This window comes from Planococcus maritimus (assembly GCF_001687625.2).
In the GTDB taxonomy this organism is placed as follows: domain Bacteria; phylum Bacillota; class Bacilli; order Bacillales_A; family Planococcaceae; genus Planococcus; species Planococcus maritimus.
Map to the genome: position 1 here is coordinate 3038244 of NZ_CP016538.2, position 57671 is coordinate 3095914.

General features: G+C 46.1%; 52 protein-coding genes and 2 riboswitches (2 of these 54 cut by a window edge). Of the genes, 17 read left to right on the forward strand and 35 right to left on the reverse strand.

Annotated elements, in window-relative coordinates:
• Together BBI11_RS15060 and BBI11_RS15065 are read left to right on the forward strand one after the other, a co-directional pair.
• On the forward strand, positions 1–81 hold the final stretch of the coding sequence (locus BBI11_RS15060; protein ID WP_068465314.1) for an alpha/beta fold hydrolase. Its footprint begins 687 nt before the window's first position; the window shows 81 of its 768 coding nt (coding positions 688–768); the start codon falls outside the window, past its left edge; the stop codon is at positions 79–81.
• A gap of 2 nt (positions 82–83) precedes the next feature.
• The gene (locus BBI11_RS15065) at positions 84–941 is read left to right on the forward strand and encodes an alpha/beta fold hydrolase (protein ID WP_068465316.1); all 858 of its coding nucleotides are present in this window, start codon (positions 84–86) and stop codon (positions 939–941) included.
• A 153-nt stretch (positions 942–1094) separates the two neighbouring features.
• Here BBI11_RS15065 and BBI11_RS15070 read toward each other — a convergent pair whose 3' ends face one another.
• The 4 genes from BBI11_RS15070 to BBI11_RS15085 all read right to left on the reverse strand — a co-directional run bounded on the left by BBI11_RS15070 (position 1095) and on the right by BBI11_RS15085 (position 3752).
• Entirely contained in the window at positions 1095–1598 is a 504-nt protein-coding gene (locus BBI11_RS15070) for a GNAT family N-acetyltransferase (protein ID WP_068465319.1), read from the reverse strand.
• A gap of 141 nt (positions 1599–1739) precedes the next feature.
• On the reverse strand, positions 1740–2087 hold the full coding sequence (locus tag BBI11_RS15075; RefSeq protein WP_068465322.1) for a cupin domain-containing protein: 348 nt from the start codon (positions 2085–2087) through the stop codon (positions 1740–1742).
• A gap of 12 nt (positions 2088–2099) precedes the next feature.
• The gene (locus BBI11_RS15080) at positions 2100–2636 is read right to left on the reverse strand and encodes a GNAT family N-acetyltransferase (RefSeq protein ID WP_068465325.1); all 537 of its coding nucleotides are present in this window, start codon (positions 2634–2636) and stop codon (positions 2100–2102) included.
• An 18-nt stretch (positions 2637–2654) separates the two neighbouring features.
• Positions 2655–3752 (reverse strand): hypothetical protein, encoded by a 1098-nt coding sequence (locus tag BBI11_RS15085; RefSeq protein ID WP_068465328.1) that lies wholly within the window; start codon positions 3750–3752, stop codon positions 2655–2657.
• 262 nt (positions 3753–4014) lie between these two features.
• Here BBI11_RS15085 and BBI11_RS15090 point away from each other — a divergent pair, with 262 nt between their 5' ends.
• Entirely contained in the window at positions 4015–5220 is a 1206-nt protein-coding gene (locus tag BBI11_RS15090; RefSeq protein WP_068465331.1) for an MFS transporter, read from the forward strand.
• Between the two features lie 55 nt (positions 5221–5275).
• On the opposite strand, the gene BBI11_RS15095 is transcribed toward BBI11_RS15090, so the two are convergent.
• Genes BBI11_RS15095 through BBI11_RS15125 form a run of 7 tightly spaced genes read right to left on the reverse strand, consistent with a single transcriptional unit; the run spans position 5276 to position 9854 of the window.
• Entirely contained in the window at positions 5276–5671 is a 396-nt protein-coding gene (locus BBI11_RS15095; RefSeq protein ID WP_068465333.1) for a hypothetical protein, read from the reverse strand.
• 39 nt (positions 5672–5710) lie between these two features.
• Positions 5711–6172 carry an NUDIX domain-containing protein gene (locus BBI11_RS15100; protein WP_068465336.1) on the reverse strand — a complete coding sequence of 154 codons (462 nt, stop codon included), beginning with the start codon at positions 6170–6172 and terminating at the stop codon, positions 5711–5713.
• Positions 6162–6815, reverse strand: a complete 654-nt coding sequence (locus tag BBI11_RS15105; RefSeq protein ID WP_068465339.1) for a zinc dependent phospholipase C family protein — start codon at positions 6813–6815, stop codon at positions 6162–6164. The genes BBI11_RS15100 and BBI11_RS15105 overlap by 11 nt, the downstream gene beginning before the upstream one ends.
• A gap of 21 nt (positions 6816–6836) precedes the next feature.
• Positions 6837–7529, reverse strand: a complete 693-nt coding sequence (locus BBI11_RS15110) for an aspartate/glutamate racemase family protein (RefSeq protein ID WP_068465343.1) — start codon at positions 7527–7529, stop codon at positions 6837–6839.
• A gap of 15 nt (positions 7530–7544) precedes the next feature.
• Positions 7545–8546, reverse strand: coding sequence for a S66 family peptidase (locus BBI11_RS15115; protein WP_068465346.1), 1002 nt, complete (start codon positions 8544–8546; stop codon positions 7545–7547).
• Positions 8547–8578: 32 nt separating this feature from the next.
• Positions 8579–9091, reverse strand: a complete 513-nt coding sequence (locus BBI11_RS15120) for a kinase (RefSeq protein WP_068465349.1) — start codon at positions 9089–9091, stop codon at positions 8579–8581.
• Between the two features lies 1 nt (position 9092).
• Complete coding sequence (locus BBI11_RS15125; RefSeq protein ID WP_068465352.1) at positions 9093–9854, reverse strand: Nif3-like dinuclear metal center hexameric protein; 762 nt, start codon at positions 9852–9854, stop codon at positions 9093–9095.
• Positions 9855–10176: 322 nt separating this feature from the next.
• Between BBI11_RS15125 and BBI11_RS15130 the strand changes: the two genes are divergently transcribed.
• A complete protein-coding gene (locus BBI11_RS15130; protein WP_068465354.1) occupies positions 10177–11022 on the forward strand; it encodes a GAF domain-containing protein in 846 nt (281 codons plus the stop codon).
• An 84-nt stretch (positions 11023–11106) separates the two neighbouring features.
• Here the strand turns inward: BBI11_RS15130 and BBI11_RS15135 are convergent, their stop codons facing one another.
• Complete coding sequence (locus tag BBI11_RS15135; protein WP_068465358.1) at positions 11107–11946, reverse strand: aldo/keto reductase; 840 nt, start codon at positions 11944–11946, stop codon at positions 11107–11109.
• Between the two features lie 498 nt (positions 11947–12444).
• Here BBI11_RS15135 and BBI11_RS15140 point away from each other — a divergent pair, with 498 nt between their 5' ends.
• Positions 12445–14832, forward strand: coding sequence for a bifunctional diguanylate cyclase/phosphodiesterase (locus tag BBI11_RS15140; RefSeq protein WP_237150290.1), 2388 nt, complete (start codon positions 12445–12447; stop codon positions 14830–14832).
• 588 nt (positions 14833–15420) lie between these two features.
• A riboswitch (cyclic di-AMP (ydaO/yuaA leader) is annotated at positions 15421–15570 on the forward strand.
• A 128-nt stretch (positions 15571–15698) separates the two neighbouring features.
• On the forward strand, positions 15699–17036 hold the full coding sequence (locus tag BBI11_RS15150; protein WP_068465365.1) for a TrkH family potassium uptake protein: 1338 nt from the start codon (positions 15699–15701) through the stop codon (positions 17034–17036).
• A 336-nt stretch (positions 17037–17372) separates the two neighbouring features.
• Here BBI11_RS15150 and BBI11_RS15155 read toward each other — a convergent pair whose 3' ends face one another.
• The 5 genes from BBI11_RS15155 to BBI11_RS15175 all read right to left on the reverse strand — a co-directional run bounded on the left by BBI11_RS15155 (position 17373) and on the right by BBI11_RS15175 (position 21290).
• Positions 17373–18128 (reverse strand): SDR family oxidoreductase, encoded by a 756-nt coding sequence (locus BBI11_RS15155; protein WP_418312516.1) that lies wholly within the window; start codon positions 18126–18128, stop codon positions 17373–17375.
• 209 nt (positions 18129–18337) lie between these two features.
• Positions 18338–18790 carry an immunoglobulin-like domain-containing protein gene (locus BBI11_RS15160; RefSeq protein WP_208597160.1) on the reverse strand — a complete coding sequence of 151 codons (453 nt, stop codon included), beginning with the start codon at positions 18788–18790 and terminating at the stop codon, positions 18338–18340.
• Positions 18791–19036: 246 nt separating this feature from the next.
• The gene (locus BBI11_RS15165) at positions 19037–19693 is read right to left on the reverse strand and encodes a potassium channel family protein (RefSeq protein ID WP_068465374.1); all 657 of its coding nucleotides are present in this window, start codon (positions 19691–19693) and stop codon (positions 19037–19039) included.
• A gap of 347 nt (positions 19694–20040) precedes the next feature.
• The gene (locus BBI11_RS15170) at positions 20041–20298 is read right to left on the reverse strand and encodes an RNA polymerase sigma factor (RefSeq protein ID WP_068465377.1); all 258 of its coding nucleotides are present in this window, start codon (positions 20296–20298) and stop codon (positions 20041–20043) included.
• Positions 20299–20438: 140 nt separating this feature from the next.
• On the reverse strand, positions 20439–21290 hold the full coding sequence (locus BBI11_RS15175) for a mechanosensitive ion channel family protein (protein WP_068465387.1): 852 nt from the start codon (positions 21288–21290) through the stop codon (positions 20439–20441).
• A 238-nt stretch (positions 21291–21528) separates the two neighbouring features.
• On the opposite strand from BBI11_RS15175, the gene BBI11_RS15180 reads away from it, so the two are divergent.
• A complete protein-coding gene (locus tag BBI11_RS15180; protein WP_068465390.1) occupies positions 21529–22422 on the forward strand; it encodes an SDR family oxidoreductase in 894 nt (297 codons plus the stop codon).
• Positions 22423–22553: 131 nt separating this feature from the next.
• Here the strand turns inward: BBI11_RS15180 and BBI11_RS15185 are convergent, their stop codons facing one another.
• From BBI11_RS15185 to BBI11_RS15195, 3 genes are all read right to left on the reverse strand, one after another.
• Positions 22554–22892: a hypothetical protein gene (locus BBI11_RS15185; protein WP_068465392.1), complete on the reverse strand. Its 339-nt coding sequence runs from the start codon at positions 22890–22892 to the stop codon at positions 22554–22556.
• A gap of 113 nt (positions 22893–23005) precedes the next feature.
• Positions 23006–23305 carry a TIGR04104 family putative zinc finger protein gene (locus tag BBI11_RS15190; protein ID WP_068465394.1) on the reverse strand — a complete coding sequence of 100 codons (300 nt, stop codon included), beginning with the start codon at positions 23303–23305 and terminating at the stop codon, positions 23006–23008.
• A 204-nt stretch (positions 23306–23509) separates the two neighbouring features.
• Positions 23510–25441: a fructose-bisphosphatase class III gene (locus BBI11_RS15195; protein ID WP_068465845.1), complete on the reverse strand. Its 1932-nt coding sequence runs from the start codon at positions 25439–25441 to the stop codon at positions 23510–23512.
• A 244-nt stretch (positions 25442–25685) separates the two neighbouring features.
• Positions 25686–25777: riboswitch (cyclic di-GMP riboswitch) on the forward strand.
• 44 nt (positions 25778–25821) lie between these two features.
• On the opposite strand from BBI11_RS15195, the gene BBI11_RS15200 reads away from it, so the two are divergent.
• The 5 genes from BBI11_RS15200 to BBI11_RS15220 all read left to right on the forward strand — a co-directional run bounded on the left by BBI11_RS15200 (position 25822) and on the right by BBI11_RS15220 (position 31414).
• A complete protein-coding gene (locus BBI11_RS15200; protein ID WP_083389125.1) occupies positions 25822–26706 on the forward strand; it encodes an amidase in 885 nt (294 codons plus the stop codon).
• A 270-nt stretch (positions 26707–26976) separates the two neighbouring features.
• Positions 26977–28596: a diguanylate cyclase gene (locus BBI11_RS15205; protein ID WP_068465398.1), complete on the forward strand. Its 1620-nt coding sequence runs from the start codon at positions 26977–26979 to the stop codon at positions 28594–28596.
• Complete coding sequence (locus tag BBI11_RS15210) at positions 28593–29642, forward strand: HEAT repeat domain-containing protein (RefSeq protein ID WP_068465400.1); 1050 nt, start codon at positions 28593–28595, stop codon at positions 29640–29642. The genes BBI11_RS15205 and BBI11_RS15210 overlap by 4 nt, the downstream gene beginning before the upstream one ends.
• Positions 29642–31039: a glycosyltransferase family 2 protein gene (locus BBI11_RS15215; protein ID WP_068465402.1), complete on the forward strand. Its 1398-nt coding sequence runs from the start codon at positions 29642–29644 to the stop codon at positions 31037–31039. The genes BBI11_RS15210 and BBI11_RS15215 overlap by 1 nt, the downstream gene beginning before the upstream one ends.
• Positions 31040–31057: 18 nt before the next feature.
• Positions 31058–31414 (forward strand): response regulator transcription factor, encoded by a 357-nt coding sequence (locus BBI11_RS15220; RefSeq protein ID WP_068465403.1) that lies wholly within the window; start codon positions 31058–31060, stop codon positions 31412–31414.
• Between the two features lie 82 nt (positions 31415–31496).
• On the opposite strand, the gene BBI11_RS15225 is transcribed toward BBI11_RS15220, so the two are convergent.
• The 5 genes from BBI11_RS15225 to BBI11_RS15245 form a co-directional block, all read right to left on the reverse strand.
• Positions 31497–34352: an ATP-binding protein gene (locus BBI11_RS15225; protein WP_068465404.1), complete on the reverse strand. Its 2856-nt coding sequence runs from the start codon at positions 34350–34352 to the stop codon at positions 31497–31499.
• A gap of 230 nt (positions 34353–34582) precedes the next feature.
• Entirely contained in the window at positions 34583–35986 is a 1404-nt protein-coding gene (cls, locus tag BBI11_RS15230; protein ID WP_068465407.1) for a cardiolipin synthase, read from the reverse strand.
• 164 nt (positions 35987–36150) lie between these two features.
• Positions 36151–37008, reverse strand: coding sequence for a GAF domain-containing protein (locus tag BBI11_RS15235; protein WP_068465410.1), 858 nt, complete (start codon positions 37006–37008; stop codon positions 36151–36153).
• A 137-nt stretch (positions 37009–37145) separates the two neighbouring features.
• Positions 37146–37706, reverse strand: a complete 561-nt coding sequence (locus BBI11_RS15240; protein ID WP_083389127.1) for an MEDS domain-containing protein — start codon at positions 37704–37706, stop codon at positions 37146–37148.
• Between the two features lie 214 nt (positions 37707–37920).
• The gene (locus BBI11_RS15245; protein ID WP_068465412.1) at positions 37921–39255 is read right to left on the reverse strand and encodes a hypothetical protein; all 1335 of its coding nucleotides are present in this window, start codon (positions 39253–39255) and stop codon (positions 37921–37923) included.
• A gap of 236 nt (positions 39256–39491) precedes the next feature.
• On the opposite strand from BBI11_RS15245, the gene BBI11_RS15250 reads away from it, so the two are divergent.
• Positions 39492–40319, forward strand: a complete 828-nt coding sequence (locus BBI11_RS15250) for an SDR family oxidoreductase (RefSeq protein WP_068465414.1) — start codon at positions 39492–39494, stop codon at positions 40317–40319.
• 64 nt (positions 40320–40383) lie between these two features.
• On the opposite strand, the gene BBI11_RS15255 is transcribed toward BBI11_RS15250, so the two are convergent.
• The 3 genes from BBI11_RS15255 to BBI11_RS15265 all read right to left on the reverse strand — a co-directional run bounded on the left by BBI11_RS15255 (position 40384) and on the right by BBI11_RS15265 (position 42282).
• Positions 40384–40764: an ion channel gene (locus tag BBI11_RS15255; RefSeq protein ID WP_068465416.1), complete on the reverse strand. Its 381-nt coding sequence runs from the start codon at positions 40762–40764 to the stop codon at positions 40384–40386.
• 21 nt (positions 40765–40785) lie between these two features.
• Positions 40786–41256, reverse strand: coding sequence for a peptide-methionine (S)-S-oxide reductase (locus BBI11_RS15260; RefSeq protein ID WP_068465419.1), 471 nt, complete (start codon positions 41254–41256; stop codon positions 40786–40788).
• 141 nt (positions 41257–41397) lie between these two features.
• A complete protein-coding gene (locus tag BBI11_RS15265; RefSeq protein ID WP_068465421.1) occupies positions 41398–42282 on the reverse strand; it encodes a LysR family transcriptional regulator in 885 nt (294 codons plus the stop codon).
• A 111-nt stretch (positions 42283–42393) separates the two neighbouring features.
• Here BBI11_RS15265 and BBI11_RS15270 point away from each other — a divergent pair, with 111 nt between their 5' ends.
• Positions 42394–43422 carry a YeiH family protein gene (locus tag BBI11_RS15270; RefSeq protein WP_083389128.1) on the forward strand — a complete coding sequence of 343 codons (1029 nt, stop codon included), beginning with the start codon at positions 42394–42396 and terminating at the stop codon, positions 43420–43422.
• A 383-nt stretch (positions 43423–43805) separates the two neighbouring features.
• On the opposite strand, the gene BBI11_RS15275 is transcribed toward BBI11_RS15270, so the two are convergent.
• The 3 genes from BBI11_RS15275 to BBI11_RS15285 are packed head-to-tail and all read right to left on the reverse strand — an operon-like array spanning position 43806 to position 46389.
• Positions 43806–44768: a metal ABC transporter solute-binding protein, Zn/Mn family gene (locus tag BBI11_RS15275; protein WP_083389129.1), complete on the reverse strand. Its 963-nt coding sequence runs from the start codon at positions 44766–44768 to the stop codon at positions 43806–43808.
• A gap of 15 nt (positions 44769–44783) precedes the next feature.
• A complete protein-coding gene (locus BBI11_RS15280; RefSeq protein ID WP_068465422.1) occupies positions 44784–45647 on the reverse strand; it encodes a metal ABC transporter permease in 864 nt (287 codons plus the stop codon).
• A 1-nt stretch (position 45648) separates the two neighbouring features.
• Positions 45649–46389 (reverse strand): metal ABC transporter ATP-binding protein, encoded by a 741-nt coding sequence (locus BBI11_RS15285; protein ID WP_068465424.1) that lies wholly within the window; start codon positions 46387–46389, stop codon positions 45649–45651.
• 479 nt (positions 46390–46868) lie between these two features.
• Between BBI11_RS15285 and BBI11_RS15290 the strand changes: the two genes are divergently transcribed.
• From BBI11_RS15290 to BBI11_RS15300, 3 genes are all read left to right on the forward strand, one after another.
• Positions 46869–48527 carry a M4 family metallopeptidase gene (locus tag BBI11_RS15290; RefSeq protein WP_068465428.1) on the forward strand — a complete coding sequence of 553 codons (1659 nt, stop codon included), beginning with the start codon at positions 46869–46871 and terminating at the stop codon, positions 48525–48527.
• Positions 48528–48779: 252 nt separating this feature from the next.
• Positions 48780–49475, forward strand: a complete 696-nt coding sequence (locus tag BBI11_RS15295; RefSeq protein ID WP_156889089.1) for an ABC transporter ATP-binding protein — start codon at positions 48780–48782, stop codon at positions 49473–49475.
• The gene (locus BBI11_RS15300) at positions 49468–54018 is read left to right on the forward strand and encodes an FtsX-like permease family protein (RefSeq protein ID WP_068465430.1); all 4551 of its coding nucleotides are present in this window, start codon (positions 49468–49470) and stop codon (positions 54016–54018) included. The genes BBI11_RS15295 and BBI11_RS15300 overlap by 8 nt, the downstream gene beginning before the upstream one ends.
• 189 nt (positions 54019–54207) lie before the next feature.
• On the opposite strand, the gene egtB is transcribed toward BBI11_RS15300, so the two are convergent.
• The 4 genes from egtB to BBI11_RS15320 all read right to left on the reverse strand — a co-directional run.
• Positions 54208–55476: an ergothioneine biosynthesis protein EgtB gene (gene egtB / locus BBI11_RS15305; protein ID WP_068465431.1), complete on the reverse strand. Its 1269-nt coding sequence runs from the start codon at positions 55474–55476 to the stop codon at positions 54208–54210.
• Positions 55477–55531: 55 nt separating this feature from the next.
• A complete protein-coding gene (locus BBI11_RS15310; RefSeq protein ID WP_068465434.1) occupies positions 55532–56431 on the reverse strand; it encodes a glycine betaine ABC transporter substrate-binding protein in 900 nt (299 codons plus the stop codon).
• Between the two features lie 253 nt (positions 56432–56684).
• Complete coding sequence (locus tag BBI11_RS15315; RefSeq protein ID WP_068465436.1) at positions 56685–57164, reverse strand: FixH family protein; 480 nt, start codon at positions 57162–57164, stop codon at positions 56685–56687.
• 27 nt (positions 57165–57191) lie between these two features.
• Positions 57192–57671 carry the end of a PepSY-associated TM helix domain-containing protein gene (locus BBI11_RS15320; protein ID WP_068465438.1) on the reverse strand. It continues 879 nt past the right edge of the window, so 480 of the gene's 1359 nt are visible here — the last part of the coding sequence; the start codon falls outside the window, past its right edge — the gene reads right to left on this strand; it ends in the stop codon at positions 57192–57194.

The following is a 57671-nucleotide window of genomic DNA, read 5'->3' on the forward strand; positions in this document are numbered from 1 at the left end:
CCAGAGGCGGTTGTTCAGGAGATTCGAAAGATGTATGCACACCTAAAAGATCCTGCTGCCGAGTTTCTGAAGGAGAACTGATAATGAGCGAGCTTCAACTCTCGACACATTCAGGCGTCATAAATTATTTGGAATTTGGAAATCCTAAAAATCCGACTATTATTTGTTTGCATGGTCTTATAGGAAATAGTTTGTACAGTTTTGGAGAGCTTATTCCTTATCTCCGAGACCATTTTCATTTAATTCTTTTAGATAATCCAGGTCATGGGAAAACCACCTCTTTTCCGAAAGAAGAGGACTATTTGTTTTCGAACTTGGCTATATGGCTTGAACGCGCAGTCGAAAAGATCGTTAAAGGTCCCTTTTATATAATGGGGCATTCTTGGGGAGCGGATATCGCTCTTCATTACACTCGCTATTATCCAGATAAAGTATTAGGACTGATTTTACTCGACGGTGCTTTTACCTTTCCGCAAAACCAGCCAGAAATGACTTTCGATTATGCGTATTTAGGTTGGAAGGATTACATGGATCACTCTTTAGTGGATTATAAAGAAGAAATTTATGAAGAATACCAAAGCTACACAAAAAAGTGGAATTCCCGGAAAGAAAAATATTCCGAGTCTCTTTTTCGAAAGCGACCGGACGGAAAATTCGAGCTTGTAGCATCAAAATTTAGCGTGTTGGCGATCGTTAAAGCATTTTTCAAAGAACCATTTCAAGATGCTTTTCCTTTCATCAATGCCCAGACCTTGCTGATTCACGCCGACTATCCTCAAAGCTTGGATGCAGCACGAAACCTAGGTATTCTTCAGCTACTTGAAAATATTAAAGATTTTTCTGTTTATAAAATAGATGGCACATCGCATATGCTCCAGTGGGACCAACCCCAAGTAACCGCGCATATCATTAGCCAATGGATAGACGAAAAACTTCTATGAACAAAGAAATTATCTTTTTATGAGAGCTATCTTCATACGGAGTCTGCTATTTAAAGTTCCCGCATGAAAAGGCGTGCACAATCTAATCGTGTCCGCCTTTTTATGTTCTATCAATATATCCCGATTACATCAAATTAGACCATACTCGGCCACTTATGTTTCCCACAAATAATGTATAAAGCTCATGTGTTGGCCGTTCATCTCGAATTCTTCTTTATCAATGCCAACTTCTTTGAATCCGTTTTTTGTCAATATTTTTTGGGAGGCCGGATTGATGGTCGTCGTTTTCCCATATATTCGCCTTAATCTTAAATCAGTCTTGAGCAAAAGGTTCAAGGCCCGACTGCCAATTCCTTTACCTCCGTATTTCGCCCCTATCCGAAATCCGATTTCTGCTGTTTGATTATGTTTGTCTATATCCACCAAGTTGATTCTTCCTAAAATACTTCCTTCCACATTCTTGATCAGGTAAAAGTTAGCAAGTCCTTCTGATTGTTCTTTTAACAGTTCTCGATGCCTCGAAACAAAATTTTCAAAGACATAAAAGCTATCCCCTCGGCTAGGTACGAGTTTCTCGAAAAACCCCTGATTGTCAGTTTCGAACTGGAATAATTCTTGCGCATCCTTTTCTTGCAGCACATGTAATGTGATTTCCATAAGCTTACCTCCACCTGATTTGAATCAGTAAATCAAATTAATTATATCTATGTATGCCGAACAATAATGTAAAGAATCTAGTTCAAAACCAATGATTAAGCTATTCACCTAGACAACTTTTAAGTTGTGGAATCTATACATTTAAATTATATGTATAGCCGGATGCAGTTCCTCGCTTTCGATAACGATAGCCATCAACCCGTTTTCTGTCCTCGTTTCATGCCCCTCGCCCTTATGCCAAAACACGGCATCTCCAGCTGCAACCTCCACATATTCTTCTTGTTCACCTCTAACAAGTCCTGTTCCGCTCACGATTAAAAGCAATTGAGGACATACCGCTCGGTGATACCCGACCACTCCATCTTTTTCTAAATGCATGCAACCGATATGGGCAGCTTGTGTTGTTTGAATAATTCGAGACATGATGAAATCCGAATTGAATTTGGAAATCTTTTGGCCACTATTTTTATTGAATTTGAATATTTCCATTCCGTTTCTCCTTTAGCTGCTATGTGCTAATAGCGAAAAGATCAATGCATCATAGGATTGCTCATCTTGATAAAGATAACCTCTCAAAATGCCCTCTTTCTCAAACCCCAATTTCTGCAGCAAAGCGATGGATGCGCCGTTCTCAGGAAATGTAACGGCACCCATGCGGAACAAGCCGAGCTCGCCGAAACAATAATCCAAGACTTCTTTGACGGCTTCTGAAACATAGCCTTTGTTCCAATGGCTTGGATGCAGCTCAAAACCGATTTCCGCTTTCTTGCCTTTGAGGTTCAAATTGTTCAAGTCGACCGTGCCGATAAAAGCGCCAGTTTCTTTGATGACAATCCCCCAGCGAATTCCTCTGCCGCTTTCGAAGGTCTGCCTGAACGACTCGATAATGCTTTCAGCCTGGCCGATTTCCGTTATGCTGCTCATGCCGTAATATTTCGTGACCTCATCTCTCGACATAATCTCGAAAAAGCTTGCGGCGTGATGTGTTTTAATATGTACAAGTGCCAGTCTGTCTGTCGCCAATTCCTGAAAATCCACGAAAGTCCCTCCCTCTATCTAATGTGCGGCTCCGTTACCCAATGCTTTTGCCAGGCTCCCGCTGATCGAAGCAGCTAATGCTTTCAATTCACCGGCTAAGCTTGCGAGCCTCTCTTCAATGTGTACTTTATCGCCGTAGCGGATGCGCGCTTCTTCCGGTAATTTTCCAGACAATAAATGAAAATGGCTGTAGGCGGTTTCTAATAGTTGCAGCAATTGTTCGCCCCAAACTTCAGCCTGAATCCGGCTATCGCCGGTACTATAACCGGCTAGAAATCCATCAGCCATCCCCTTTAAATTGTCCGCGCAATCAGCAAAACGGTGCTTTCCATAACGCTCGGTATCGGACAGCGCGATGAAAAACGTTTCGTAAAGGTTCATGAAGTTCCCGGCCATCCCTCGTGGATAATAAATATTCGGAAACGGATCGATCAGGCAAATTTGTGTGCCGTTCATCAACATATTTTCAGGTGATGCGTCTTGATTGCTGAGGAGCGGTTTAGTGAAGCTTCGCGCTCTGAGCTCCGTTGCTAATTTCAGCGCCTCGCTTATCGTTTCATCCTGAAATTCTGGGCGCGCTTCGCTCAGTTCCCGGTAATCCGATAGATGCTCTTCACTTTCTTCTTGCAGGAAACGATGGACATCTCCTGTGATGCTACCTCTCAGCCCCTCTTTCTCTGTCCAATGCAGATAACCGAAACCATCCAAGTCATGCTGGATCTCTTCTGTTTTTCGATAAATTTCTCCGAGTGCCTTCCCCGTTTCAATTGCTTCTGGGTATGTCATGTTATGTAAGTTGATGTGTGTGCCGACAAACGACTCTAGTGTATAGCTCAATTGTTCAGAGACACGGAATTGGAAAAATTCCGGAGCGGCACCTTCGACAGCTTGATTGACTGAGCGGTAGTAAAGTTCTGTCGCTGCATATTCCGCCGTTAGTTCTTCTTCGTTGTATTCAACCGCCTTGCCGTAGACGATGTCTTTGGGTATCCGCAAGACCAGTTCACGGCCATCTTTTTCGACTTTCCACGCATGATGCCAAGCCCCTTCCCCTAAAAACTTTGGCGTCTCCACTTCTGCGTGAAGAATGGCTGCTTGTAATTTCGCTCGATTCATCTGATGACCTGCTTTCCGTTTCAAAGATTTCCCGTACTAAGTTTTTCGGTACATACGCTTTGTTTCTACTATATCCAATATTTTCTTTCACCGCTATTTGTTTTCCAATTATTTAGAGTATAATGAATCCAATCCATCCTGAAGGTAAATTCCCCAAGATTTATCTTCCTTACGAAAGGAATATCCGACGTGACGATCAGTCCAATCTAAGCTTCCCCCGCATTAGAAGTCATTTACAAAATAGACTCTTGGGGGATTCAACATGAAACTGAATAGAAATTTCCATTTATTACTAACGGGCCAGTCGCTTGCGAATATCGGAGATGTGCTTTATATCGTCAGCATTATTTACCTGATTTTCGAATTGACCAGTTCCGCCACGGCTGCCGCTTTGGTGCCATTTGTCATCACCAGTTCGATGTTCGTCTCGAACACGCTCACACCGCTTCTGATGCAGCGTTTTGATTTGAAATGGCTGCTTGTGGGGTCGCAAATGGGCAAAACCGTATTGTTGATAGTCTTGGCATTGCTTTTGCCGTATATTACAACCGCCAATTTTATTGTGCTATTTGTATTGATCAGTTGGGTGGCGTTGTTGGACGGCTGTGCCCGTCCGGTGACGCAGGCTTTGATCCCGAATTACGTGAAAAATGACCAACTGTTGAAAGCGAACGGCATTAACGAGACCGTTACACAGCTGATTCAAACAGCGATGTGGTTTGTCGGTAGTTCCTTATTGATTTGGCTCACCGCCACCGAATTGGTCTGGCTGACGGCAGGCTTGTTCCTGCTTTCAAGCTTGTTGTTGAGCGGATTGGATCGAATCGACAGCGCCCCGCCAGAACCGCAAAACAAATGGCAACAACTCACCAAAGGCTGGAAGACTGTTTCAAAGACTCCAGTATTAAAACGCATTGCGGTGATGGACATACTCGAGACCATCGCCGGCGCCGTGTGGATTGCCGCGATTTTGTATGTCTTCGTTAGCGAGGCGCTAGCAGTCGATGAGAAATGGTGGGGCTTTATCAACGGATCGTTCTTTATCGGCTTGATCGCCGGAAGCCTCATTTGCCTGCGTTTTTCGCAATGGATCGAGAACAATCTGAGCCGCTTCATCTTAACTGGCTCGATTTTCAGCAGCGCAGCGACTATATTGTTCGGCTTGAACAGTGTTCCCGCAATGGCGCTCTTCTTGTCCGTTCTGGTCGGGATCTTCAGCCAGCTAAAAAATATTCCGCAACAAACCGTCGTGCAGACGAGCGTCCCGAAAGAACAATTGCCGACTGTCTTCACGACGCTCGGGACAATTGGTATGGGTACATTCGGCGTCTCCTCATTATTGATGGGAATACTGGCTGATTTATTTGGCATCCGCTCTGTGTTTGTCTTATCTGGTGTTTTGCTCGCTATCGCCAGTTGGATCGCTTACCGCGGCCGAAGTCATTTTCGACGCACAGTTCAGGAATAAATTCACGAAAAGGGACAGCCGGAAAATTCCGGCTGTCCCTTTTTCATTGATACATTTAATCTGTCAGGCTAAATCCCATAATATGATCTGAAAAAACGGCATAGCTTTCGCATTCAATGACGTTCTCAGGGTTTGCAAGAGGGACAATTTTGACATCATTCAAAACGATCATTCCGGCGAGATTGGTGACATTGCTGTCTTTGATTAATGGAAAGATGGTATCTTCTGATTGAAGAATAGCTAAATCCAGCAATGGGAGATTTTCTATATCTGGGGCTTGTGTACTTATTTTCTTTGCGATAATCAATGCACTAGAAGTGGTAATTTGGATTGACCTCTTTTTCTCCGTATCTTTCTGCAGTTCGTCGAGATGTACTTGTGCCACCACAATTGATAGCTTCTTCATATCATGAACAGAGTTTAATTCGTGCCCTTTTAAAGTAATAGTCAAAACTTTTCCCCCTCAATTGTTTCATATGCTTACACCACTTTAATTAAACGCCCCTAAATAAACCGAATTCTCTCTACCGCTTTCAAACTCCTGGATAAACTGGCGGATGCCCTTCGGATAAATCCGTTGCTCCAATAAATTCTCAATCTCCACCCATTCAACGCCGGTTTGTTGGGCGTCGGGATTTGATGGCACCGAGGCCTGTAAATCACCCAGCAAACGGCATTCAAAATAATATTCGATTTGGTGAACGCCGTGATCGGTCGCAGCGTATTCGTGGCGCTCACCTATGTATTCGCGAATATGAATCAGGCTTTTCACTTCGACGGCGCAGCCGATTTCTTCGAGGCATTCGCGTACGGCCGCTTCCGGCAAGGTTTCGCCGAGCTCCTGACCGCCGCCGGGAAATAGATAGTAGCTGCCTTCTGCGTCCCGGTTCGTCGTCAATAATACTTTGCCGTCTCTGACAATGATCGCTTTCGCGGAATTTCTAATGGCCAATGCGTCCACTCCTTTGCCGTTCCTCTATCCCAAGAGACAGGCATACGCGGACTGCCTGTTCTGCAGCGAATTTGATATAGCCGGTAATTTCTTCAACCGAGTATATTTCTAAATCCTCGCCTGTAAATGCTTGCGACGATTTGAAATCGCCTAGCATTTCTTCGGTGAACTCGCGCAAGTTATTGATTTCGATTTCTTCTATAAGAGTATCGGGAAAGTCGGCGCCTGCCAGTTCTCGTCCCAATCCAGCACAGTCAAACAGATCAATGAGCATGCCATTGAGTTTCCGGAAATCCGAATGCCATTTCTCGAGCACGGACGGATCGGCATCGATGCGGTGTTTCATGTCTTTTTTGAAATAGATGTCTGTCATCCACACATCATCGGCCACTAAATGCACGACATATCCGAGAGTGAATGAGTCCCTCATTTCCCCACGGTATTTCTGGATGAAGTTTTCAAAATTTACGCGTCTCGTTCCGTCTTCAACACTGCCCTCGTAATAATGGGACTTGGTTTTCAGCTCTCTTCCGTGCACTGCATCCGGTGCAATGCCGCCCAACAAAAAACGCGGTCGGTCGAAAATCTCGATTTTCTCGGCTACGTGCCGAGCGATGATCAAATGCATCATGCGCGATCCCATTTCCGCTTCCTCCTTCTAGCTTCAGTTATCCAGCGCTTGCCTCACTGCGGCTTCGACATGGATTTTTGCTGTATCGAATAACGGCACGTCCGCATCTTCGTCCTGTATCAACAAGCCGATTTCCGTGCAGCCAAGAATGATACCTTGTGCTCCGCGATCGATGAGGTTTTGGATGACTTGTCGGTATTTCACTTTCGACGAGTCGTTGATTTCTCCTAAACATAATTCGTTAAAAATGATTTCGTTGATTATATCGCGTTCTGCGGCTTCCGGAATCAACACTTCGATGCCGCTACCTTGGATGCGTTCTTTGTAGAACTCCTGCTCCATCGTGTACTTGGTCCCAAGCAACCCTACCGTATGGAGATGGTTGGCACGTATCTCTTTGGCCGTCACGTCTGCAATGTGCAAAACTGGCACTGAGACAGCTTCTTCTATAGAAGAAATGACTTTATGCATCGTGTTCGTGCATAACACAATCAGCTCCGCACCACCTTTTTCAAGCGAACGGGCGATATTTGCCAATCGCTCGCCCGCTTCGTCCCATTTGCCTTGTGACTGAAAGCGTTCAATCTCTTCAAAGTCGACACTGTACATGAGACATTCAGCCGAATGCAGGCCGCCTAAACGCTGTTTCACTTGTTCATTAAGCATGCGGTAATATTCAGTGGACGATTCCCAGCTCATTCCGCCAATCAATCCAATTGTTTTCATCGAAGACCTCCTCAATTACCGAATCCATTGCTCCGTAAGTTCAATCCGTTTTTCAGTCGCATCCAGCGTAACGGTTTTGCCAATCGGCATGGTCAGCATCGGCTGGGTATGGGCGCAGTCGAATTCGGCAAGAAACGGCAACTCGCGATCGCCCAATACTTCGAGCAGAATTTCATGCGGTTTTCTTCCTGTTCCTTGGTCGTCGAATAATTCATGTTTGCCCAAAATAATTCCCGACACTTTGTCGAAAACGCCGTTGAGCTTCAGCAAATTAAAGTTCTTTTCGACGACCGCAGCGGTTTTCATCGTGTCTTCTAAAAGTAAAATATCACCGCTTCTAATCACCGGCATATACGGGCTGCCCATGATTCCAGCCATGGTATTCAAATTCCCGCCGATTAAACGGCCCGCTACATTGCCTTCTCGCACACAAATCCACTCGTTTTTTCTCGCTTCCTTTTCCTGCGTTTTCTCTTCCCAATTGACTGGTTCATCCGACCAATGAGTCGGTAACGGCACTTGATAAGGAAGTATTTGTTGTTGCATTAACATTTCGGAAAAATAATTATATGTATCGTTCACAAACGGCTCGAATTCTCCAAATGAAGGCACCAGCGCCGGTCCATAAAACACCGGAATGCCTGTTTTAGCATAAATGGCGAGTAATACAGCTGTTGCGTCCGAATATCCGATCATGATTTTTGGATCTTTTTTGAATGCTTCGTAATCGATATACGGCAAAAGTGCATTGGAATTCGTCCCGCCAATTGTCGACATGATACAGCGGACGTCGGGGTTGCGGATGAGTTCGTTCAACTCTTCTGCCCGCTCACGGATCGTCCCCGAACGGTAGAAATCCCGTTTGCCCGTCAAGCTGCCTTCTGTGATGTTAAAGCCTTTCGATGCCAAAAAATCTTTCGCACGCTTAAAGCGTATCGGCGAATTATAGGTAATCGGAGACGACGGGGAATAGATTCCGATCGAGTTTCCTTTTTTCAAGTGATCGAATAGGGTCATATGCTTACTCCTTTGCTTCTATTGCCCAGTTGTTATCCTTCTACCTGTCTGCAAATCTGTTCGACTATCGCTTGTTCAGACATTTCCGCTGTCAGCAATTGTTCGCTTGGCACTCCTAAATCGTCCTTCAAAGTCCACCATTTCCTCAGCGATTCTTCTCCGAAGTCTCCCGATTGAGGGCGTAAATTGTGGCGCTCCAGCGTTTTTTCGAAGGGCAAATCGAAATAGTAGACTAGTGCCTCGCCCTCATAAAACCGGATCAAGTCGAGCAGCAAGGATTCGTAACGCTCTTTTACCAAAATGCCTTCCAAGATCACGACTCGGCACTTGCCTTTGCCATATTCCGTGATCTGCCGAATCAATGCTGTCGATAAATTGCCGTCGCGGTCCTGCACCATCAGCATGTCACGGCGGACCACATCCTGCGACACCAGTAAAGTGCCGCGTCCGAAATGATCTTGCAGCCGTTTGGCAATGGTCGTCTTGCCGCTGCCTGAATTTCCCCGCAAAATAATCAGTTTGGTTTCCACTCTACTCACGCTCATTTCAATGATTCAACTCAAAATGTGATTCTATCAATTCAGTAATTTCTACACCCGGATTCAGCTCCGCAATCTTTTTCGCTAAGCTTTCTACGCCGAAAATCTCGGTGAAGGTATGGCTGCCCACTAGTAGATTGATGCCGGCATACCGAGCATACTGAATCGAGTAAAGCGTAGCTTCACCGGTCACATACGTATCGCACCCTCTTTCGGCCGCCTCACGAATGAGTGCAGAGGAATGGCCCGCACCGGTTAACACGCCCACCCGTTTGACGGGCTGTGCATTGTTTTTCCATGCGCGTACCGGTTCGTTTAAAGTGCCGCGCATTCTTTTCGCCAACTGCTCAAATTCAACAGGGGTAGTGAATTCGCCAATACCGGGTAGTTCGCCGTCCGCTTCACTATAGGTGGAGTATGCCTCGATTTCATCCACTTCCAACATCTTCATCAATGATGTACAGGTCCCAAAGTCCACAAAATCCAGTGGTGCGTGGATCCAAAAATGGCCGATATTGTGCTGTTTTAGCCGACTGACGCACGCTTCTCTTAAGCCATAGATGAAATCCCAGGCATCATGGTGCGTCAATAGTAAATCGACGCCTTGAGCGATAGCCATTTCGACTGTTTCAATAGATAAATTGGTCGCATAGCCGATCTTTTGGATATCGCCGTCTTTCGTGTTCGTAAAGCCGTATTCATCGTCTTCTTTTAACAATTCGTCACCAAACAATTGCTGGATCGTCTTCTCAAAATCGTTTCGTTTCATCTTAAAAGCCCCACTATTCTGTTTTTTCTTGATTTTACCACATAAAACGCATTTGATAATATTGGAAATTAAAATCACCAAAGGACGGTGATCCTTTTACTCGGATGCAGAACGTATGTTTCTTTCGGTGAACGAAAGGTTTTCCTTGACCCTAATTCGTGAGTTCTATAGCCTTAGAGAAAGAAACACGAGGGGGCTGCCCCATCGATTGAAAGCTTTGGAGTTGTTCGGTGAAAACTTAGTGTCTTTAAGTTGAATCGAAATTGCTCTACACATCAAAGAAAACCGGCAAGCACCCCCAGGATTTGGGGAGGAACGTACGATGAACGAAAAACAAGGAATGTCCACACACGATTCGTTAAAAGCGGTTTCCTATAAGCTGTTTCAAGTGATCAGTGATGAACTCGGTGTCAACACCGCTTACGTGACCGAGCGCGGTCCGACCGCGATGAAAGTCATCAGTTCATTCAATAAAGACCATTACATCATTCCTGAAGGCTATGCGGTGGATTATGACGGCACGTATTGCCGCTTAATCATCCAGAGTGACCAGGAAGCGATGCGCACGAATAATTTAGGCTCCTTTACATTAACCAAGGATCTGGAAGTAACGCCGCAGCTGGAGGTCAAAGGATTCCTCGGAGTAACGCTGCGCGATTTTTATGGCGAAGTATTCGGCACCTTATGCGTCATGGATAAGGAAGAAAAAGAATTCAGTGACCAAGACATCCATTTCCTGAAACAGATGGCGGATGTACTGTCTTATGTCATTCATTTGGATAATACTTTGGCAGACATCGAGTTGTTGAGCGTGCCGATCATTCCAATTAAAAAAGGCTTGGCTATCCTATCACTGCAAGGGAACATCAATGAATCACGCTCCCAGAAAATCATGGAAGACACTTTGCATTATGCGGCGGATAAAAGCGTTCACTCGTTTGTCATCGACTTGTCGCAATTGAGACTGTTGGAAAATCAGTTCCCAGATGTCTTAAAGAATTTGGTATCCGGCTTGAACGTCATGGGTGTTCAAGTCATGATGACGGGCCTACCGCCTTGGCTCGTGCAAAAGCCGGGTGTCAGTGAACATCTATCGCAGTTGAAAACCGAGTATGTCGCCGATATTGAATCGGCACTCAATAAAATCGGCTATCAGCTGGAAAAATAAAAGGAAGGGAAAAGCCCGAGAGCTTTTCCCTTCCTTTTGTTATGGAGATGAGCAACACTCACCAAAGGTCAGCCTGCAACTCTTTTAAAAATCAAAGTTATCCGGATCCGGGCCGACGCGGCGGTCTTCATTCAATGCCGAAATCTGCTGCATGTCTTCCTCTGTCAATTCAAAATCGAACACTTGCGAGTTTTCCACGATGCGTCCTGCATTGGTCGACTTCGGAATGGTCACGACGCCGTTTTGCAGATTCCAGCGCAGAATGACTTGTGCGACCGATTTATCATATTTTGTCGCGATTTCTTTCAACTCTGGCTGCTCGAGTGCTTCTCCTGCCATAAGCGGCGACCAGGATTCTGCCTGGATGTCGTGTTCGCGACAGAAGGCAAGCAGTTTTTCCTGTGTCAAACGCGGATGGTACTCGATTTGATTGACGACCGGCTTGATGTCTGCGCCTTCTATCAGGTCTTGTAAGTGGTGGATCTGGAAATTACTGACGCCGATCGCTATGACTTGCCCGTCCATATAAAGATGCTCGAGCGCTTTCCATGCCTCTTTGTATTTGCCTTCAACCGGCCAATGGAGCAAGTACAAATCCAGATATTCCAGGCCCAATTTCTTCAAGCTCGTCCCATAGGCTTGAATGCCGGATGTGTAGCCGAAATCGTCGTTCCATAGTTTTGACGTGATGAACAAGTCTTCCCTCGAGATACCTGCCGCTTTCATCCCCTGGCGGATTCCTTCCCCGACGCTTTCCTCGTTTCCGTAGATAGCGGCAGTATCGATGCTGCGGTAGCCATTCATGATGGCCGTTTTGACGGCTTCTGTTGCTTCAGGCCCGTCTTCTACTCGGAATACACCTAGGCCTAGCCAAGGCATTTCGCTTCCGTTATTTAACGTGACCGCTGCTTGTACGTTTTTCATGATTAATGTCCTCCCTTGTTCGCTAGTTAGTACACAATAATTTTAGTATACCCCCTTATCTATAAAACTATCGCAGCTTGAGCTACTAAACGCATAGTTTGTGAGCCCAAGCACCACCTGGCTTTTTTAAAACCTTATTCAAAGATAATACCTGCCCAATTCTTACTCTGAACTTGAGCTGTATGGGCCGATAAATAGTTTCAAGTCGAGATAAATGTGGTATTCTAATAAAAAATAGATTTATTTGGATATTTATGATGTCTAATGGTCCTTATTAAATAAATCTAGTGAATATTTGGTAAGCCTTAAGACCTCACCTACCGCAAAAACCTTTTGCTATCTTTACAAAAATTTCTTCCTTGCTGATAGTCTATTCACATTAACTAGTTGAGCACCGGTTGTTATTTTCTATTAACTCCATAATGTCCCCAGTAAAAATATTAAAGAAAGAGCGTGAGTCCTATTACCAATCTCTTTAGTTCATATAATCTTCCCCTCGTGGCCCTCTCCATCTTGGTCGCCATCTTTTCTGCTTCCGTCGCACTCGATATCAGCAGCCGTCTGAAATACGCTAAAAACGTCTCGCACCTGCGCTGGATCACGGCGGGTGCCTTTGTGCTCGGACTTGGCATTTGGTCGATGCATTTTATCGGCATGCTGGCGTTTCATTTGCCTGTTGAAGTGTCCTATCATTTTGGTTTGGTGTTATTGTCCATCGTGCCAGCAATCGCTTCTTGCGCGATTGCGTTTTATTTGATTAGCAAGCCGTCCGTCTCGTGGCGCTATTTAGTTACAGGCGCCTTCTTTATAAGCATTGGAATCGTGTCGATGCATTATTTGGGGATGGATGCTATGCGCATGGATGCCATGATTTCCTATGATCCATTTTTATGGACTTTGTCCGCACTCATTGCCTTTGCTGCTTCGTTTGTTGGATTGGCTTTGCTGTTCTACATTCCAAATGTCCCTAGATTTCACTGGCGCAAGCTGGCCGGAGCCGTCTTGATTGGCCTCGCTGTTTCAGGGATGCACTACACTGGCATGGCAGCCGCCAATTTTTCGCAAATGGACCACTCAGCTGCTGGCCACACTTCTCCTTTCTCAGTCGATAGCACGCTGCTCGCCTATGGCATCGGCGGGGGCATGCTCATGCTTTTTGTACTGACGCTCGCGAGCATACGCACGGACCGTCGCTTGGAAATTCAATCAGCGGAGTCCGAAATGAAGTTCCAATCCGTTATCGAATCTGCGAAAGATGCCATTATCGTCGCGGACTTTCAAGGGGCAATTGTTCAATGGAATCAAGGCGCAGAGGCCATTTTCGGCTATAGCCAAAAAGAAATCCTTGGCCGTAATATTAGCACCATCATGCCGGACCGTTTGAAAAAAGCACATGGAGACGGCATGGACGCTTACCGCGAAACGCGCATTCCCCATGTAATCGGCAGAACAGTCGAATTGACAGGTCTGCGAAAGAACGGAGAGGAATTCCAGCTCGAAATGTCTGTTGGTACGTGGGAAACAGAGAAAGGCGTTTTCTTTAGCAGCATTCTTCGCGACATCACAGAACGCAAGGCATCCGAAGACAAGATCAATGATTTGGTGTACTTGGATCCTTTGACCGGATTGCCAAATCGCCGGTTGTTCAACGACCGGTTGGATTCGCTGTTGCGCCAGGCAGATGAACGCGGCTTTAACTTCTCGCTATTCTATATGGACCTCGATAACTTCAAAATGATCAACGACCGCTTTGGGCATTCAATGGGCGATCATTTTCTTCAAAGTGTCGCCAGCCGCCTGGAAGCTCAAATCAGTCCAAGAGATACGCTATCACGGCTTGGCGGAGATGAATTCATTTTGCTGTTGCCCAATACCGAGTACGGCAAAGCCGCAGATCTCGCACAAAAGCTAATCACAGCCCTGAACGCTCCCTTTCGCTTTGAAAATGAAGAAATTTTCACCAGCCTTTCGATCGGCATCAGCTTATTCCCTTCTGATGGCAATGATTCCGAGACCTTAGTTAAAAATGCCGATATCGCTATGTATCAAGCAAAAGAGGAAGGTAAGAACGGCTTCCAGTTCTTCACTCCCCATATGAACGAAACGATTGACCGCAAGTCGAAGCTGGCTACTGGACTGCGTAAGGGCTTAGAACGCGGTGAATTCACCATCCATTACCAGCCGCAGATCAGCCTACAAAACGAAGAAATTATTGGCGTGGAAGCTTTGCTCAGGTGGAACCATCCCGAGTGGGGCAGTATTTCCCCTGCAGAGTTTATCCCGATTGCTGAAGAAACCGGAAGCATCACAAAGATCGGGGAATTCGTATTGGAAGAGGCCTGCCGCCAAAACAAGTACTGGCAGGATTTAGGAATTGCGCCATTCCGCGTGGCGGTTAATATTTCTGCTCGCCAGTTTGCACAGAAAGATTTGACCGAAGTCGTCAGTACCATTTTGCAAAAAACTGGGTTGGACCCACAATATTTAGAACTGGAACTAACGGAAACGATCATTCAAAATGCAGATACGGCTATCACCACCATGCAAGAACTCGCAGCTATCGGAGTCCATTTATCGATCGACGATTTCGGCACCGGCTATTCTTCACTCAGCTATTTAAAATTGTTCCCAATCGACAGCTTAAAGATTGACCAGCATTTCACCCGCAATATTAAAAGCGATTCAAAAGATGCGGCACTCGTCAAAACCATCATCCGTATGGCGCATGACCTGGAATTGAACGTCATCGCAGAAGGTGTCGAGACCGAGGAACAGCTGGACTTTCTAAAAACCGAGCAATGCAACCAAGCACAAGGCTATTACTTCAATCGTCCATTGCCGGCGCAAGAAATTGAAGACATCTACTATACGATAGAGCCGGCTTAAAGGGTTTAACAAACTGGCCAGCTTATGAAGGAGAACACGCTCATGGAACACGCCCAGAAATCATTCAAGCCCAATACTAAAATCGAATACCCCTTGTATGGCCTTTATATCTCTATGATGATCGTGTCCTTCTACTGGAGAGAATTGTTTCCTTTCACGTTTCTTGTTCCCGCTGGAATTTTTTTAATCAGGAGTTTTCAGGCCTTTCAAATAGGTTATAAGAGAGAGCTATATGGCTTCTTGTTGATAGCCGCAATTTTTTTCATTGGCGCTCTCGTCGCAAAGCCGTAAGATATTTTCTCAGAGAATCCTATAAAGAAGCGTGGAGAAGCTGCTACAAATCGCTTCTCCACGCTTCTTTTGTACTTCTGGACTTTCCCAATTCCATAATTCCACTTATCCAAAACATAGAGCTAAAATTTTTATCAAAAGAGATTCACTTTTTCTCGAGTAAGCGAGATTGAACACAGTTCAAAACCTCCACCAGCTCTCTACTTTTCATCGCCTCCTCTTTTTCTTTCGGCACACAAAATTGTATTGACTTCTCCGTCTAGAAGCGTATATTTTAGCTTGTACAACAGAATCCACCTTTTATTATCGCTGAGACAGAATGAATTTCTGTGCGGGTGAACCAATTTGATCGCCACTTGATCTCGGGGTGAATCTTCACTTTTGAAGAAGGGATACTCTCCATTCCTAATCCGACAGCTAAGCTCGTAAGCGTAGAAAAGAGAGAAAAGGTCTATCTCAGGCCGTTTCTTTGAAATGGTTTTTTTGTGCTCAAATTTAAGGGAAAAGAGTGGAAGAGAAATGAGATGGAACGGGTACCCTAAAAATGTGGAATCCAGACGGAAGAAGAATTGGCTATGCAGATGAACAAATCCTATCTATTGAAGAAAATTCATATGTCTCCGCCGCAAGTACTGTCGATCACCTTTTTGGTAGCGATTTTCATCGGTGCGATCTTGCTGTATTTGCCGGTCTCCACTACAACCCCGATTTCTTTTCTGGATGCCTTGTTTACCGCCACTTCTGCAACGACAGTCACGGGCCTTGCCGTACTCAGCACAGGAGATGACTTCACGCTGTTTGGCCAAACCGTCATTATGGCCCTTATGCAGATTGGTGGGCTCGGGTTGATGACCTTTGCTGTTTTGATCGTCATGCTACTGGGGAAAAAGATTGGTTTGAAGGGGCGCATCCTTATCCAGCAATCGTTCAACCAATACTCACTCGGCGGCATGATCCGTCTTGTGCGCATCATCCTTGTTTTTACTTTTGCGATTGAAGCGATGGCCGCTGCCTTTTTGGCCGTTCGGTGGGTACCGGAATACGGCTGGGGCTTTGGGCTATTCACCAGTGCCTTTCACGCCGTTTCCGCATTTAATAATGCTGGCTTCTCTTTGTGGAATGACTCCTTGAGCGCTTATGTCGGCGACCCCGTCATTAATATAATCATCACTTTATTGTTCATCACGGGCGGCATCGGATTCACCGTATTGTATGACATGTGGAACGCCAAAGAATTTCGTCAATTGTCGCTGCATTCGAAAATCATGCTGACGGGTACACTCGCCGTTAACCTCTTCGCTATGCTGTTCTTGTTCGTTTCAGAATACGGCAATATGGAAACGCTCGGCTCGTTGCCACTTGGTGACAAGCTATGGGCTTCCTATTTTCAGGCGGTCACGCCGCGAACAGCGGGATTCAACTCCATCGATATCGGCAGCATGGAGACGGGTTCAATTGTTCTCATCTCCCTTCTGATGTTCATCGGGGCTGGCAGTGCCTCGACCGGGAGCGGCATTAAGCTTACGACTTTTTTGGTCATCATTTTAGTGACCGCATCGTATCTAAACGGAAAAAAAGAAGCGGTCATTTTCAACCGCGCGATTCCTTCGCACCTACTGGAACGGTCTCTTGCCATCGTCTTCATCAGCATGACCGCCGTCTTTGCCGGCATTTTGATCTTAAGTTATACGGAAAATGCGCCTTTCGAATGGATCGTGTTCGAAGCGTTCTCGGCTTTCGGAACCGTCGGCTTATCGATGGGCTTGACCGGAGAACTTTCCGTTCTCGGGAAAATCGTCATCATGATTTTGATGTTCGTTGGCCGCGTTGGCCCTGTCACCTTGGCATTTGCCTTAGCACGTCAGCACCGGGAATCCATTCGCCATCCGAAAGGCGATATCTTTACAGGCTGACCTTCTAGTTGTCTAAATAAAAGGCTGCATCTCTTCTTTAGGAGATGCAGTCTTTTCAGGTTGTCGAGAAAGTGATACAGTCGTATTTTCCGAAGCTTATCGCTCGCTTTCCGTGGGCTCGCGCCCAAGCCTCCTCAGTCGCTCTGCGCCTTGCGGGGTCTCGGTCGTCTCGCTGATCCACTGGAGTCGAGCGAACGCTTCTCCAAATACTTAGAGAGTTCGTTGACTTTTCATTGTGGAATAGTCTCCCGCTTTTTTTATTAATAGGGGATAATAGACTTCTTCAACACTCTAAAAAGGCTGCATCTCTTCTTTCAGGAGATGCAGCCTTTTGCATTAACTTCTCAGAAATCCACCTTCCGAATGGATGATTTGTCCCGTAATCCAACCGCCTTCTTCGCTGATAAGGAACGCGATCACATTCGCCGCATCTTCCGGTTTCCCGATGCGCCCCAATCCGAATTTCGGCCTCAGGTCTTCCCGAATGCCATCATCCATCCAATTGGTATCGGTGGGGCCGGGATTAACCGCGTTCACTGTGATGCCAAGTTCTGCAAGTTCGGCGGATAAAGAGGATGTAAATGCTGAAATGGCGCCTTTGGTGGCAGCATATGCTAAATTCCCTGGCATTGGCCCTTGCTCTTGCCCGGAGGTTAAATTGATAATGCGGCCATTGTTGCTTTCCGTTTGTTGAAATCCTTTCGCGAATTCTGCGGACAATAAAAAAGCCGCTCTCATATTCACCATATAATGGTCGTCCAAGATTTTGCCACTCAGATCCATGTAGTTGGAATCGATCGAATGCGCTGCGTTGTTAATGAGGATATTCGGAAATCCAATAGCACTTGCGACCTCCCCGAAAATAGCCGACTCAGCATCTGGTTGAGCCAAATCGACCTCCAAATACTCACAGCGCACGCCAAGATCCATGATTTCTGAACGAAAGCACGCAGGAAAATCTGACTCTGCTTGCCAATGGGTAAAGAAAATAGCCGTTTCTTGCTGTGCGAGTTTCCGGCACACCGCTGCGCCGATTCCTGTATGGTTGCTGACGCCTGTGATTAATGCGATGTTTTTGGACTTTGCCATGATGATAATCTCCTTTTGGTGCAATTTAGTAAAGCAGCTTCGACATATAATACTCATCCATATAGCTGCCGTTGAGGAATAGCGAATCTTTTTTAACGCCTTCCGTTTCATTGAGCCAAAATATTTCCTAGGCAATAAATTACTTAGAAGTATATTCCGCTTATTTTTTGATTTCATATTTATTAACGAGTACAACTCAATCGTCCGAGCTATTACTTAATTTCAAATTCCGCAGCTAGAGCAATCTCTTCTGCTCCTCCATTAATATAAAAAATTTTGACGATTCGGTATGTGCCAGCCGGCAGCTCATAATCCAAAAATTCAAGCGGCATCTCCTGTTCGAGATGTTCTTTTGCCCCCAATCCCAGGCCAATATCTGTGAAAGCAAAGTTTTCTTTGTAAGGAATTTCATACCATACGCCTTCTTGAAACTTCTCCAGCACCCGATACTCACCAAATTCAACAGGGTTAGCGCCTGAGTTGGAAATAAGTAAAACAAGCTCATCCACAGGAAAAGTATAGGTGTTTTTATCACTTTGCACAGAAAGTTTAGTTTTTCCGTTAGAAAAGGTGTCTGGTAATTTTTCATGTGAAGAAGTTTTTTCTAAAACTCCCGTCTTTTGATTTGTTTCAACTATTGAACAACCTGACAGTGCTAGTAACAAAATTACTAAAAAAACCGTGAATGCCTTCCCCGTCACCTTACCACCCTTTCAACAATCTCTTATTTTGTATCTAAATTCTACCATTTGGGGAATGAAATCATATCCTATTTCTGTAATCCCTTCCATCTGGCACTCGTAAAATCAATTGTCCTCACTCTGTCTTATGAAGAAAACCAGTAATATTCGCCAAAAAAAAGAGCGACTGGTCTGAAGCCCGTCCCTCTCTTTCACCTGCTATCGTGCTCATTAAATCCCTTTTGCTTCAAAGCGTTTTAAGTCATTACGATGGCCCATGGCGACGAGCACATCATCCAGCTGTACCTGATCATCCGGCATCGGTGCAACGTTCACTTCGTCTCCGCGCTTGATGGCCAAAATCGTGCATTGGTATCTTGCCCGAATGTTTAGCTCTAGCAAACTTTGGTTCATCAGTTTTTCAGAAGCTACCAATTCCACGATGCTGTAGTCTTCCGATAAATCGATATAATCTACGACTTTTTCCGAATCCATATGATGAGCGATGCGGATGCCCATCTCTTTTTCCGGTTGAATGACGCGGTCCGCTCCGACTTTTTCGAGAATCATCTGGTGTTGCAGATTTTTCGCTTTAACCCACACAAGCGGAATGCCAATTTCCTTAAGCATTAAGGTGCATAACACACTCGTCTGCATGTTCTCGCCGATCGCTACGACCGCATGTTCAAAATTTCGGACGCCCAGTTCCCTCATGCTCGCTTCGTCTGTCGCATTCGCAACTGCTGCATGCGAGGAAAAGTTGCGCATCATGTCCACTCGCTCTGGGGAAGAATCGATGGCCAAGACATCGTGGCCCAGCTTAAACAGCTCTTTGCAAATGCTGCTGCCGAACCTGCCAAGGCCGATTACGATAAATTGTTTCTTCACGTTAGTTCCTCATTTCCATTTTCATAAAATCCGGCCTAAGAAATACCGCCGATTCCATTCCTTTTGAAAGCTTCTCCATCGTTATGTTCAATTGACTAAAATCTACATCTGTTGCGTACTATTGTCAATATTAACAATATGAGGTTTTTCGTTCGATTTATCAGCTGCCATGAAAAAAACACTCTTTCCCCTCACTCAAAATAAAGGGAAACAGCGTCTTGTAACAATGATCAATATACTATTCAGGCAAAAACGTTCGCGTGCAATACCAACACCTTTTTCCTGTCCCACTCAATGCTAGCAAGTCATTCACTGCATGACTTTTCGCTTTGCCATGGAAATTTCTATCATCTCTTCATACGAGCTATTTTGTCGTTCAAACATTCGATCAAATAAAACATCAGCCGTTTGTTTCCGCTAAACTGCTGCGGATGTTTCCATAACTGCTGAAAAACTTCTGTTAGGACACGTTCACAAACCGCTTGGTCATTGAATTTCCGGTAGCTGACTTTCCATAACAATAGATAGTATTCATCGTATATCACTTCCAAGGCGGCTTTGTCACTAAACTTCAGTCTTTCCAGCAATTTCCCATCCGTAGTCATTTAGCACCTCTCTCTTCTTATTCAAAATACCCATAAGGAGAGAGTTGAAACCCTATATTCGAGATAATATTAATATAATGAATAAAAGATAAAAAATAACAGGATCAGCTACCGTTCATACGGCGCTGATCCTGTATTTCTTAAGACTGGACGGGATTCTCCAAGCCTTTATGAATCGTTACTTGATGTGGGAACGGAATTTCGATGCCATTCGCGTCGAAGGCTTCTTTAATGGCTTTGCGCAGTTCGCGCTCGACGCCCCATTGTTCGCCGCTTTGCGCTTTAGCAATGATGCGCAAGGTCACATCCGACTCTCCAAAAGCCTGCACGCCGATGACATCCGGGCCTTCCACAATAGCCGGATTATCTTTCGTCATTTTTGCGCAAACCGTTTTCAGAACGGTCATCGCTTCATCGATGTTTTCATCGTACGACACACCAATATCTACGAGTGCACGCATATTCCCGCGTGAATGGTTGCTGACGGTCGTAATGTCACGGTTAGGGATAAAGTTCAAAGTGCCATCAAAGCTGCGGATTTGCGTTGTGCGAAGCCCTACTGATTCAACCACGCCATCAATAGCGCCGACCGTTACGTAATCGTTGACGTCAATCTGTTTCTCCAACAACAGGAAGAACCCGGTGACAACATCGCTGACGAGGCCTTGGGCACCAAACCCGATTGCCAGACCGACGATCCCCGCACCGGCGATGAGACTTGCAACAGAAAGCCCGAACAAGCCGAACAAAGTTGCAACTAAAATAAAAATCAAAACATACGAGAAGACGTTATCTGCCAGCGCACGTAACGTTAATGCACGGCCATTGGTAATATCGCCTTTTTTCGTCAACCGGTCAAACGAGCGGTTGATCAATTTTTTTCCGATCGCCCGGACGATAACGAATGCGATCAAGATTCCGATCACTTGAGCGGCAATGATCCCCGCAGCAACTAATAGTTGTCCCCAATCAATATCAATAAAATCCAACAAACAATCATTCCTTTCACATTCATTGGCTGCCTTCAATAACAACCAAGTAGCGCAGCCTATCTGTATTTACCTGTTTCTTTATAACATAAATGGAGGTGCTATTTCATGCTTCCACCCCAAAATCACTATATTTAACCAACCAGTTCTCTCATTTACAATGCACGAGAGGTTTTATCTTGAATGGAGGTGGTAGATAAAGGGAGAAACTAACGATGCGCAAACTAAGGAGAGATTATAAATGGCGAATATCCAAAACCCTAGAACACAATATACAACCGATGATTTTCCGAAACAATACCAGGAAGCGCCTGGTGTACAAAACCAAATGACCCCTGTACCAGACTGTGGTGAAAAAACCTACAAAGGCTCGGGAAAGCTTGAGGGCCGTAAAGCATTGGTGACGGGCGGTGATTCCGGAATTGGCCGTGCCGCAGCCATCGCGTACGCCAGAGAAGGCGCAGACGTGGCGATCAATTACTTACCGGCTGAGCAATCTGATGCAGACGAAGTGAAACAATTGATCGAAGCGGAAGGCCGAAAAGCTGTGTTGATCCCCGGCGACTTGAGCGACGAGGCATTCAATAAAGAAATGGTCGAAAAAGCGAACACTGAACTTGGCGGCTTAGACATTCTGGCACTCGTTGCCGGACAACAACAAGCCGTCAAAGACATTGCCGACCTGCCGACTGAACAGCTCGAAAAAACCTTCCAAGTTAACGTCTACTCGATGTATTGGACCGTGAAAGCGGCGCTTCCACATCTTCCAGAAGGTGCGTCGATCATCACGACGAGCTCGGTAGAAGGCTTTGACCCGAGCCCGATGCTGCTAGATTATTCAGCAACGAAATTTGCCATCATCGGCTTCACAAAATCCTTAGCCAAGCAAGTGGCAGACAAAGGCATCCGCGTCAACTCGATCGCCCCAGGCCCGATTTGGACAGCGCTTCAAATCTCCGGCGGACAGCCGCAAGAAAACATTCCTGAATTCGGCAAAGGCACGCCTGAGACGCCAATCGGCCGCGCTGGACAGCCGGCAGAACTCGCCTCTGTCTATGTCTTCTTGGCTTCTATTGAATCCAGCTATGTTACAGGACAAATTTACAGCATCACCGGCGGCATGACGACCGCTTAAGTTGATATTCAAAAAGCGCGGGGCACCGAATCAACCGGTGCCTCGCGCTTTTTTTATTAAATATTGGTTAGCCACATCGCAAAACATACGATTTGAGTGGATCATTCCATGCAACAGTCCACCATTGACCGTCACGGCGCAAATCCATAATAGAATAAAATATGTGCATAAAAACCGACGAATGCGACTACCAAAGTCGTTAAAATAAATAAAACCATCATGATGACTTTGGAAACTTGTCCGACTTGCAAATTCCATATCCCTTTATAAACCTGTACCCATAACGCAAGAACAAATGGAACGACCATCAACAGATAGAAAATGACAAGGCCATTCACGAAGACACCGTAATAATCCCGGTTCACACTTTCGCTGGTCCTGAAGTAGCGGCTCATCCCAAAGAAGAATGCCAGAAACGACAATTGAACCACGACGCCATAGATGAATAGTGGAATCCTGAATTTCCCCAAGTTTCGCAGCATCCACAAACTTGCACAGTACAAGATGGCGATCAGGATAGCGATGTAAAAGCTGAATGGATAAAAGATTGATTTTTCCTCTTTTCTATAAATTATTTATTTCTTCACCAAAGCGCTTGTTCTTCATCAGTAAATTCAACTAAGAATGGATAGACGGCGAAGACGACGATCCCACTGGTGACAATCAGTGTCAGTATAATGCTTAAGGGCAGATCAAATAACACCCCGAAAAGCATCACTAACGGTGTTAGAAAATTTAACAGGCCGGCTCTTTTTTTCGATTCGGTAGTCAGAAATTGCTTTTTCCCGCAATGCGGGCAGATCATGCCCGTATCCAAAGTGAACATCTTACGGACAGTTTGCTTCCAGCCCCATTCCTTTTGGCAGTTTTGGCAGCTTGGCATGGACTCCCTCCAGTCAATTTTCAATAACTTTCTGATGCTGTTTTATCTCTTCCTTTTTAGACTATCAGAGATAGCCAAAAATTCCCACAATTAAAATTCCATTTAACTGGAATTCCCCCCCTCGGAATTTATGCTTCTATTGCATTTCTCTGCATAAGAAAGAGCCCGCACTGTATTTCAGTTCGGGCTCTTTCAAAGCTGCTGTTAGTTCATATAACGATGCTTTCTCAAGCTGTTCAAATTGGCGATTTCCTGCAGAAGCTCTTCTCCAATATTCGTCTCCCGCACCTTTTTGCGTTCGAGTTCTTCGTCGACCAATCGCTTGATCGACAAGACATCGGTTCCGTTTTGCAACACTTCTTCCTTGGAGTTAAAGCGCTGATGGGCAACGAGCTGCATGCCGTAGGAATTGTACAACAGCGTATAGCCGGCGATGCCCGTGGTCGACTGATAAGCTTTTGAAAATCCGCCATCGATAACGATCATTTTGCCGTTCGCCTTGATTGGGTCTTCGCCATCACGTTCTTTGACTGGCGTATGCCCGTTGATGATGCGGCCATATTCTGGATTCAAATCAAATTCTGCCAGCATCTTGCGGCATATGTCCTCGTCTTCACGCAAATGGTAATACGGATTTTTCCGCTCTTTATGCGTGGCTTTGTCTGCGATGAAATAACGCTCGAATGTCGTCATTTCACGTTTGCCAAATAATGAAGAGTTTTCACCCGTCCATTGGTACCACACCATGTCGGTCGCGAAATCGTCGGTCTCTTCGGGATGCGCAAAGGCGTAACGAGTGTACTCTTCAAAGACATCGAGTAGTTCCCGTCCGGCGTAGCCCTCTCCTTCAATTTTCATTTCCTTCATGTCCCCGTTCTCCTCGAGCGGGATGCAGCCATGAATCAGCAAATTGCCGTTGTATTGGAGATACAATCTTCCTTTTTTCATGAGGAACTTCATATGCCGTGATAGTTTCTCGGAATGCTGAATCGAGAACAACAGTTTATCAATCACTTGCTGCTCTTCTTCTAGCAAGCGAGCAGGATGTTCCGGGTCGATCGTGGCAAAGCACGTATTTTCAAGCGCATAGGTTTTCCCGTGAATTGTCGCCTCGTTTTTCTCGTAATCGACTTTCTCCAAAAGCAAGCGGTCTTCCATAGCGAAGCAGGAGCGCCGTTTGATGATTGGGCTTTCCAATTTGAACTGGATGATCGAGATGGCCTGGTGAATTTTTGTGATCTGCAGCTGTTCCTGCTCTGTTAATTGTTCATCTGAAATTCGCTTTGGATGGAAAGCCGGATTGTCTTCATAATACTTCTCCGCCAAATTCAACAATGGCCGCAAGTTGATGCCATAGACATCTTCAATGATGTCTAAGTTGTTATAGCGCGCGCAAATGCGGATGATGTTTGCGAGGCATACTTTAGAGCCGGAATAAGCACCAATCCACAGCACGTCGTGATTGCCCCATTGGATGTCGACGGAGTGATAATCGATGAGCGTGTCCATAATCTTGTGCGGATCGGGGCCCCGGTCGTAAATATCTCCGACAACGTGCAAATGGTCAACAGTCAGGCGCTGCATCGTGTAGGCAAGACCGACGATTAATTTGTCCACTTGTCCGAGGGAAATGATTTGTTCGAGCATTTTGGCGTAATAATCTTTTTTATTCGTGAACTCGTCGGTTTTGTATAGCAGCTCTTCGATGATATACACAAACTGTTTCGGCAAAGCTTTGCGCAGTTTGGAACGCGTGTATTTGGACGATGCGTAAGACACCAGCTTCAACAGCCGTTCGATCGTTTCGATGTACCATTCTTTCAATTCTTTCTTGCTGCTGAAATGGCTTTTGATCAAGCTCAATTTTTCTTCTGGGTAGTAGACAAGCGTCGCGAATTCGTTGAGCTCTTCTTCCCCCATCTCGTCTTTGAACAAGTCCTTGATTTTCACTTTGACGTTGCCCGATCCATTGCGCAACACATGCTGAAACGCCTGATATTCACCGTGGAGGTCACTGACGAAATGCTCCGTCCCTTTTGGCAAATTCAAGATGGCTTCTAGGTTGATAATCTCTGTCGCCACTTTTTCTTCGCTATCGTATTTTTCTGCCAGTAGATCCAAGTATTTTGAACTAATCATGCGGAATCCTCCTTCTAGCGTTTGGGATATCGTGCCGATCTGTTTAGCCAGCTGGGCCGGCAAGTAAATTGTTATATAGTGTTAGTCTATAGCAGTTTCCAAGAACGCTCCACAAAAAATTCAGCTTTTAAATAAAATTTGGAAGAACTGCCTTGCTATTTCTCTTTTATTGTCTCGTAAAGGCTTTTATAGGTATATAGTTACTGTCTTAATGAGTCATATTCCATCTATAATAAGAAAAAACTGATAAAGGCAAACTTACCTGAAAAGGAAGGACGCAAAGCCATGAGCCTACCCACTGTTAAAGCAGTGCACGGTCGTCAGGTTGCCAGGCACCCATTCTGCGGGCCTCGGCCAACAGAATGGAGGAAAAGAATATGTTGAAGAAAGCGGCGATATGGATGTTCGCACTGTCTCTCATGCTGACAGCGTTCAGCCATGCAGAAAATGTACAAGCAAGCGGTGATGCGCTTGATACCCGTGCTACTTGGCTATGGAATCCATGGATGTTTGTGGAAGATGAAGCAGCTACGCTGGCTTTTCTCGAAAATAAAAATGTCAATAAAGTCTATGTCCAAATCGACCGGGACATTCCTAAAAATACGTACCGCAGTTTTGTCACACAAGCGCACTCACGTGGCATCGCTGTATTTGCACTCGACGGAGCACCTTCGTGGGTTGCGCCAAAAGGATTCACCAATCAAAACCAGTTAATGAACTGGCTGGGCAATTACCAAAATGGATCGGTGGAACAGGCGCATTTTGATGGCATTCATTTGGATGTTGAGCCTTATCTATATAGCGGGTGGAATTCGAACCGCGCAGCAACCGTAAAATCCTACCAATCGCTTCTTCAAAGAGCCGCAACGAGCTCTGCGCAGTTGAACTTGCCACTTGAAGCCGATATGCCTTTTTGGTTTGACGAAATCCCTTATAAAAACACATTCGGCAAAGGCTTATTGGCTGAATGGGTTATTGCGAACACAGACGGAGTCACGCTAATGGCTTACCGGGATTCCGCTCCGATGATTATCGAAATCGTTAAAAATGAAATCGCCATGGCTGAGCGATACGGCAAACATATCGTTGTTGGGGTAGAAACAGGCACAACGGATGAAGGTAGCGTTATCACTTTCGCTGAGGAAGGCGAAGCGTATATGAACCAGCAATTGGATAAAGTGGCGAGTCATTACTCAAGCTCATCGGCATATGAAGGAACGGCCATTCACCACGTAGGCAGTTGGATGACTATGACTCCTTGAATACCTGACACTTCCATTACCTAATGGAAGTGTTTTCTTGTCTCCTCCTTTATGAGCAAATTGTGAAACCCGTTTGGTTAAATCCAGGAAACAGGAAATTCTCAATACAAAAACCCTTACTTACAAACAAAATGATGTTATTCTATAAGTGGAAAATATTATCTATTATCAAGTTTAAAGTTGAATATTATGGTATTTATTTGGAAGATTCACACAGAAAATCAATCTAATATCAACTTGAGAAACACTCTTTTGAAGAAGGTGAAGAAAATGGCGCAGACGGATTATAAAGCTTTACTCGCAGATCGAACGGAACGCGATTTTGCAAAATGGACAACGCTTCAAATGGTTCCAGAAAAAGAAATCTACCGCTTTCTTCATACGATGAAAGGCACTGCAGGAACGATCGGGCTCATGGACTTGTCCGAGTTTTGCAGCAAAAATTTAGATGCTTACTCAGACAGCAGCACCGACTCGTTGCCCATAGAGTCTCTGCAAGCGATGATGGATCAGTTGAGAAGCTTTTTTGCTGTGGAAGACAACGAAAAAGCGGCAGAGCTCTCTATTTTGGAACCTCCACAAAAGCCTGCACCCCCAGTTGACGAATCACTTGTGCTGATTATTGATCCCGATGCAGAATTCGCAGCTCAGGTAAAAGAAACCTTAGAACAGCAAGGCATTCCGGTTGTCATCGCTTTGGATGGCCAAAAAGGAATGGAGTTATTTTACACACTACATCCACAAATGGTCTTGTTGGACCTTCATTTTCCGGATGCTGAAGGCTTTGGCCTAGTAAGCCGTATTTACGAAGCTGGGCGAAGCCGCCATCTCCCAATCGCCATTGTCAGCGAGGATGACCAGATGGATAACCAGATTCGTGCCATGCAAATCGGCGCTACGGATTTTTTGGCGAAGCCATTAGACATGGCCTTTTTCGTTCCTTATATGATGAACCGCCTACATAGCCAGGAGCTTATCTTGCAAGGAACTCGCTATGATGACTTAACGGGCGCCGGCAACCGCAAAGGCTTCAATGAAGTGTTGCTGCAAATGACCCACCTAGCGGAACGAACCGGCAAAACTTTTACCCTGGTCTTATTGGACCTCGACCATTTTAAAAAGGTCAACGATGACTATGGCCACCCCGCTGGTGATGAAGTGTTGAAAACATTCAGCGACATCCTGTTGGATAAAAAACGGGAATCAGATTATTTCTTCCGATACGGCGGTGAAGAATTCGCGCTAATTCTTCCGGAAACGAAAGCTCAATCTGCTGCTTCCGTGGTGGAACGAATCCGCGAGGCGGTCAATTCAACCGACTTCAAGATTGGTAATCATGAACCTTTTCGCATTTCGTTTTCTGCTGGAGTCAGTGAATACCGCTTAAAACAAGAGACCTTGATCACGACAGCGGACCAAGCCTTGTACCAAGCAAAAAGAAATGGCAGAAACCAGACCAAGATTTATGAGTCAGCGCAAAAAGAGGTGCGGAGAAAGCTCAATATCCTTATTGTGGATGACGATTCTCTTGTCCGGAAATTGGTTTCAAAACATTTTTCCAACTGGAAAGCAGATGAGTTTGACATCCATATCGAAGAATTTGCGGACGGCTTAGCCTTAGTCGAATCCGATTGGTACCGCGCAGAGGAAAGTTATATGATTTTATTGGATGGCGTTATGCCAAAAATGGACGGCTTGGAAGTGTTAAGCCACATCCGTACTCAGTATCCTCACGATAACATCGTCATTTCCATGCTGACGTCGAGAACCAATGAATCCGATATCATCTTGGCGCTGAAGAGCGGCGCGGATGATTACATCGTCAAACCATTTTATGCACAGGAAGTAGTGGCGCGCGTTCAACGGCTCACGAAGAGGATGTTCGAGTGAACCTATTTTTCTTCTGGATGCTCAGTCTCTCACTGTTTATTGGCCAATTGGTTTTGCTTGGAATTTTGGCTTGGCGAAAACAGCGGACGAACCGGAAAGAATCTTCCGTTGATCGGCAATATGACGACCTAACAGATGCATTCAGCTCTTATATGATAGATCAAGGCGATCGCCGCTTCCTTCAACAGTTGGATGCCTCACCCGATAAACAAACCGTTCTTGAACGTTTGCTGAACCATTACGTAGCAGTGACAAAAACAGGTCCTACTTCGGATGAGATTACCGCTTTGGCAGAACAATACCTCGCACAACGCTATGCTAAACTATTGAAGCAAAGAAACTGGGCGATGCGCATGAACACTTTGTATTTTATCGAAGACTTCCGGATGGCGTCGTTGATTCCGCAGCTCAAGGAAAAGCTTCACAAACACTCTAAGTTGGATCAAGAGACCCAACAGCTCATCCGAACACTCGCTTCATTGAACGAACCTGTTGCGATTGCGGCATTGGCCAAATTTCCTGAAGCGCCGGCCCGCTTGTACATCGATGTCTTTAAGCGGCTGGACGAATTGACGAAACTGGATGAATTGGATGCTGCCCTTGATGCAAGTGCCAGTCCCGCGCTAAAGCATGCGGCTATATCTTATATCGGCATGGCGGGGATTATGCTGTTTCTTCCGCGCATTGAAAAAGAGCTTGAAAATGAGGACCCTGAAATGCGGATCCAAGCTTTGAAAGCTTTGCTTCATCTGCAATACATGAACGATCCCGGCTCATTGACTCCTTTCTTCAGCTCAGACTCTTGGCAGGAGCGCATGTTTGCCAGTCAGATTGCAGGGGCTTTGCAATTGTCTCGCTACAAGGAACGGCTCAGCGAGTTACTGGGAGACTCGGTTTGGTGGGTACGTTATTCAGCCGCAGAGGCCTTGACGCAGTTTTCCGACGGCGACATCCTATTGTCGCACCTTTCAACTAACCACCCCGATCGTTATGCACGTGATATGGCGAATCAGTGGAAAACCTCTCTTTCAGGAAGTGAACAATAATGCAGGAAACCGCGCTTATCGTATCCTATATCGTCATTGCTTATATGCTCTTTTCAAGCCTAAGTTACCTGGGGCTTTTCGCGCTTGCTTTCCGCAAAGTGAAAAGGGAAACCAAACTGGATAAAAGGGAATCTACCGAAGATTTCCTGCGCAATCAATCTACTTACCCCGTATCGATCTTGGTTCCTGCTTATAACGAGGAAGTCGGCGTAGTCAGCACGGTCCGTTCGCTATTGGCACTCGAATACCCGGAGAAGGAAATCATCGTCATCGATGATGGGTCGAAGGATGATACGTCCTTGCGCATGATTGAAGAGTTCAAAATGACCAAAATTCCTTTCGCTGTCCGCATGCACATTGAAACAGCAGAAATTGAGTCCATCTACCAATCGTCCATCTTCCCCTACATCCGGCTGATCAAAAAAGCGAATGGCGGAAAGGCGGATGCCTTGAATGCAGGCATCAATCTCTCTTCGTTCCCCTATTTTTGTGCCATTGATGGCGATTCTATTTTGGAGAACGACGGATTGCTCAAGACCATGAAACCGATCATCGAATCGGACGGGCAAATCATTGTTACTGGCGGTTCTGTCCGCATCGCCAACGGCTCGACCATTTCGCGAAGCAAAGTTGAAGTTATTGGCCTTCCTAGAAGCCCGGTTGTTCTTATGCAAATCGTGGAATACTTCCGGGCTTTCTTGATCGGACGCCTGGCTTTAAGCCATTTGAACATCTTATTGATCGTATCCGGTGCTTTTGGGGTCTTCAATAAAGAACGGGTCATTCAAGCTGGCGGCTACAATAAAAACACGGTCGGCGAGGATATGGAACTGGTTGTCCGGCTGCATCGATTGCTGCGGGAAGAGAAATCTAAGCAGCGCATCGAATATATTCCAGACCCTGTCTGTTGGACAGAAGCCCCGGATTCACTCGGTGTTCTTAAGTCCCAACGAATTCGCTGGCAGCGTGGGTTGTTCGAAACTCTTTGGACCCATAGAAAGATGATGCTTAACCCTAAATATGGCTCGATCGGCTTGTTTTCCATGCCGTATTTTCTCTTCGTGGAATTGCTTGGCGCCGTGTTCGAATTTATTGGTTATTTCATCATTTTCGGCGGCTTCTTCTTTGCTTTAGTCGATCCACAAGTGGCCGGTGTCATGTTCTTGGTGACAGTTTTTTACGGTTCCCTTATTTCGGCATTGGCCGTATTATTAGAAGAGTTGACCTTGCACAAATACCCAAATGTCTCCCATTTGGTGAAGCTTTATTTCTGGGCATTGACCGAAGCCTTCTGGTATCGCCCACTTATGGTGCTATGGCGTGTCCAGGGGATTTTCGCAGCGTTCCGCAAAAAAGCTCATTGGGGAGACATGAAACGCAAAGGCATTTCTACGTAACCTAAAGGAGGCAATTTTATGAAAAAAATATTGGTCGCAGATGATGAAGACATTTTGCGTACGTTGATCGTCGATACTTTAGAAGACGATTTTGAGATGGATGAAGCCGAAGATGGCAAAGAAGCTTTGGAAAAAATCAGGGCGACTGACTACGACCTGGTCTTACTCGATTATATGATGCCTTATTTAACGGGCATGGAAGTGCTTGAGGCTGTCCGAGGCGAACAGAACGACACTAAAGTCATGATGCTAACAGCTAAAGCACAAGATGCAGACCGGGAAAAAGCGATCTCGAATGGGGCGGATTATTTTATGTCTAAGCCATTCAGCCCGATGGAATTGCTGTCGCTAGTCGAAGAAATATTGGAAGTATAAGCTGGCTTACGCCGCAAAATAACCCCGATGGAGAACAGGGCATCCTGTTCTCCATCGGGGTTTACTTGTTGAGAAGCTTTTATCAATCCGTACTGCCTTGTGTAGCGTAGAAGATGACGCCATTTTGCTCTTGGCCATCCAATAGTTTTTTCATGACTTTGGACAAATTCACTGGCGCATATGGCTTCGTCAAATAATGATTGATTTTATCGATCTGTCCCGAATCATCCGTTGGATCTAGTGCAGAAGAGATAACAATCGGAATATTTTGCGTAGCAGCGTCTGCTTTCATCATATCCACCAGATCCCATCCGTTCAGTTCCTCGCCGAGCATAATATCGATCACGGCACCAACCAATGGCGTCCGTTTTGCTTCTTTAAAAGCTTCTTTCGGCGAAGTATGGTAAATCACTTTAAAACCGTTCACTTTCAATTCTTCTGATAACAATAGAGCGAGACTCATATCGTCTTCTACAATCATGACAGGCGGGTTTTCTTCGACGCCTTCGTGCACGCTATACTCTTGCGGCTCCGATGATTGCAAAGGCAGTTCGAAATGAATTGTTGTGCCTTCGCCTTCTTGCGACTCGATCCAAATCTTCCCGTCATGCTTGACGATGATTTCCTGGCAAATCGCAAGGCCCAATCCCGTTCCGCCAATCTTACGGCGCGAACTATTGTCGATGCGCTGGAATTTCGAGAACAGCTTCGGAATGTCCTCAGCAGGAATACCGATTCCTTCATCTTTGATCGATACGCGGAGCGCATTGAAATTATTTTTCATGCAAACAGTGACGTTGCCGCCTTGTGGGGAAAACTTAATGGCATTGCCGATCAAGTTCATCAAGACCTGCGCAAGGCGCTCTTTATCGCCTTCAACCGTTACGTCTGACGCATCATCCACAAAGACGACCGAATGCATCGATTGAGTCCGGAATTTCTCTGCCGTCTCGATAATCAATTCGTTCATCGATAATTTTTCCATTCGGTACACTTGATCTCCAGACTCCATTCGTTGCAAGTCCAAAAAGTCATTGATCAAATTGGTCAATCGTTTCGCTTCTTTATAAATGGTCTTTAAGTAGCGAACTTGTTTTTCAGGCTTCAATTGTTTGTTCAGCAAGAGCTCCGTAAACCCAAGCACACTCGACAAAGGTGTACGCAATTCGTGGCTGACGGTGCTGACAAGTTCAGATTTCATCTTGTCCACTTCGTGCTCTCGTGTAATATCCCGGTGGACAAAAATCGTTCCCGTACGTTCATTATCGACGATTACTGGCGTGCTGTAGACATCGATGACTCGTTCGTAAGGTGCTTTCACCGTGTATTGGAACGTATTCGACTTGTTTTCCTTTTGACGCAGGCAGCTATTCAAAAAGTCCGCCATGTCTTCTGGCTTGGTCGTTTGCTCTGTCATGCGGGCAATCCAGCTGTCCTGCGAAACTTTTGTATCGAGTGAAATATCTCCGCAGCTTAACATTGTGCACATCGTATCGTTATGCTGGACCATATCGCCGTTTTTCGCGATAAATTGAATGCCTTCGTTGATGTTATTAATGATCCGCTCGTTCAACGTACGCTCGTGAACAGCCGCTTCATACAACTGAATGCGGTCGATGGCTAAGTGAAGACGTTTAAGCAGGCCATGGATGTCCTGTTGTTCTTCTTCTGAAAATGGTCTACCCAAACGTGATAGTCCAAGGATGACGATTGCCTCGTCCGACTCATTTTTGACCGTGGTGTACAGGTCATAAACATATACCTTGCCCGCCGTAAATCCTTTTTCCTCGTCCGCTTCGCGCTTCATCGTGAAGGCATCAGCGGTCTTCAGCCGTTCCATGATATAAGCCATTTGCTTTTCCTTAAATAGGCCAAACATGGAAGGCGTGAAGCCTTTCAACGCATACTCATCGGAACCCGGAAGCCATAAAACACCGGTATCAATGTCATAAGAATCATCAAAATAATCCAAAGTTCCTTCTATCAACTTCTGTTCGCTCAGTGTAAGCGAAAGAATATGGTTCAAATCGTTGAATCGCAATAAGCGGTTTTTGGTTTTCTCGATTTCGGTCAGTGAATCTTTTAACTTCCCTTGTTGTTCTTGCAATTCCTCTTTGTTGAGCACGAGGACTTGGTTTCTCGCAGTGAGTTCTTCTTGGTTTTTTTGGATCGTCGTCACCATCCGGTAAAACTCACTTGAGAGAATGCCGATTTCATCTTTTCGCTTTAATGGCGTATAGGATACTTCTTCCCCTTCGATAAAGCCATCAATAGAGGACCTCATCGTTTCAAGCGGCTTAATGATGTCGCTTAACGCACGCAGAATGACAAAAGCCGTGATGAGGAAAAATAAGACAAATAAACCAATCAAGGCGAAAGCAAAGTTCTCTGTTTGCCTTGCCATGTCCCGATTTAATTGGTCGAGCGTCTGTTCAGTATTGGCTTCATACTCATCCGCAAATGCCACGAATTCATTCACCGCTGCGCTCGCTCCGCCACGAGATAACTCCCGCAGCCTTTCGTAATCATCATTATCTATCGCTTCCAACGCCGCTGGAAAAATTTCTGCCTCAAACTCTTTTATAAATGCTGTCAATTCTAAGATTTGCTCTCGCTCTTGATCGTTGATAGACAATTCATTCACTCGATCGAGCGAGTCCTTCACCTTCTCCAGTTCTACATACGCCAGACTCAGTTCATTCTGGTTCTGAAACGCAAAATACCCTCTCGAACGAAAGAACAATTGATTCAGTGAATCGGCGAGATCTTGAAGCGTTTCTTGTTTATCGACAAGCTTATCTTGTTCTGCTTGGGTTTCTTCTTGCTGCAAGTTCATATAAAAATAAATTCCAGCAATCATAAGAGAACAAACAATCAAAGACGACACTGTCAGCCTCAAGTATTTATACCGGATGCCTTTTTCGCGCAACTTTTCCATAAATCCCCCTCCTTTAAGTCAGTGATTCCTTATGACTTATTTTCTTCAAAATTTAACCTATACTTTCGCTTCTGCTACTAGTATACAATATCAACATTTCAAAAAATCATTTTTTCACTAAAAAGGAACCTTTATTTTTTTCAAAGGATAAACATAAAAAAATCCGCCCCAGCCTTGTACGCGACGGCTGGGGCGGCACATTTTAATGATCCATACGTTCATTGCTGATGCTATAGGATTGGCGAAACCAATTTGGCAATATTTTGCTTCGCCTTGTCTATCCAATGTTGTTCCTTGAAGTAGGATTCCGTCAATTCAACGGACAGCTTCCGGTCGTGGCGGAAGAGGTCTGCCATTTCTGCCGCTGACTCGGCATCATACACGAAAGCATTCAATTCGAAGTTCAAGGTGAAGCTGCGCACGTCCATATTGGCCGAGCCAACGGAATATGTTTGCCCATCCACTACAAGCGTTTTGGCATGCAAAAATCCATTTTTATAGCTATAGACCTTGACTCCGTCTTCGAGCAGTTCACGGGCAAATGCTAAGGTAGCCGAATGGACAAAGACATGATCCGCTTGATGCGGAATCATGAGTTGCACATCGACGCCGCCAAGCGATGCCGTGCGAAGTGCATCCATGATCGATTTATCCGGAATGAAATACGGCGTCTGCAAGTACACCGATGTTCGAGCGTGATGAATCATTTTTAAGTATCCATTTTTAATGTCTTCGCGCATTTCCAATGGGCCACTCGCTACGATTTGCATCGCCGCTCCCCCAACTTCCTTCATTTTCGGGAAATAGGCTTCCTGATATTTCATCGGGTAGTGTTCAGCCGCTTGATTCCAATCGATGAAAAAGCGGTTTTGGAGAGAATGGACAATTTCCCCTTCTAGCCTCAGGTGTGTATCGCGCCAATAACCGAACTCTTTTTTCTCTCCGATGTATTCATCTCCGACATTAAATCCGCCGATATAGCCGACTGCCCCGTCCAAGACCGCCAACTTCCTATGATTGCGGTGATTGAATCTAGGATTGATGCTCGCAAGCATGGCCGGTAAAAAGGCCGCTGTCTTCCCTCCGGACTTTTCGAATTCATCAAAAAAATGCTTTGGCAAACTACTTGAGCCCAGGGCATCATATAAAAACAATACCTTTACGCCTTGCTGTGCTTTTTCGGTGAGCAGCGAGACAAGACGCCGCCCCAAGTCATCGTCATTTAGGATGAAATACTGCAGGTGAATATGGTGTTGGGCTTGGCGTATATCGTTAAACAACGCCTCAAACTTACGATGTCCGTCGTTGAATACCTGGATATTGCTGGCTTTGGATAACGGCGCGTCGGTTCGGATGGCATTCATCTGGATAAGGTCTTGCCATTCGGCCGCAAGAGGCGAGGGTGCTGTGAAATGGCCTGACTGCAACTCGAGGCGCTGACGGCTTAGGCGTTCCCTAAAGACAGGGTTGTCATAAGCAACTGGCCGATTTAACCGTTCTTTCCGCAAAGGCTTGCCAAACAGCAAATAAAGCACGAATCCAAGAACTGGGATAAAAAACAAGACGAGAATCCATGCCCAGGCAGAAGAAGCTGTTTTCCGTTCGAAAAACAAGATAAAGAACGCCAAGACCATATTAATGATGATAAAAACATTACTTAAAGTGCTCCACCATTCAAAAGAAATGGCAATCCCTCCTCACTTTACTGCGGCATGCTTATCAATCAGCAAACAGCCAAAAAACCTGGAAGAATGCTTTTGACCAGGTCATGCACTTTAGGCTGTACAAGTTTTCGCAGTTAAGAGTGTTGTTTCGGCACCAACATAAAGCCCAGTTGCTCAATCGCTATTTTCAGCGTAGCTTCCATTCGTTCCCCTTTTAGCGAATGGGCAAAATGCGGCACTTGCATGGCCATTGCTGGCAAAATCCCTGTAATGATCGGAGTGATCCCCATGATTTTCAAGGCTTTGATCAAATCCAATAAAGGCTGTTCGATGCGTGGATCGATTTGAGTGATGCCAGAAAAATCCATTATCAGAAAATCTATGCCTTCACTTGCTTTCATCACCACATCATCGATTAATTGGTAAGCTCTTTCAAGCGTAATGTGGCCGATGATCGGCAAGATGGAGATGCCGTCTGATAAAGGCACAAGCGGCGAGGACAAAGTTTGAATTTCCTGCTGGGCTTTGTTGAGTTCGAGAATATAGCTTAGTAAAGACGACATCATCTCAAACATTTCCTGCTGCTGGTGTGTGAAATGAAACGGATGCTTGTCCAAGCCACAAATTGTGCCATAGACATCTCCATTTTCGTAATAAATCGGAATGCCGATAAATGCCCCGTTGCCGAATTGAGAGGCGATGGGCAAGGTGCTGGCCCCTTCATCCGCGGCGATGTCTTCGATCCATAGCGGCTCCTGCCCGGCATTAATCGCCAAACTACAAAAAGTTTGATCCAGCGGGGACTGACTGTTTTCTACCACCAGTTCTTCATTTCTATTAAACGCTTTCTTGATTGTATTGGTTTTTCCATCATTTTCAGCTATAAAAAGCGTATTAATCTCCATTTGACGACTCAGCATACTTAATACTTGGTTTGCTGCATCATTGAAGTTCTGAAATTTTCTGGAAGGGCCGATTGATTGATAGTGCATATAATCCCTCCTCTATTCGATGCGCCCGAATACACAGGCGAATTGTATTAACGATACTATAAGCTGTTCTTTGATTGCAATGTACAGGCCTAGCGCCATTAAAAAAGCCCGGATCGGCAATTGCCCAGATCCCGGCTTTATGTAGATTGATACTGATTGGAAGCGACCAAATCGTCTTCTAGCAATACATATGGATGGGTTCTCATTAGGCTTTCCGTCAAATGACGCGGCATTCGCTGTTTTTCGTAAGCACATATTAATGGAAAGGCGTATTCGTTCACAGCCCGATCGGCCATTTTCTCGAAATCTTCAATCAGGAATAATGGTTCTTTGACACTTTCCCATTCCACATGAGCCCATGAACGGAAAGCCTGGTTACTTTTAATGAAAGGCTCTACCGTTTTGGTGAAATATTGATGAATGGCGGGCGGATGATAACTTCCAGTTGACCAATAAAATTGCAAACTGTTCACAAAATGCACTTGGCTTCGTTGGGTTTCGTTGTAAGTTTTCGCCAATAGCGCTTCAAGTTTTTTTGTCACGCGCTCGTTTTCGACGATTAAGACGTGGTCCCCTGCCGCTACACCTTCTTCTATGTAATTGAGGAGCTGCTGCAGGTAATTTTCCGCTCCGTTGTATGCATACAGGACATGGACATTACGTTGGGTTTCAAGCAATTCGTTCATCGTATATTCCAAACGGACGACCTTCTTTCTTCCGCTGATAATCCGCTAACAGTTTATGGAAAACAGCGTTCATTATCATTGAATTATACCATTATTTTATATTTACATGCGCTTATTTCGCTCTTCTGATCCATTGTCTATTTAAAAAGGACCAAGTAAAGCGCTCTCACGATTGTACATACGAACATAAAAAAAGAGAGCCGAGGCTCTCTTTTTTTAGAAAACATTATTGTTTTTTAGTTTGACGATACGTTAGTGTTCCAGCTGCCATGAAGATCAATGCGCTAAGTGCAACCCACAGGATCATTGTGTTGGACTGGTTAGCAGTACCACCGAATCCAGTTGAAGGCATTTTTTCAGGTGCTGTGTTTTCGAAAACTTCCGGGAACTGATCGACAATAGAAGCGCTCAAACCTTTACCGATATCAAACATGATCGCATAGCCTGCACGGTAAGTGTCATAAGATGCTGCATAGTCACCATCTACATACTGTTGGAATGTATCAATCACTGATTGTTCGTGTGCTTCCACACCTGCAATGGTTTCATCCAAAGGCATGCGGTCTTCAGTAGCTTGGTTCAAGAATGTTCCAAGATCTGTAGCAAATGTGCTCGTCAATGTAGACAAAGCTTGGTCTTTCGCTTGCTGGTCTTCTGAAGCTGTAGCGTTAGCCAAGTCGCCTTGAACCGTGATGTGCTCGTTGTTCCAAATTTTCACGAACTGGTTGCTTGCTTCTTCACCATATACTGAAGCTAGTGCAGAACGGAACTCTTCAGTGTTTTGGTCTTGTGCCCAGTTGACGAAATCAAAGTCAGCTGATCCATTAAAGCCTTTTGTCATGCTCAATTGTGCAAGAGCGAAGTGTTCTGCTGCAATACGGTTTACTGTCGAACGGAAGTCGCCAGCTGGCGTATTCGGGTCAGAGAACTGATCCGGGAATTGAACGGAAATGGCACCACTGATTGCACTACCAGCTCCGAAGATTTGCTTGAATCCTTCAAGGTAGTTTGTGTAAGACGCTTCATAATCACCTTCTACATATAGATCAAAAGTATCTTGCACATAATCTTCATGCTCGCGAAGGGCTGCTGTTGCGCCGTCTTCAGGAAGATTACCTTCTGTTGCTGTACCTAGGAATTCGCCCATTTCATCGACAAAAGACTGAATTTGCATCAATGCTTCTTCTTGCATCGCTTCGTCATCCGCTTTCACGGCTGCTGCGTAATCGTCTGTGCCCATATTGTGTTTGTCGAAGATTTCAACGAAAGCTGCTCCGCCTTCTTCACCGTAAACAGAAGCGATAACCGGCTCCATATCGGCTGCGTTTTCATCAAGAGCTGCGATGGCTTCATCTGCCGCTTCGTCTCCGTCGTAAATTTTCATCATGGAGTCAACTGCGAGTGCATAATGTTCAGATAGTAATGAGTCCAATGCTGTACGAAGTTCCACACCTGTTGTTTCTGTTGGCGGTGCTTGTTCAGCTGCCAATACGCTCGATCCGATCCCTGGCACCAAAAGTGATGCCCCTACTACTGGTAATAAAAGCTTTTTCATTTTCATTCAAACCGCTCCTCTTTTTTTGTTCTGTTTTGTTTTCTTATAAGCTCAACGGAGTGGGATTGTATTTAGATCACTTATTTTCAACTTTCTTTAAAAAACTTTTTTCGTTGAAACGGTTACATCGAAAAAGGCGGTTTAACAGCAGGCATGCGTGGTATTTGAGGAAGAGCAAGAATGATGGATACAGTAAAACGCTGGAAGTTAATCCTGGCATTCTTTTAGAGGAGGAATACATTTTGGGTAAATTACAAAATAAAGTTACCGTCATTACAGGTGCTGCTACCGGCATCGGAAAAGCGACAGCGGAAGTTTTTGCAGAAGAAGGCGCCATTGTCCTGCTGGCAGATATTAAAGAAGACGAGTTGCAGGAAACTGTAGCAAAAATCAACGAAAGCGGCGGCACGGCAAAAAGCTTCCAAGTGAATATCGCCAAGGAAGAAGAAGTCACTGCTTTCGCGGATCAAGTAAAAGCACAGTATGGAAGCGTGCATGCATTGTTCAATAACGCCGGCATCGACCAAGAAGGCGGAAAGGTTCATGAGTACCCGGTTGATTTGTTCGACGACATCACGGCTACTGACTTGCGCGGCACGTTCCTGATGAGTAAGTATTTCATTCCGCTTATGATGGATAATGGCGGCGCGATCGTCAACAACGCCTCTATGTCCGGCAGCTTCGCGGATCTGGACCGCTCGGGCTATAACGCAGCGAAAGGCGGCATTATCAATTTCACGAAATCCATCGCCATCGAATACGGCCGGTCCGGCATTCGCGCCAATTCCGTATCCCCTGGGACGATCGAAACACCCCTGATCGATGAACTTGCCGGGTCGAAAGAGGAAGAAGCTGGACGCGAATTCCGGGAAAGCAATAGATGGCTCGCTCCATTAGGGCGTCTTGGATTGCCGAAAGAAATCGCCACGACGGTCTTGTTCCTCGTCTCGAGCGACAGCTCTTATTTGACAGGCCAGGACATCGTAGTGGACGGCGGCCTCACTGCTTACACGTGGCCGGGCAAAATGGTCATGGATGAAAGCTGGAAAAAGACGACAACAAAAGAATAGTCTTCATTACAAAATGAACCCCGAACGACAGCCGCTTTCCACGGCATTCCGTTCGGGGTTCTTTCTATTGTTCTTTGTTCGGCAGTTCCCGAGAAGACTTAGGAGTTCCAAACTCTTCCGGACGCTCTAATTTCACTACCGCATAGGCTAACCTGATCAACACCATCACCATCACGCCGACACCAACAGCCAAGTAAATCATCGTAAAGCTTCGGCTCAAGTTGCCACTAGGGATGAGACCGGTATCGACTCCGGTCGGAATCAGACTGACGAAAGCGAAATAGAAGGCGTCGAACAATGGCCATCCTTCTATTTGATAATAGAACAAAGTACCCGAAAGCACGATAAACGCCAAAGTCAGCAGCAAGGTCCGGAATAGTGGATCTTTCCCGGTCCTGAAAATAGCTGATAGTAATCGTTTCAATGTCAGTGCAAGTGAAATCATAAGCTCCATACTCCTTTTCTTCTATAGATACTTGGATAACATCGCTTGAGGAATATGGCAATAATCATCTGGACATTTGGCTAGCCGGTCCTGATGCTCTTCTGCACTCTTCACGTAATTTTCAAGCGGCATGACTTCGACTGCAATGCTTGCCGAATCCGCTCTTTCCTTAATGAAGGCTTTCGCCGCCGTTAAGTGCTCGGGAATTTCGCTATAGACACCGGTTCTGTATTTCTCGCCAACATCCTCTCCTTGTTTATTGACGCTATAGGGATCGATGATTTCAAAGAGATAGCCCATCAATTCCTCGACCGAAACCTGCGCCGGATTAAATATCGTTTTGACACATTCCGCATAGCCGTCGTACTCGCCTTCAAGTGTCTGCGTTCTGCCATTGGCCCGTCCCGCTTCAGTGGATTCGACGCCGGGCAATGTTTTGATAAATGCTTGGACACCCCATAAGCATCCGCCTGCAAAATAGATTGTTTCCATGATAGCTTCCTCTTTCCCGTTTTTTACTGTTTCGTCGGCTCGCGCAGTGAAGCACGGTGATCTCGATTTTCTCACGGCGAGCTATTTATTCCAAGCCAGTGATTGGGTTTTTGTCCATCACTCGAAGCTTGTCGGTACGCTTTACCGAGCTTGCCTTTTGACCATGTCGATAAAGACCGATAAAGCCTTCGTCTGGAAATGAGAATTTGTCACAAGTGAAAATTTTCTAGGATAAGGCATGCCTTCTACATCCAGTATCGCCAGTTCCCCGTGGCGCACTTCTTTTTCGATGGCCCATTCCGATAACACACTAATCCCGGTCCCTGCTTCGATCATGGCTTTGATGGGCTGGGTGCTGCTGAATTGCATGAAAGTGGCTGGGCGAAAACGATGTTCGGCGAAGATGTTTTCTGCGGCTTCTCGTGTTCCGGACCCTTCTTCACGCAATACCCATTCCTGTTCGCGGAGTTCAGCCATCGTGACTTTCCCGCCACGGCGAACCAGTGGATGGTGGACGGAGGCGAAAATCACCATCTGGTCTTCAGCGAAGATTTCTGTATGCAATTGCACATGCTCTTTGTGATGGCCTTCTACAATCCCGATATCCAACACATGTTTTGATACGGCTTCTGCGATGGAGGCGGTATTTCCGATGGTCACTTCAACTTCAATATGTGGAAATGCTTTTTTGAGCTGGGCTAAAATACTCGGCAAAATGTACTCGCCAAATGTGTAACTGGCCCCCACCGCCAATTTCCCTGCAGCTACTGTGCTTAAGTCCTCCACTAAATGACGCATTCGTTCATCGATTTTGGCCATTTTTATGGCATGCTGATACACGATTTCGCCCGCTTTGTTCAATCGGACGTATTTATTGGTTCGCTCTAACAATTGAACGCCTAACTCTTCTTCTAACCCTCGAATGTACTGGCTCACCGCTGGCTGGCTCATATGCAATCGCTTAGCTGCATTTGAGAAGTTTTTTTCCTCTGCCACTTTGATAAATACTTCTAACGCCTGATTCATCTCTTCGTCTCCCTTCGCTTTATCAACGATAACTCTTACTTATCATCAGATTATTTTATATTTATTATACTTATAGATAAAGCGCTCGTACAATTAACTAGAGGTGTTTATATGTCAGCAAATAATCGATTGTCCAGTAAGTTTTTCGGCTCTTTGCCAGGTAATGCCTGGTTCAAGGGCATCTTGTTTACATTTTTTATCGCATTTTTAGGATATTTGCTTGCTTTGGTCCCAGGCTTCAATTTTATCGGCCAATTGGCTTGCGCCATCATTATTGCCGTGGCTTATCGGCAATTGTTCGGTTATCCCGAAAGTTTGCGAAGCGGCATCGCTTTTTCTTCTAAACGGCTTCTTCGAGCGGCCATTATCTTGTATGGGCTGAAGTTGAATATCCATATTATTTTAGAAGACGGGCTTGGCCTCTTGGCGAGAGACGCTGCCGTCGTTCTTGTGGCGATTTTTGGGATCTTGTTGTTGGCCAAGCTTTTCAAAGCCGACCGCAACATTTCCTTACTCCTTGGGGTAGGGACCGGCATTTGCGGTGCTGCTGCCATTGCTGCTGTCGCCCCGATCATTAAAGCCAAAGACGAAGATACCGCAATCGGTGTTGGAATCATCGCACTTATGGGGACCGTGTTCGCCATCGCTTATACCGTTTTGCGCCCGTTCTTGCCGATCGGAGACATCGAATACGGCATGTGGGCGGGCATGAGCTTGCATGAAGTCGCACATGTAGCCCTCGCCGGCGCGCCAGCTGGTGAAGAGGGCCTTGCGATGGCTTTGCTTGCCAAATTGGGCCGTGTGTTTTTATTGATCCCTGTCTGCTTTATCTTCATCTGGATCATGAAGCGCAAAGCACCTGCTGGAGATGTCTCCGGCAAAGTGGAATTCCCTTGGTTTCTCCTCGGGTTCATGGGCATGAGCCTCATCGGCAGTTATGTATTGGGGCCAATCATCCCGGTATCTGAAGCCGCGATGGATTTCATCTCGATTCTTACCACGTGGCTTTTGACGGCTGCGATGGTCGGTTTGGGCTTGAATGTGAGCTTGAAAGACGTAAAAGAACGCGCATTGCTGCCTTTAGCCGTCATGACGATTGTCTCGCTCTCCATTTCTATCCTTACTTTCTTTACGCTATAAGCGGATGCTGCGGCACACAATCTGCGAAGATTGATCCATATCCAAGAAAAAGGGGCAACGGCTACTACGCCATTGCCCCTTCAGAGTGTTAAAGAAGTCTATGGTTCTCTATCGATTATGAAAGAAAATCTTTTTCTATATCCAATATTCAATGACTTCTCTAAGTATTTAGAGAAGTGTTCGCTCGACTCCAGTGGATCAGCGAGACGACCGAGACCCCGCAAGACGCGCAGCGGCTGAGGAGGCTTGGGCGCGAGCCCACGGAAAGCGAGCGATAAGCTTCGGAAAATACGACTTTTCCCCCTTCTCGACAACCTGAAAAGGGGCAACGGCTTACGCCATTGCCCCTTTTTTATTTTCCATACAACAGGATAGACGCACGCTCAGTTTGTCAGTCCTTCTAGAATCGTATCGATATTCCATTGCATCATCTTCAGGTAAGTATCGCCATCTTCACCGGGCTTGCCGATGGAATCGGTAAAGACCTTGCCTTTGATGTCCACTCCGGTTTCTCTTGCCACCATCTCCATGCTGCGCGGGTCGATACTTGTTTCTAGGAACAAGCCTTCGATATTCTGTTCTTCAATAATGTCCAGCACGCGCGTGATCTGGTTTGGCGTTCCTTGGTTTTCTTGGTTGATTTCCCATATATATTCAGCCTGGAAGTCGTAAGCTTTGCTGAAATACTTGAAAGCCCCTTCACTTGTCACAAATACGCGCTCGTCTTGTGGAATTTTGCTGTATTGATCAACCGCTTCCTGATGAAGCTCTTCCAATTGGCTGATATAAGCTTCCGCGTTCTGCTCGTAGATGTCTTGATGGTCCGGATCGATTTCAATAAAAGCATCACGCGCATTTTCTGCATACTGAACGCCGTTCTGGATATCGAGCCAAGCATGCGGGTCTTCTTCACCCTCTTTGCCTTCCGTCGTCAAGTACATCGGCTCTACTCCTTCACTTAATCGGTAGACAGGAGCAGCTTCGCCGGCTTTTCCGGACGTGTCCAATAATTTTTCAAACCACGAATTTCCTGCCTCTAAGTTCAAGCCGTTGTAAAATACCAAATCGGCATCCGTCGTTTTCTGCAGATCTTGTGGCAAAGGTTCGTATTCATGCGGATTGGACCCGATCGGTGCCAGGCTGTGGATTTCTATCTGGTCACCACCGATATTTTTCACAATGTCGTAAAGGATGGAATAAGTAGTCACGACTTGTAACGTATCTTCGCCTCCATTAGCAGAAGCGTCTTGTTCTTCATTCCCGGTACATCCAGCCAAAAGCGCCATCAGCAAAAGAAATGCTATCGACGCCCCTATCCTGTTTTTCGTCTTCACTATTTTTTTCATCATCATTCTCCTTTTCTATAGCTTCGCTAGTTCTGATTGTTTTTTCTTGCTGTTTATTTTTTTCCAAAGCAGGCCGTGCTTCGGAGAAAAGACAAACGCGATGATAAACAACGCGGTTGCTGCCAATACAATGGTTGCCCCAGAGGCTAAATTATAAGTGTAGCTAAAGTACAAGCCAATTACTGCTGACACTGCTCCTATGGTAGATGCCAAGAACACCATGGTGGAGAGCCGGTCTGTCAGAAGATACGCCGTCGCGGCAGGCGTAATCAGCATGGCCACTACCAAAACGATTCCTACTGTTTGAAGAGAAGCGACCGTGACCATCGTCAGTAAGGCCATCAAGAAATAATGGATGAGCCGAACCGGTAAGCCGTAGACGCTGGCCATCACCGAGTCGAAAGACGTCACCAGCAATTCTTTATAGAACAAATAAATGGAGCCCAGTACGACCAGCCCGATCACCAGCGTGATCCACATATCCGATGGGCGCACGGCTAAGACATTGCCGAATAGAATATGGTAGAGGTCCGTACTGCTTTCTAGCACCGTAATGAGGATGACCCCCATCGCAAATGCCGCTGTGAACATAATCCCAATGGACGTATCCTGTTTGATCCGGCTGTTTTGGCTCACAAATCCAATCGCCATCGCCGTCAATACGCCTGTAAATACCGCCCCAAAGAAAAAGTTGATGCCCAGCGCGTATGAAATCGCCACACCCGGAAGCACCGCGTGGGAAATGGCATCCCCCATCAGCGCCATGCCTCTTAAAATAATGAAACAGCCAATAGCACCGCAAATGATGCCGACCATTACAGAAGTAAGCAAGGCTTTTTGCAAAAAGTCATATTGCATAATCCCTTCGATAAATGCCATATCAGCTCACCCCCGCTTCAAACAAGAAAGCCAATTCGCTTTCATAAGCTTTTCGCATAACTTCAGGGCGCAAGACTTCAGCCGGACGCCCGAACTGTACGAGTTGTTTATTCAATAGCAGCAATTCATCGAAATATTCCTTGGCTTTGCCCAAATCGTGATGGACCACGACGACGGTTTTGCCCTCGTCGCGTAAATCTTTCAATAGCTTCACAATCATTTCCTCACTTGCGATGTCAATTCCGACAAAAGGTTCGTCCAGGAAAAACAAGTCCGCTTTTTGAGCCAAAGCCCGTGCGAGAAAAACCCGTTGCTGCTGGCCTCCGGACAACTCGCCGATCTGCCGGTTCGCGTACTGCGCCAAACCGACTTTCTCTAAGCATTCCAGTGCCCAAGCCTTGTCGCTTTTCTTTGGCCGCTTGAATATTTCTAAAGACGGATAGGTCCCGATTAACACCGCATCCATCACGTGAATCGGAAAATCCCAATCGTATTGGTTTCGCTGAGGAACATAGGCAATACGGTTGCGATTTTCCTTTAAGCTCCCACCCAATATGTTGATTGAACCCGAATCAACAGTGATCAAGTTCAGTATCGCTTTCAGTAAAGTGGATTTGCCAGCTCCGTTTGGGCCAATAATCCCTAATATATTTCCCTGTTCCAATGTTAAGTCAATGGCCTCGATTGCGGACCGACCATGATAGGAAACCGTTACATTTTTTATCGCAAGTGCATGGATCATGCCCTCACCCTCTTTCCTAATGTGAATATTGTTTCCCAAAGGAAACTTTAATCCATCTTAATCCTTTTTGCGTGAAAAGTAAAATAAATAATGAGTTTTTTCTGCCGAAACTGTCCCCATCACTTTTTTTAGCTTGAAAATTGGCAGATCGCGATGATTTTGCGCAGTAATTGCGATGTTTGTTGATTAGTTCTGATTGTCCCTCACTAAAAAAATGTCCATTTAAAAAAACTGAATATTTCGCTTTGATAGTTCAATTCCTTCGACTGGATTCTGAATCTCTCTTTACAGCTGGCTAATCCCATACATATGCCTATAAAAAATAAAAAGAGCCGCTTTGTCGTTTTTTACGGACGTCCTAAAATCACAATTTCGGACAACGAAAAATACATAGTCCAACCTATTTGTTCAGAATAGTTAAAAAGTTATGATGTTAACACCGAGTTACGATGCCGGTAAGACGAAAAGGAGTGAATTTGATGAGTAAAAAGAAATTACTAACTTTAAGTTTGGCAGCATCATTAGCATTATCCGCAACAGCTGTTTCGGCTGATACACTATCCGGACAAACAACGGAAAACGTCCATGTCAATAAAGACACACAGACACCGGATTTCATTTCCGGAAAGCTGACCGAACCATCTGATAAAACAGCCAAGGAGATCGTCTTTACATATTTAGAAGAGAACCAAGACACATACAAAATCGCCAAGAAAGAACTTTCCAGCTTTAAAGTCGTGAAACAGGAAAAAGATGAACTTGGTTTTACCAAAGTGAAGCTGCAGCAGAAATTTAAAGGCGTGCCTGTTTTCGGCTCTGTCATTAATGCACATGTTGACCAAAACGGCGTGTTGACTTCCGTATCCGGCAACTTGGCACCTGAACTATACGATAAGCAATCCTTGAAAAAAGGCGCTACCGTAAAAGCGAGTGCAGCGGTCGAAAAAGCGGCGGTGGATTTGAAAGAAAAAATCGGCAGCACACCGGAACTTGAAGCTGAAGTGACACCGGAATTGGTCATCTATTCCAAAGATGGCCAAGCCCATTATGCGTACAGTGCAGAATTCGAATTCCTCTACCCAGAACCGGGGAATTATCAATACTTTGTCGACGCGAAGACCGGCGACGTTCTGGATTCCTTTAACCAAATCCATGAAGCGAAACCATCCGGCGGCGGTGCTAGTTTAACCGGCAATGATTCGACCGCGACTGGCAAAGGCGTATTGGGCGATACAAAAACTTTCAATACTTTAGTGAACAATAACGGATCCTATTTGGTTGACCGGACACGCGGCAGCGGCATTTTCACATATGATGCCAAAAACCGGACACGTACGCCGGGCACGCTATGGCTCGACAGCGACAATGTTTATAACGCGGCTTATGACGGGGCGGCAGTCGATGCTCATGCCTATGCGGGCCAGACTTACGATTATTTCCAAGACGTCCATAGCCGCAATAGCTACGACGGCAACGGGGCGGAACTGATCTCTACCGTCCATTATGGCCGCAGCTACAATAACGCATTCTGGAGCGGTTCCCAAATGGTTTACGGGGATGGGGACGGCACTACATTCGTGCCGCTATCAGGAGCGCTTGATGTTATCGCGCACGAATTAACACATGCCGTGACGGATACTTCTGCCGACTTGATCTACCAGAATGAATCAGGTGCAATCAACGAGTCGATGTCCGATATCTTCGGAACGCTTGTCGAACACCATTTCAACAATAAGCCAGACTGGCAAGTAGGCGAAGACATCTATACGCCGAACGTGGCGGGAGATGCTTTGCGCTCGATGGAAGACCCGACTTTGAGCGGAGATCCAGATCATTACTCGAAACGCTATACAGGCACGGGGGATTATGGCGGCGTCCACATCAACTCAGGCATCAGCAATAAAGCTGCATTCCTGCTTGCAAATGGCGGGACGCATTACGGCGTGACAGTCGCTGGCATCGGCAATGACAAAACCGGCGATATCTATTACCGCACACTTACGCAATACTTGACGCCAAACTCAAACTACAGCCATTTCCGCGTATCTACTATCCAAGCGGCAACGGACTTGTACGGGGCATCAAGTGCTGAAGTGGCCAGTGTGAAAGCGGCATTCTCTGCTGTTGGAGTGAATTAATCAAATTCAACAGCATCGATTAAGCTATGTGAAATGTATACACCCGAATGTAAAAGAGGGAAGACGCGCTGTTAAAACAGCCGCTCTTCCCTCTTTTTTCTATGTTTTGCTGCATTATTGCATGACGTCGCTGCTTATTATCCGTTGTGACGCGTAATCAGACAGCCATAAAAAAAACTATATTATTTTTTAGCAATTCTGTATATTTAAAACAGAGAATATTTACCAACTAATTACAAAGAGGTGAACATATTGAATCAATCCATTGAGTGTCGCAAGCTAGTGAAAGCCTTTCGCGGAGACGGCGTGGAGACGCACGCATTAAAAAACGTCGACCTTGTCCTAGAAAGCGGCAAATTCATTTCCCTTATCGGCACATCCGGTTCTGGAAAATCTACTTTGCTCAGTCTAATTGGAACGCTCGATGAGCCGACATCAGGAGAGCTATTGCACGGTGGACAGCCGGTTAGCCGACTCAACAGCAGACAATTGGCCGATTTCCGTTTTGAGACGATCGGCTTTATCTTTCAGCAATTCCATTTAATCCCGACCTTGACTGCACTTGAAAACATCATGGCGCCATTGTTCGGACGCAAAGTAAGCTATGACAAAAAAGAGCGTGCGTTAAAATTGCTGGAATTGGTCGGGCTATCCGACAAAGCGAATGCCCTCCCTTCTCAGCTGTCAGGCGGGCAACAGCAGCGAATCGCCATTGCCCGTGCGCTGGTCCACGAACCGAAATGGCTGCTGGCGGACGAACCGACCGGCAACCTTGATTCTGAAACGGGGGAAGTTATTTTCCAGCTGCTTCAGCGTCTAAATCAAGAGAAAGGATGCGGCGTTTTATTTGTGACGCACGACCCGCAGTTGGCCGACCGGGCCGACCGGAAAATCGAGATGCGTGACGGCGAAATTATAGCAGACTCGCAGGCACGCCATTATGCTTAAATTTATTTGGAACTCTTGGTGGCGAAACAAAGAACGTTTCATCCTCTTGCTAGTGGGTGTCTTGATCTTGAGTACGGGCTTAAGTTATTTAATCGGCCTGACTCAAGCCAATAACGGCACAGTCGTGGAAGAATTGCAAAAGAGATGGAAATCTTCCTATCATCTCGTCGTCCGTCCCCCTGGGAGCCGGAGCATTACAGAAGACTTGAATTTATTGGAACCGAATTATTTGAGTGGCTTAGAAGGCGGCATCTCTCTCGAGCAATACGAGCAAATCAAAGCCATTGAAAATGTGGAAATCGCCGCTCCTATTGCCATGATCGGTTCGAACACCAATTACGTGGACCTAGAAGACCCGGCCATTACAGAACCTGGCATTTACCGGATGACGATGCGTGAAGAAACCAATACCGGCGCTCGTACTGAAGTGGACGAATCCGCCATTTACGTAACCGCCGGCCCTTGGCAGCCGGGCGGTGAAGTGGCTATCGATTACGGGATTTCGCCAGGCATTCCAAATTTAGCTTACGGCACCTCCATCGTGATCGCCGGCATCGACCCGGAAGCGGAAGCGGCAATGGCGGGACTCAACGAAGCGATTGTTGCCAGTGATTCCAGCCGTTATTTTGCTGAAAGTGATGTGGTTTCGGCTACGGGCGAAGTGATCGACACACCGGAATACAAAATTCCCGTGTTGATTAGCAACCAGGATTTTGTGGATGCCCAAATCACTTATCGTTTTGAAAAAATCGATTTGGCGTTTGATAATAACCAACAGCAGATTGCGGAGGACATTCTTGCAAAAGGCAAAGAGCAATACCTCGATACCTTTAAAGGAACTCCGGTCAAAGAATTTACTTATCAAACGACTGAAGTACATGAAAAACTAATCAAGAAAATCCTGGACCCCGCTTATGATGGCATTATGACGGTACCTGACCGGGCGTGGATTGCCTTGAAGCCGTCTAGTGTAAACTATTCACCCGTGACGAGCCCGTTCAAAGAACGCTGGCCTTTTGCCTATGAAGTGGAACCGTTCGAGCTTCCTGAGGAGTCGCCTTGGGCCACTCAACATATGTATCGCCAATTCAACCCCTATAGCACAGACAGTTCGGCTTGGCCAAAACTGCAGTTGGATTTTGTCGGGGTATTCGACCCGCAAAAGCTTCAGCTATCCAAAGACCCGTTAACCGAATTGCCGATGGAGACATACTTCCCAGCTAAAGCGCAATGGGTGATGGATGCGGATAATACGCCGATCAATCCACCGACTGACATGAGACCGACAAATGATAATTATGGTTTTTTGACGAAGCCTCCGCTCGTCTTAACGACGCTCGATGCGGCAGCTCAAATTTTAGGAGATACTCCGATTTCCGCCATCCGCGTCAACGTCAAAGGCGTAGAGGTCATGGATGAGGAAAGCGAACGCATCCTAAAAGAAATGGCTGCTGAGATTGAGCAGCAAACGGGCCTGATCACCGATATCACCTTGGGGTCTTCACCACAGCTCGCCTTGACCCACTTGCCCGCACTTGAAGATGAAGAACCGCTGGGGTGGATTCAGCAGCCTTGGATCAAAATCGGCTCCTCGATCTCCATTTTCAAGGAAGCAAAAATCGGCTTGAGCGGTGTTATCGCCAGTGTCATTTTAGTGGCCATTGTCTATGTCTTCGCTTCGAGCATCATTATGCTCGTAGCCCGCAAAAAGGAATTTGCGGTTCTTTTGGCACTCGGCTGGCGCCCTTCTCAACTTTCCAAGCTATTGTTCTGGGAAGCTACTCTACTCGGGACGCTCGTCGCCCTGATCAGCTGGTTCATTCTCGGCGTGTTTTATGTCTCAGGCAGTGTCGACACCTCCGCATCGCGCGTCTTTTTGATCGGTGTGAGCGGCATCGCCATTTACTGGTTCGGCTCGCTCATTCCCATAGCCCTCATACGGAAGATCAAGCCGTTTGAATCCATGCGTTCCGGCGAAGTGTCGCTCAAGGCGAAGCGATTGGCCCGTTCAGAGTCCGTCATTGGCATGGGCCTCAATCATTTGGTTTCGCAATGGCAGCGAAGCCTGCTGTCGATTTTTGCGATTGCGGTCCCGACAAGCCTTTTTATATTCTTTCTGTTCGTGACTTTCCGTCTCAAAGGAGTGCTTTATGCCACTTGGCTCGGTGAATTTGTGGCCCTTGAAGTCGGAACCATGCATTATGTGGCCATGGCTGTCGCTTTATTGATTGCCGTCCTGACGACGACTGAAATCATGTGGCAGAACGTGGCTGAAAGACAATCCCAAATTGCGGTCTTAAAAGCGACCGGCTGGCAGAATCAAAGCGTCCGCATGCTCGTTTTATGGGAAGGCATTTTCACCGGATTGTTTGCCGGATTGATCGGGATGGCCCTTTCCCTGACGATTATTTATTTGATCTATGGGCAATTGCCGGCAGCGGAGTTCGGCTTCCTGTCGCTCACTTTATGGATTCCGATTTTGACCGGTGTCCTTGGCGCTTTATTGCCCGCACAAAAAGCCGTGCGGATCTTGCCGTATCAAGCCATCAACGGGCTCCTGCAAAATTCCAAAAAAGTCGAGCGGCAATTCAAATGGGCACTGGGCATTGCCGGAGCGAGCTTGGTTGTGGGCATCTTGTCTTTAGTTGTCGCGACTTTACCGGAACTTGCAGACAGCGCTACAAGCGATCCTGTTCCCGAGCAGGAAGAAACAGGCACCGATGGGCAATTGATGGCACAAGACTCTTCTGAAGATCCCGCTGAAACGGTTTTGGAAACGCCAGAAGAACAACCCGAAACAACTGGGGGAGAAATCCAAAAGCTCCAGGAGACTGCCTACCGCTCCTATACTTTAGCAGACGGGACTGACGAAACGTCAGACTTCCGTTTAGGCGCGCTCGCCCCTTCCCCTTCCGATGTCAAGGTCACGAATAAAAACAATCGATTGATCTCCTTCCCCGTTACACTAGATCTTGCGGGAGAAGATGACGGCAGCCATACCACCTATAAACCGCAGGGCTTTAAATTGATTGATGATAGCGGATCCGAGTATTCGATAGTGGATATGGACATACTAGAAGGAGAAGAACGCTGGCTGAATCGCTACAAATTCTTGCTGCCCAATAAGATGACCACTCTCCTGACTTACGAAGTGCCGAAGGATCTCGACCGGGTTGTCTTCGTGTCGAGAGGCGAATTTTACCCAAGCCCTGTAGTCGTTGAAATCCCGCTTGACGATGCCGTTGCAGATGTTCCTGTAAATTCAGGCACCCGTGCATCTTATGCCATTGAGCTTCGCTTGGATGAAAACGACCAGTTCCATATCCACACAGAAATTGATGTGACAAACGACTCTGAAGCGAATTGGGGCGACATCGGATTTTATTTTGTTCCGAACGCATTGACCGATGCCAACAAACCGGAAACTATGACAGACGGGGCCGAAACAAGCATTTCTAAGGTCCAGGTCGATGGCGGGGAAGCTTCTTACACCTTAGAAGGGAATCATCTTGCCATTCAATTAGAGGAAGAGCTAAAGCCTGCAGAAGTACAAAAAATCACCATTGACTACACATTGACGCTCCCGGCAAACGGCATTCGCCTGGCACAAGTCGATAACGATTTCTTTTTGGCGCAATGGTATCCGATGCTCGGACAGTATGATGAAGGTTGGAAAATCCACTCTTTCGACAGCAAAGGGGAATCCTACGACACTCCTTATGGCAGCTATCACATAAGCTATCAATTGCCGGGTGATTACTTAGTCGCTAGTTCAGCACAAGACGGAACAGCACTGCCAACGGCCAAAGGAACTTTGATGGGAGAAAACATTAAAGACTTCTATCTCGCCTTCTTGGATCCCGCTTCTTGGCATACTGGTGAGGCGGAACAGGATGGCACAGTTTTCCGTGTCTTCACGCCAAAAAGCGAACCCGACTTTACCATGAAAATGGCGACAGCAGCACAGGAAGCGTTCGGTTTTTTTGAACAGCAGATCGCTGAGCACCCTACGGCAGAACTGGATATCATCGGCAATGACGGGGCGATGGAATACCCGAATATTGTGGAGGTGAGCAGCAGTCCAGCTGTTTTTGAAGACACCCTTGTCCATGAAATAGCCCACCAGTGGTTTTATTATTTAGTAGCGAATGATCCATACGAAAATGCTTGGCTGGATGAGAGCCTTGCGGAATGGGTCGCTGCTATGTACCGGAGCGAACAAGGGCAAACCAATGCGTTTGGTTTTTCCAAATCACTTGCCGCAAGCAACGCGACTTCACCTATTGTCAACTTATCTTTGCCTGATTTTGAAGAGGGGGAATATTACTCTACCGTTTATGGGAAAGCGCCTCTATTGTTGCAGGATTATTTTGAAGAAGCAGGCGGCGAGCCGCAAGCATTTGATTTTCTCTCGAAGTATGTTGAGCAATTCCGGTTCCAATCCGTCGATAGCGAAGAGTTTGCTGCGTTTTTTGAAGAACAGCTGGAAGGCGACCAGCAGGAATTCCTGGAAAGTTGGCTGCAGCTAAACGAACAGCAATAGCTCCAAAACATATCGAAGTTGATTTCAATCAATTTCAATAAAACCCCAAAAAACATCAAGCTTCTCATCGCTTGATGTTTTTTGGGGTTTACTGTAGATAGTTTCGATGCATTTTCCAGTTGCAGGTCATGAACCCACTGGAATAACGAGTCTGGCCCGGGCGGTTTTAAAAGCTTCTTCCTGCATCGGTTAAGCCTGATCATCCGCCAAGCGGAACCCGCCGAACTGCCAGCGTTTATCTGGCGGGAAGAAATTCCGGTAGGTTTCACGGATGTGGCTTGCCGGAGTGGCACAAGAACCGCCCCTTAAGATCATCTGATTGCTCATGAATTTGGCATTGTACTCACCCAGAGCTCCTTCTAGCGGTTTACTTCCGGGATAAGAGGAATAGGCACTCGATGTCCATTCCCATACATCCCCAAACATTTTCGAAAGCGGCGACGTGCTTTCGTGTTGCTCAGCTGATGGATGATAAGCATCAAGTTCCATCGTATTGCCTTGAATGGCGATGCCTTGCGATGCATGCTCCCATTCCGCTTCAGTCGGCAGCCTCTTGCCTTTCCATCTGCTGAACGCATCGGCTTCGTAAAAACTCACGTGGCTGACCGGTTCGGCCAAATCTAAGTTTTTCACTCCGCCGAGCGTGAAAATCTCCCATTGCTGGTCGTTTTTCAGCCAATACAGCGGCGCTTTCCAATTATTCTTCTTCACGACGCCCCAGCCGTCCGATAGCCAATGTTCCGGCTGCTCGTAGCCGCCAGCTTCGATAAAGTCCAGAAACTCTCCATTGGTAACCGGTGCTGCCGCCAGTTGAAACGGCTCCAGCCATACTTTGTGGCGCGGGCTCTCGTTATCAAACGCAAACCCTTCACCCCGGTGGCCGATTTCGACCAGTCCTCCAGCAAATTCCACAAATGCGGCCTCTTTGGGTTCTATTGCCTGCTGTGCTTGTGTTTCTTTATAAGCTGGAAACAATGGGTTGACGAAAAAATTGTACTTAACGTCCATTAAGATCAATTCCTGATGCTGTTGCTCGTGTTGAAGGCCCATTTCGACCAGTTTGCTAAGCTGATACGCTTGCTCTGGCGTATGTGTTTCAGCCAGCAAGTCCTTCATCTGGCCGTCTACATACTGGCGATAGGCGATGATTTCCTCGACAGTCGGCCTCGATAACACGCCCCGTTCATGGCGCGGCTGGTAAGGGCCGATGGAGTTGTAATACGAATTGAACAGGAAATCGAAGCGGGCATTGAATTCTTCGTAGCCTGATTTAAATTCTTTCAAAATCATGCGCTCAAAAAACCATGTCGTGTGGGCAATATGCCATTTAGGCGGGCTGACATCCGCATCTGATTGAATGATAAAATCCTCTTTTTCCAAGGGTTCGATCAGTTTCATTGTGACGTTGCGGACTTCGGCATAACGGCCGGTTAAAGTTTCGATATCCATCGTTTGCATGCAAAAACTCCCTTGAATTTTGATTGATTTGCTAGTTTTTCTGTTCACGCTTTTATTATTCTTCAATCAAGCCTTGTTCAATTAGAAAATCAACAGCGACATCTCTCGGCTGGTCACCGTCTTCGTCCACTCGGGCATTCATCGCAAGCATTTCCTCTTCGCTGATCTCACCTGCAAGCCCGTTTAATACTTCTTCTAGCTCCGGATAGTCCTCCAATGTTTCGAGCCTAACGACCGGAGCAGCATCGTATTTCGGGAAAAAGTTCATATCGTCTTCTGTCGTTTCCAAGTCGAACAAACCAATCCGGCTGTCCGTCGTGAAAGCAGGAATGACATCTACGTCCCCGTTGCGCACTGCTTCGTACATAATCGCAGGATCGAAACTTTCAGTTGCGGAAAACTCAAAGCCGTAAGTTTCTTTCAAGTCTTCATAGCCGTCCCCTTCACGCTCGTAGATAGAATGCGGACCGCCGAAAGAGACGTCCTGGGATTTGGATAGTTCGGCCAACTGAGAATAAGTTTCTGCATCAAAACCGCTGTCTTTCGAGTATGCTAGCGTATAGCCGTTTTCAAATCCAAGCGGCTCGAGCCACGTCGCCCCAATTTCTTCTTCATAGCCTTCACGCACTTCTTGAAGCACTTCTTCAGAGGATTGACCGGCTTCTGATTCGCGTTTTAATACATCTTTCAACCCCGTACCGGTGTATTCAACATACATGTCGATATCTCCCTGTTCGAGAGCGGGCGTCAAAATAGCGACTTCCCCAAGGCCATCCTTATACTCAACTGTGTAATCTGATTGTGCCTCGATGTATTCTCCGAGAATATAAGGCAAAATATATTGTTCTGTCCACGGCTTACCCCCGATAACAATCGGCTCTGACTCCGCTCCCGAACCGCAGCCGTATAGCACTGCCGAAGATACTAAGGCGAGACCTATCAATTTCTTGCTCATTAGTATTTCTCCTCCTGTCTCCATTTTATGTAACCGCTCGAAAACGGTTCTTTCTTATTTTATCAGAACTTTCTTGAAAACTTACATGATCCCTCTCACTGTTGAAGAGGCTCAGAATGAAAAGGAACTCGTTGTTCATAGCATTTTGAGGAATGATCTAATCAGATTTACCAGTTGAAAAAAAGACTATCCCAAAAGTCATCATTTATGACCTTTGGGACAGCCTTTTTAAAATATGTCCTAAGTGAAGCGATCAATGATGTCCGCCAGCCTCGTGGCCATCCATATGTCCACTTTGCTGATTTCCGGCGTTGTCCTCCGCTTTTTTGACTTGTTCTTCCGTGACCTCTCCTACTTGGAATTGGCGCTTCGGCATGATGTGCAAGGATCTGGCCGTTACATGTGTCTGAACGCTGTAAACTGCGGAATCCTCGAATGTTTGGCTAATCTCGTAAATTCCTTCTCCGACATGATCTGCTTCTACTTGAATGCTGTCGCTGCCTTCACTATCATTCCATAATTCGAATACCACTTCGTTAGCATCCGTAACTGCCTCAGTTCCTTGTGACACTGTAACTTGAAGCTGGTATTCCTCACCGGGATCCATTTCTCCAGGCAATTGGATGTCTGCCTCGATGATTTCTGGAACTTCCGTATCCGTGGCATTTTCTGCATTACAGGCTCCCAAAAATAACAATGCACCTATGAACCCAATCAGTTTGATTTGTTTCAACACGATCTACTCCTATCTTTCTCTCATTTATTTTCCGTGAAACCAAGCTTTGACTCGCGGGATCCGTTTAATGATGACTCCGTCTACTACTAAAGCAGCGAGGATGGAAAGTCCAACCAGCGGCATAAGGAGCCCGCCAATGAGCATGATGCCGAGAACCATCCAAGACACTTTGCGGTCCATTGGCTTTTTCGGACTCCCCAGCCCATCCGGTTTTCTTTTTCGCCACATGACAAGTGAACTGATGGCCAGCAGGATAACAGCCAAGCATATCAGAAGCCCAAGCAATTGATTGGGCCAGCCGAACAACCGCCCTTCGTGAAAGGCGATTCCAGCCGTAATCGCTTTCGCCAAAATCCCATAATCTCTAAAGCGCACATCGGATAGTACAGCCCCGCTGTATTGATCTACGTGAAGTGCCGCGTTATCCCAAGGCGCAGCGTGTGAAGCCGCGATGGTATAAACACCTGTTTCCTCTGCAGGCAATGAAATCGTGTAGGGCAATTG

Excerpts from the sequence above, each read along its gene's own strand:
- BBI11_RS15270 (WP_083389128.1), top strand. The coding sequence starts at position 42,394 with ATGTCAGCAAATAATCGATTGTCCAGTAAGTTTTTCGGCTCTTTGCCA.
- BBI11_RS15260 (WP_068465419.1), bottom strand. The coding sequence starts at position 41,256 with ATGGAAACAATCTATTTTGCAGGCGGATGCTTATGGGGTGTCCAAGCA.
- BBI11_RS15135 (WP_068465358.1), bottom strand. The coding sequence starts at position 11,946 with ATGAAAAACGTACAAGCAGCGGTCACGTTAAATAACGGAAGCGAAATG.
- BBI11_RS15205 (WP_068465398.1), top strand. The coding sequence starts at position 26,977 with ATGGCGCAGACGGATTATAAAGCTTTACTCGCAGATCGAACGGAACGC.
- BBI11_RS15105 (WP_068465339.1), bottom strand. The coding sequence starts at position 6,815 with ATGGGATCGCGCATGATGCATTTGATCATCGCTCGGCACGTAGCCGAG.
- BBI11_RS15150 (WP_068465365.1), top strand. The coding sequence starts at position 15,699 with ATGCAGATGAACAAATCCTATCTATTGAAGAAAATTCATATGTCTCCG.
- BBI11_RS15235 (WP_068465410.1), bottom strand. The coding sequence starts at position 37,008 with ATGCACTATCAATCAATCGGCCCTTCCAGAAAATTTCAGAACTTCAAT.
- BBI11_RS15125 (WP_068465352.1), bottom strand. The coding sequence starts at position 9,854 with ATGAAACGAAACGATTTTGAGAAGACGATCCAGCAATTGTTTGGTGAC.
- BBI11_RS15180 (WP_068465390.1), top strand. The coding sequence starts at position 21,529 with ATGGCGAATATCCAAAACCCTAGAACACAATATACAACCGATGATTTT.
- BBI11_RS15200 (WP_083389125.1), top strand. The coding sequence starts at position 25,822 with ATGTTGAAGAAAGCGGCGATATGGATGTTCGCACTGTCTCTCATGCTG.
- BBI11_RS15300 (WP_068465430.1), top strand. The coding sequence starts at position 49,468 with ATGCTTAAATTTATTTGGAACTCTTGGTGGCGAAACAAAGAACGTTTC.
- BBI11_RS15285 (WP_068465424.1), bottom strand. The coding sequence starts at position 46,389 with ATGATCCATGCACTTGCGATAAAAAATGTAACGGTTTCCTATCATGGT.
- BBI11_RS15120 (WP_068465349.1), bottom strand. The coding sequence starts at position 9,091 with ATGAGCGTGAGTAGAGTGGAAACCAAACTGATTATTTTGCGGGGAAAT.
- BBI11_RS15265 (WP_068465421.1), bottom strand. The coding sequence starts at position 42,282 with ATGAATCAGGCGTTAGAAGTATTTATCAAAGTGGCAGAGGAAAAAAAC.
- BBI11_RS15090 (WP_068465331.1), top strand. The coding sequence starts at position 4,015 with ATGAAACTGAATAGAAATTTCCATTTATTACTAACGGGCCAGTCGCTT.
- BBI11_RS15110 (WP_068465343.1), bottom strand. The coding sequence starts at position 7,529 with ATGAAAACAATTGGATTGATTGGCGGAATGAGCTGGGAATCGTCCACT.
- BBI11_RS15115 (WP_068465346.1), bottom strand. The coding sequence starts at position 8,546 with ATGACCCTATTCGATCACTTGAAAAAAGGAAACTCGATCGGAATCTAT.
- BBI11_RS15065 (WP_068465316.1), top strand. The coding sequence starts at position 84 with ATGAGCGAGCTTCAACTCTCGACACATTCAGGCGTCATAAATTATTTG.
- BBI11_RS15255 (WP_068465416.1), bottom strand. The coding sequence starts at position 40,764 with ATGATTTCACTTGCACTGACATTGAAACGATTACTATCAGCTATTTTC.
- BBI11_RS15245 (WP_068465412.1), bottom strand. The coding sequence starts at position 39,255 with ATGAAAATGAAAAAGCTTTTATTACCAGTAGTAGGGGCATCACTTTTG.
- egtB (WP_068465431.1), bottom strand. The coding sequence starts at position 55,476 with ATGCAAACGATGGATATCGAAACTTTAACCGGCCGTTATGCCGAAGTC.
- cls (WP_068465407.1), bottom strand. The coding sequence starts at position 35,986 with ATGGTCTTGGCGTTCTTTATCTTGTTTTTCGAACGGAAAACAGCTTCT.
- BBI11_RS15290 (WP_068465428.1), top strand. The coding sequence starts at position 46,869 with ATGAGTAAAAAGAAATTACTAACTTTAAGTTTGGCAGCATCATTAGCA.
- BBI11_RS15075 (WP_068465322.1), bottom strand. The coding sequence starts at position 2,087 with ATGGAAATATTCAAATTCAATAAAAATAGTGGCCAAAAGATTTCCAAA.
- BBI11_RS15275 (WP_083389129.1), bottom strand. The coding sequence starts at position 44,768 with ATGAAAAAAATAGTGAAGACGAAAAACAGGATAGGGGCGTCGATAGCA.
- BBI11_RS15070 (WP_068465319.1), bottom strand. The coding sequence starts at position 1,598 with ATGGAAATCACATTACATGTGCTGCAAGAAAAGGATGCGCAAGAATTA.
- BBI11_RS15170 (WP_068465377.1), bottom strand. The coding sequence starts at position 20,298 with ATGACTACGGATGGGAAATTGCTGGAAAGACTGAAGTTTAGTGACAAA.
- BBI11_RS15190 (WP_068465394.1), bottom strand. The coding sequence starts at position 23,305 with ATGCCAAGCTGCCAAAACTGCCAAAAGGAATGGGGCTGGAAGCAAACT.
- BBI11_RS15310 (WP_068465434.1), bottom strand. The coding sequence starts at position 56,431 with ATGAGCAAGAAATTGATAGGTCTCGCCTTAGTATCTTCGGCAGTGCTA.
- BBI11_RS15280 (WP_068465422.1), bottom strand. The coding sequence starts at position 45,647 with ATGGCATTTATCGAAGGGATTATGCAATATGACTTTTTGCAAAAAGCC.
- BBI11_RS15215 (WP_068465402.1), top strand. The coding sequence starts at position 29,642 with ATGCAGGAAACCGCGCTTATCGTATCCTATATCGTCATTGCTTATATG.
- BBI11_RS15225 (WP_068465404.1), bottom strand. The coding sequence starts at position 34,352 with ATGGAAAAGTTGCGCGAAAAAGGCATCCGGTATAAATACTTGAGGCTG.
- BBI11_RS15130 (WP_068465354.1), top strand. The coding sequence starts at position 10,177 with ATGAACGAAAAACAAGGAATGTCCACACACGATTCGTTAAAAGCGGTT.
- BBI11_RS15220 (WP_068465403.1), top strand. The coding sequence starts at position 31,058 with ATGAAAAAAATATTGGTCGCAGATGATGAAGACATTTTGCGTACGTTG.
- BBI11_RS15085 (WP_068465328.1), bottom strand. The coding sequence starts at position 3,752 with ATGAATCGAGCGAAATTACAAGCAGCCATTCTTCACGCAGAAGTGGAG.